54 protein-coding genes and 1 tRNA gene (1 of these 55 only partly in view) are annotated in these 56,994 nt (G+C 63.0%); 24 read left to right on the top strand and 31 right to left on the bottom strand.

Annotated features, from left to right (window positions below):
- On the bottom strand, positions 1-608 hold the beginning of the coding sequence (locus K3179_RS06500) for an aminopeptidase P family protein (RefSeq protein WP_221563234.1). Its footprint begins 1,198 nt before the window's first position; the window shows 608 of its 1,806 coding nt (coding positions 1-608); the start codon lies at positions 606-608; its stop codon lies off the left edge, out of view.
- Between the two features lie 153 nt (positions 609-761).
- Here K3179_RS06500 and K3179_RS06495 point away from each other — a divergent pair, with 153 nt between their 5' ends.
- Positions 762-2,915, top strand: a complete 2,154-nt coding sequence (locus K3179_RS06495; protein WP_221565396.1) for a S9 family peptidase — start codon at positions 762-764, stop codon at positions 2,913-2,915.
- A complete protein-coding gene (locus tag K3179_RS06490; protein ID WP_221563233.1) occupies positions 2,912-3,316 on the top strand; it encodes an acyl-CoA thioesterase in 405 nt (134 codons plus the stop codon). Before K3179_RS06495 ends, K3179_RS06490 begins: the two co-directional genes overlap by 4 nt.
- Here K3179_RS06490 and ald read toward each other — a convergent pair.
- The 5 genes from ald to K3179_RS06465 form a co-directional block, all read right to left on the bottom strand.
- Positions 3,313-4,428, bottom strand: coding sequence for an alanine dehydrogenase (gene ald / locus K3179_RS06485; RefSeq protein WP_221563231.1), 1,116 nt, complete (start codon positions 4,426-4,428; stop codon positions 3,313-3,315). The two genes, K3179_RS06490 and ald, sit on opposite strands and share 4 nt — an antisense overlap.
- A gap of 78 nt (positions 4,429-4,506) precedes the next feature.
- The gene (locus K3179_RS06480) at positions 4,507-6,060 is read right to left on the bottom strand and encodes a DUF389 domain-containing protein (RefSeq protein ID WP_221563229.1); all 1,554 of its coding nucleotides are present in this window, start codon (positions 6,058-6,060) and stop codon (positions 4,507-4,509) included.
- A gap of 73 nt (positions 6,061-6,133) precedes the next feature.
- Complete coding sequence (locus tag K3179_RS06475; protein ID WP_221563227.1) at positions 6,134-7,039, bottom strand: formylglycine-generating enzyme family protein; 906 nt, start codon at positions 7,037-7,039, stop codon at positions 6,134-6,136.
- A 67-nt stretch (positions 7,040-7,106) separates the two neighbouring features.
- Positions 7,107-9,446: an FtsK/SpoIIIE family DNA translocase gene (locus K3179_RS06470; RefSeq protein ID WP_221563225.1), complete on the bottom strand. Its 2,340-nt coding sequence runs from the start codon at positions 9,444-9,446 to the stop codon at positions 7,107-7,109.
- 57 nt (positions 9,447-9,503) lie between these two features.
- Complete coding sequence (locus K3179_RS06465; protein WP_247712896.1) at positions 9,504-10,031, bottom strand: thiamine phosphate synthase; 528 nt, start codon at positions 10,029-10,031, stop codon at positions 9,504-9,506.
- 22 nt (positions 10,032-10,053) lie between these two features.
- Here K3179_RS06465 and K3179_RS06460 point away from each other — a divergent pair, with 22 nt between their 5' ends.
- Positions 10,054-10,716: a YggS family pyridoxal phosphate-dependent enzyme gene (locus K3179_RS06460; RefSeq protein WP_221563214.1), complete on the top strand. Its 663-nt coding sequence runs from the start codon at positions 10,054-10,056 to the stop codon at positions 10,714-10,716.
- 79 nt (positions 10,717-10,795) lie between these two features.
- On the opposite strand, the gene K3179_RS06455 is transcribed toward K3179_RS06460, so the two are convergent.
- From K3179_RS06455 to K3179_RS06445, 3 genes are all read right to left on the bottom strand, one after another.
- Positions 10,796-13,531: a TonB-dependent receptor gene (locus tag K3179_RS06455; protein ID WP_090476657.1), complete on the bottom strand. Its 2,736-nt coding sequence runs from the start codon at positions 13,529-13,531 to the stop codon at positions 10,796-10,798.
- A gap of 85 nt (positions 13,532-13,616) precedes the next feature.
- The gene (locus tag K3179_RS06450; protein ID WP_221563212.1) at positions 13,617-16,376 is read right to left on the bottom strand and encodes a [protein-PII] uridylyltransferase; all 2,760 of its coding nucleotides are present in this window, start codon (positions 16,374-16,376) and stop codon (positions 13,617-13,619) included.
- On the bottom strand, positions 16,373-18,067 hold the full coding sequence (locus tag K3179_RS06445) for a class I adenylate-forming enzyme family protein (protein ID WP_221563203.1): 1,695 nt from the start codon (positions 18,065-18,067) through the stop codon (positions 16,373-16,375). Before K3179_RS06445 ends, K3179_RS06450 begins: the two co-directional genes overlap by 4 nt.
- 176 nt (positions 18,068-18,243) lie before the next feature.
- Here K3179_RS06445 and lgt point away from each other — a divergent pair, with 176 nt between their 5' ends.
- The 3 genes from lgt to K3179_RS06430 are packed head-to-tail and all read left to right on the top strand — an operon-like array spanning position 18,244 to position 20,652.
- Entirely contained in the window at positions 18,244-19,119 is an 876-nt protein-coding gene (gene lgt, locus K3179_RS06440) for a prolipoprotein diacylglyceryl transferase (RefSeq protein WP_221563201.1), read from the top strand.
- Entirely contained in the window at positions 19,116-20,171 is a 1,056-nt protein-coding gene (locus tag K3179_RS06435; protein ID WP_221563191.1) for a class I SAM-dependent methyltransferase, read from the top strand. Before lgt ends, K3179_RS06435 begins: the two co-directional genes overlap by 4 nt.
- A gap of 55 nt (positions 20,172-20,226) precedes the next feature.
- Positions 20,227-20,652 carry a DUF2147 domain-containing protein gene (locus K3179_RS06430; protein ID WP_221563182.1) on the top strand — a complete coding sequence of 142 codons (426 nt, stop codon included), beginning with the start codon at positions 20,227-20,229 and terminating at the stop codon, positions 20,650-20,652.
- Between the two features lies 1 nt (position 20,653).
- Here the strand turns inward: K3179_RS06430 and K3179_RS06425 are convergent, their stop codons facing one another.
- Genes K3179_RS06425 through K3179_RS06410 form a run of 4 tightly spaced genes read right to left on the bottom strand, consistent with a single transcriptional unit; the run spans position 20,654 to position 25,005 of the window.
- On the bottom strand, positions 20,654-22,189 hold the full coding sequence (locus K3179_RS06425; protein WP_221563180.1) for an ABC transporter permease/substrate-binding protein: 1,536 nt from the start codon (positions 22,187-22,189) through the stop codon (positions 20,654-20,656).
- A complete protein-coding gene (locus tag K3179_RS06420; RefSeq protein ID WP_221563178.1) occupies positions 22,186-22,953 on the bottom strand; it encodes an ATP-binding cassette domain-containing protein in 768 nt (255 codons plus the stop codon). The genes K3179_RS06425 and K3179_RS06420 overlap by 4 nt, the downstream gene beginning before the upstream one ends.
- A complete protein-coding gene (locus tag K3179_RS06415) occupies positions 22,950-23,429 on the bottom strand; it encodes a hypothetical protein (protein ID WP_221563176.1) in 480 nt (159 codons plus the stop codon). Before K3179_RS06415 ends, K3179_RS06420 begins: the two co-directional genes overlap by 4 nt.
- A gap of 49 nt (positions 23,430-23,478) precedes the next feature.
- Complete coding sequence (locus K3179_RS06410; RefSeq protein ID WP_221563174.1) at positions 23,479-25,005, bottom strand: sensor histidine kinase; 1,527 nt, start codon at positions 25,003-25,005, stop codon at positions 23,479-23,481.
- Positions 25,006-25,153: 148 nt separating this feature from the next.
- Here K3179_RS06410 and K3179_RS06405 point away from each other — a divergent pair, with 148 nt between their 5' ends.
- The 8 genes from K3179_RS06405 to K3179_RS06370 all read left to right on the top strand — a co-directional run bounded on the left by K3179_RS06405 (position 25,154) and on the right by K3179_RS06370 (position 32,547).
- Positions 25,154-26,323 carry an isovaleryl-CoA dehydrogenase gene (locus tag K3179_RS06405; RefSeq protein WP_221563172.1) on the top strand — a complete coding sequence of 390 codons (1,170 nt, stop codon included), beginning with the start codon at positions 25,154-25,156 and terminating at the stop codon, positions 26,321-26,323.
- A complete protein-coding gene (locus tag K3179_RS06400; RefSeq protein ID WP_221563170.1) occupies positions 26,320-26,691 on the top strand; it encodes a hypothetical protein in 372 nt (123 codons plus the stop codon). Before K3179_RS06405 ends, K3179_RS06400 begins: the two co-directional genes overlap by 4 nt.
- Positions 26,688-28,298 carry a carboxyl transferase domain-containing protein gene (locus K3179_RS06395; RefSeq protein WP_221563169.1) on the top strand — a complete coding sequence of 537 codons (1,611 nt, stop codon included), beginning with the start codon at positions 26,688-26,690 and terminating at the stop codon, positions 28,296-28,298. The genes K3179_RS06400 and K3179_RS06395 overlap by 4 nt, the downstream gene beginning before the upstream one ends.
- Positions 28,299-28,351: 53 nt before the next feature.
- The gene (locus K3179_RS06390; protein ID WP_221563167.1) at positions 28,352-29,122 is read left to right on the top strand and encodes a hypothetical protein; all 771 of its coding nucleotides are present in this window, start codon (positions 28,352-28,354) and stop codon (positions 29,120-29,122) included.
- Positions 29,123-29,186: 64 nt separating this feature from the next.
- The gene (locus K3179_RS06385) at positions 29,187-29,816 is read left to right on the top strand and encodes a 1-acyl-sn-glycerol-3-phosphate acyltransferase (RefSeq protein ID WP_221563165.1); all 630 of its coding nucleotides are present in this window, start codon (positions 29,187-29,189) and stop codon (positions 29,814-29,816) included.
- Complete coding sequence (locus tag K3179_RS06380) at positions 29,809-30,606, top strand: DUF1295 domain-containing protein (RefSeq protein WP_221563163.1); 798 nt, start codon at positions 29,809-29,811, stop codon at positions 30,604-30,606. The genes K3179_RS06385 and K3179_RS06380 overlap by 8 nt, the downstream gene beginning before the upstream one ends.
- 76 nt (positions 30,607-30,682) lie before the next feature.
- Complete coding sequence (locus tag K3179_RS06375) at positions 30,683-31,321, top strand: TetR/AcrR family transcriptional regulator (protein ID WP_221563161.1); 639 nt, start codon at positions 30,683-30,685, stop codon at positions 31,319-31,321.
- An 8-nt stretch (positions 31,322-31,329) separates the two neighbouring features.
- Positions 31,330-32,547: a WcaI family glycosyltransferase gene (locus K3179_RS06370; protein ID WP_221563159.1), complete on the top strand. Its 1,218-nt coding sequence runs from the start codon at positions 31,330-31,332 to the stop codon at positions 32,545-32,547.
- On the opposite strand, the gene K3179_RS06365 is transcribed toward K3179_RS06370, so the two are convergent.
- Positions 32,544-33,785 carry a glycosyltransferase family 4 protein gene (locus K3179_RS06365; RefSeq protein ID WP_221563157.1) on the bottom strand — a complete coding sequence of 414 codons (1,242 nt, stop codon included), beginning with the start codon at positions 33,783-33,785 and terminating at the stop codon, positions 32,544-32,546. The two genes, K3179_RS06370 and K3179_RS06365, sit on opposite strands and share 4 nt — an antisense overlap.
- Before the next feature lie 103 nt (positions 33,786-33,888).
- On the opposite strand from K3179_RS06365, the gene K3179_RS06360 reads away from it, so the two are divergent.
- The 4 genes from K3179_RS06360 to K3179_RS06345 all read left to right on the top strand — a co-directional run bounded on the left by K3179_RS06360 (position 33,889) and on the right by K3179_RS06345 (position 38,154).
- Positions 33,889-34,320 (top strand): hypothetical protein, encoded by a 432-nt coding sequence (locus tag K3179_RS06360; RefSeq protein WP_221563155.1) that lies wholly within the window; start codon positions 33,889-33,891, stop codon positions 34,318-34,320.
- On the top strand, positions 34,317-36,269 hold the full coding sequence (locus K3179_RS06355) for a hypothetical protein (protein WP_221563153.1): 1,953 nt from the start codon (positions 34,317-34,319) through the stop codon (positions 36,267-36,269). The genes K3179_RS06360 and K3179_RS06355 overlap by 4 nt, the downstream gene beginning before the upstream one ends.
- A gap of 79 nt (positions 36,270-36,348) precedes the next feature.
- On the top strand, positions 36,349-36,903 hold the full coding sequence (dcd, locus tag K3179_RS06350) for a dCTP deaminase (protein ID WP_090476695.1): 555 nt from the start codon (positions 36,349-36,351) through the stop codon (positions 36,901-36,903).
- 75 nt (positions 36,904-36,978) lie between these two features.
- Positions 36,979-38,154 carry a saccharopine dehydrogenase family protein gene (locus K3179_RS06345; protein WP_221563151.1) on the top strand — a complete coding sequence of 392 codons (1,176 nt, stop codon included), beginning with the start codon at positions 36,979-36,981 and terminating at the stop codon, positions 38,152-38,154.
- 9 nt (positions 38,155-38,163) lie between these two features.
- Here the strand turns inward: K3179_RS06345 and K3179_RS06340 are convergent, their stop codons facing one another.
- Together K3179_RS06340 and K3179_RS06335 are read right to left on the bottom strand one after the other, a co-directional pair.
- Positions 38,164-40,344, bottom strand: coding sequence for a TonB-dependent receptor (locus tag K3179_RS06340; RefSeq protein WP_221563149.1), 2,181 nt, complete (start codon positions 40,342-40,344; stop codon positions 38,164-38,166).
- A gap of 114 nt (positions 40,345-40,458) precedes the next feature.
- A tRNA-Gly gene (locus tag K3179_RS06335) sits at positions 40,459-40,533 on the bottom strand.
- Between the two features lie 197 nt (positions 40,534-40,730).
- Here K3179_RS06335 and K3179_RS06330 point away from each other — a divergent pair.
- Positions 40,731-41,654 (top strand): tetratricopeptide repeat protein, encoded by a 924-nt coding sequence (locus tag K3179_RS06330; RefSeq protein ID WP_221563146.1) that lies wholly within the window; start codon positions 40,731-40,733, stop codon positions 41,652-41,654.
- Between the two features lie 4 nt (positions 41,655-41,658).
- A complete protein-coding gene (locus K3179_RS06325) occupies positions 41,659-42,270 on the top strand; it encodes an LON peptidase substrate-binding domain-containing protein (RefSeq protein ID WP_221563144.1) in 612 nt (203 codons plus the stop codon).
- Positions 42,271-42,273: 3 nt separating this feature from the next.
- Here K3179_RS06325 and K3179_RS06320 read toward each other — a convergent pair whose 3' ends face one another.
- The 6 genes from K3179_RS06320 to K3179_RS06295 all read right to left on the bottom strand — a co-directional run bounded on the left by K3179_RS06320 (position 42,274) and on the right by K3179_RS06295 (position 46,100).
- A complete protein-coding gene (locus K3179_RS06320; RefSeq protein ID WP_221563134.1) occupies positions 42,274-42,897 on the bottom strand; it encodes a MarC family protein in 624 nt (207 codons plus the stop codon).
- Complete coding sequence (locus K3179_RS06315) at positions 42,894-43,574, bottom strand: hypothetical protein (RefSeq protein WP_221563132.1); 681 nt, start codon at positions 43,572-43,574, stop codon at positions 42,894-42,896. The genes K3179_RS06320 and K3179_RS06315 overlap by 4 nt, the downstream gene beginning before the upstream one ends.
- Positions 43,571-44,464, bottom strand: a complete 894-nt coding sequence (gene folD / locus K3179_RS06310) for a bifunctional methylenetetrahydrofolate dehydrogenase/methenyltetrahydrofolate cyclohydrolase FolD (RefSeq protein ID WP_090476708.1) — start codon at positions 44,462-44,464, stop codon at positions 43,571-43,573. The genes K3179_RS06315 and folD overlap by 4 nt, the downstream gene beginning before the upstream one ends.
- Positions 44,461-44,745 (bottom strand): YggT family protein, encoded by a 285-nt coding sequence (locus K3179_RS06305; RefSeq protein ID WP_345722256.1) that lies wholly within the window; start codon positions 44,743-44,745, stop codon positions 44,461-44,463. Before K3179_RS06305 ends, folD begins: the two co-directional genes overlap by 4 nt.
- Positions 44,746-44,822: 77 nt before the next feature.
- Positions 44,823-45,707 (bottom strand): acetylglutamate kinase, encoded by an 885-nt coding sequence (gene argB, locus K3179_RS06300; protein WP_221565392.1) that lies wholly within the window; start codon positions 45,705-45,707, stop codon positions 44,823-44,825.
- 117 nt (positions 45,708-45,824) lie between these two features.
- Positions 45,825-46,100, bottom strand: a complete 276-nt coding sequence (locus K3179_RS06295) for a hypothetical protein (RefSeq protein WP_221563130.1) — start codon at positions 46,098-46,100, stop codon at positions 45,825-45,827.
- A gap of 101 nt (positions 46,101-46,201) precedes the next feature.
- Here K3179_RS06295 and K3179_RS06290 point away from each other — a divergent pair, with 101 nt between their 5' ends.
- A complete protein-coding gene (locus tag K3179_RS06290) occupies positions 46,202-46,837 on the top strand; it encodes a hypothetical protein (protein WP_221563128.1) in 636 nt (211 codons plus the stop codon).
- Between the two features lie 186 nt (positions 46,838-47,023).
- Here the strand turns inward: K3179_RS06290 and K3179_RS06285 are convergent, their stop codons facing one another.
- The 4 genes from K3179_RS06285 to K3179_RS13430 all read right to left on the bottom strand — a co-directional run bounded on the left by K3179_RS06285 (position 47,024) and on the right by K3179_RS13430 (position 49,160).
- Positions 47,024-47,560 (bottom strand): DUF4440 domain-containing protein, encoded by a 537-nt coding sequence (locus K3179_RS06285; protein WP_221563126.1) that lies wholly within the window; start codon positions 47,558-47,560, stop codon positions 47,024-47,026.
- A 227-nt stretch (positions 47,561-47,787) separates the two neighbouring features.
- Positions 47,788-48,084, bottom strand: coding sequence for a DUF1294 domain-containing protein (locus K3179_RS06280; protein WP_221563124.1), 297 nt, complete (start codon positions 48,082-48,084; stop codon positions 47,788-47,790).
- Positions 48,085-48,365: 281 nt separating this feature from the next.
- On the bottom strand, positions 48,366-48,617 hold the full coding sequence (locus tag K3179_RS06275) for an HP1242/YdcH family protein (protein WP_221563123.1): 252 nt from the start codon (positions 48,615-48,617) through the stop codon (positions 48,366-48,368).
- 90 nt (positions 48,618-48,707) lie between these two features.
- Positions 48,708-49,160: a DUF1294 domain-containing protein gene (locus tag K3179_RS13430; RefSeq protein ID WP_247712895.1), complete on the bottom strand. Its 453-nt coding sequence runs from the start codon at positions 49,158-49,160 to the stop codon at positions 48,708-48,710.
- Between the two features lie 128 nt (positions 49,161-49,288).
- Here K3179_RS13430 and K3179_RS13425 point away from each other — a divergent pair, with 128 nt between their 5' ends.
- Positions 49,289-49,786 (top strand): thermonuclease family protein, encoded by a 498-nt coding sequence (locus K3179_RS13425; RefSeq protein WP_221563122.1) that lies wholly within the window; start codon positions 49,289-49,291, stop codon positions 49,784-49,786.
- Positions 49,787-49,802: 16 nt separating this feature from the next.
- Here K3179_RS13425 and K3179_RS06255 read toward each other — a convergent pair whose 3' ends face one another.
- On the bottom strand, positions 49,803-50,720 hold the full coding sequence (locus K3179_RS06255; protein ID WP_221563121.1) for a sulfotransferase domain-containing protein: 918 nt from the start codon (positions 50,718-50,720) through the stop codon (positions 49,803-49,805).
- Between the two features lie 119 nt (positions 50,721-50,839).
- Positions 50,840-51,898, bottom strand: a complete 1,059-nt coding sequence (locus K3179_RS06250; protein WP_221563120.1) for a ribonucleotide-diphosphate reductase subunit beta — start codon at positions 51,896-51,898, stop codon at positions 50,840-50,842.
- Between the two features lie 195 nt (positions 51,899-52,093).
- On the opposite strand from K3179_RS06250, the gene K3179_RS06245 reads away from it, so the two are divergent.
- Together K3179_RS06245 and K3179_RS06240 are read left to right on the top strand one after the other, a co-directional pair.
- Positions 52,094-52,405 (top strand): hypothetical protein, encoded by a 312-nt coding sequence (locus tag K3179_RS06245; RefSeq protein WP_221563118.1) that lies wholly within the window; start codon positions 52,094-52,096, stop codon positions 52,403-52,405.
- Positions 52,406-52,726: 321 nt separating this feature from the next.
- On the top strand, positions 52,727-52,972 hold the full coding sequence (locus K3179_RS06240) for a DUF2171 domain-containing protein (protein WP_221563116.1): 246 nt from the start codon (positions 52,727-52,729) through the stop codon (positions 52,970-52,972).
- A gap of 91 nt (positions 52,973-53,063) precedes the next feature.
- On the opposite strand, the gene K3179_RS06235 is transcribed toward K3179_RS06240, so the two are convergent.
- From K3179_RS06235 to K3179_RS06225, 3 genes are all read right to left on the bottom strand, one after another.
- Complete coding sequence (locus tag K3179_RS06235; protein WP_221563114.1) at positions 53,064-54,329, bottom strand: glycosyltransferase; 1,266 nt, start codon at positions 54,327-54,329, stop codon at positions 53,064-53,066.
- A gap of 110 nt (positions 54,330-54,439) precedes the next feature.
- On the bottom strand, positions 54,440-56,494 hold the full coding sequence (locus K3179_RS06230) for a ribonucleoside-diphosphate reductase subunit alpha (protein WP_221563112.1): 2,055 nt from the start codon (positions 56,492-56,494) through the stop codon (positions 54,440-54,442).
- A gap of 275 nt (positions 56,495-56,769) precedes the next feature.
- Positions 56,770-56,994: hypothetical protein (locus tag K3179_RS06225; RefSeq protein ID WP_221563110.1), on the bottom strand; the 225-nt coding region annotated here is incomplete at its 5' end.

The following is a 56,994-nucleotide window of genomic DNA, read 5'->3' as shown; positions in this document are numbered from 1 at the left end:
TTGAGCACCCAGGCCACGGAATCGAGCGCGGTGACGACGGTCGCGTCATAGCCTTCCTGCTTCAACCAGTCGGCGATCTCGGCGCGCTTGTCCGCACTCGACCGGCCGGCGAGGCGGTCTTCATGCGGCACGGCGGCAGCCTTGCTCGGCTCTGGGCGGTCGGCCCAGACCGCGTCGATCGGATTGCCGTCTACCGGGACGAGATCGATACCCTTCTTGGCAAACAGCTTTTGCGCCTCTTCCGCCCAACCGATACCGTGCAACCACGCATCGTAACCGATCCGTGCACCTTCGGGCGCATTGGCAGCGATCCATTTCGCAGGCGAGGTCGCGGGCACGTCTTCGTAATCGTAGAGCTTGCCGTCGACCTGTTCGCGCACCTGCACGGTATAGCGGCCGTCGGTGAACATGGCGGCCTTGGCCTTCAGCACCACCGCACTGCCTGCGCTGCCCCCGAAGCCGGTCAGCCAGTGGAGCCGCTGGGCATAGGAGCCGACATATTCGCTCATATGCTCGTCCGAAATGGGGACGACGAAGCCATAAAGGCCGCGCTTTTCGAGTTCGGTCCTGAGCGCATCGAGGCGCGCTTCGTGGGTCTGCATCAGCATGCGAATAAATCCTTTCGTCGGCTGCCGTCCCGCATCGGTGGAGACGGCGCTTGCGGCATTGCATCTTGCCGCATAGTCACGCCTTCAACTTAGACACTTGCGGCCCCGCTTTCCAGCTTTGTGCCGCCACCGGGGAGATCATTCATGGCTTACATGCGACTGGCTGCGTGCCTATCTGCCGTATCGCTCGTTCTGGCTGCGCCTGGCGCGGCCCAAGAAACCGAAGGGACTTCAGTGACTGCACCTACCTCTCCGCCCCAAGCCGAGAAGCGCGACCATTCCTATACCCACCACGGGATCACGATCTCCGATCCGTATCACTGGCTCAAGGACCAGAGCTATCCGACGATCGATGACGAGGACATCCTCGACTACGTGAAGGCGGAGAACGCCTGGTACGAAGCGCGCATGGCGCCGCAGAAGGAACTCGTCGACACGCTGTTCGAAGAGATGAAGGCGCGGATCAAGGAAGACGATTCCACCGTTCCCCAAAAGGATGGCGACTGGCTCTACTGGTCCGAATTCGAAGAAGGCGCGCAATATCGCAAGCATTACCGCAAGCCGGTATCGGGCGGCGATGCAGTGCTGATCCTCGACGAGAACGAACTGGCGGAAGGCCTCGAATACTTCCGGCTCGGTGCAGCGTCGGTGAGCAATAATGGGCGCTATCTCGCCTATTCGACCGACAGCAACGGGTCCGAACGCTACACCGCGCGGATCAAGGACCTGCAGACCGGCGAATTGCTGCCGGACGAACTGACGAACCTGCGCGGCGGCCTCACCTGGGTCGCGAACGATACGGCGCTGGTCTACGGCCCCTCGACCGAGGAATGGCGCTCGCTCGAAGCGAAGCTGCACGTGCTCGGCACGCCGGTCGAAAGCGACGTCACGCTCTATGAAGAGAAGGACCAGAGTTTCGGCGTGGGCGCAGGCCTGTCCGCACAGGACGACTGGCTGATCATCGCCACGGGCGACAACGAGACCAGCGAAGTGCGCCTCGTGCGCGCAGACGACCCGACCGGCGAACAGATCCTTGTCAGGCCGCGCCAGAAGGGCGTCGAATATTCGGTCGATGTCCGCACCGACGAGACAGGCACGAATCTGTTCGTGTGGACCAATGACGATCACATCAACTTCCGCCTCGCCAAGGCTTCGATAGAAGCGCCCGGCGAATGGGAAACCGTGATTGCCGGATCGGACGAATTCTACCTCACCGGCTTCGACCTGTTCCAGGATTTCTTCGTGACCGAAGGCCGCCTCGACGGGCTCGACCAGATCCAGCTGCGCACCTACGACGCGCCGCTCCAGGCCCGCGCCATCAGCTTCCCCGAAGCGAGCTACAATGCGGGACTGTCGAACAATCCCGAATATGCCGTCACCAAGCTGCGCCTCGATTATGAAAGCATGGTCACGCCGGATTCGGTCTATGATTACGACGTCGCCAGCGGCGGCCTAGAACTGCTCAAGCAGCAGGAAATCCCGAGCGGCTACGACGCTTCGCTCTACACCACCGAACGCCTGAGCGTGCAGTCGCGCGACGGTACGATGATCCCGGTCAGCATCGTTTATCGCAAGGATCGCAAGGACGGCGCCATGCCGCTCCACCTCTATGCCTACGGCGCCTATGGCTATGCCATGCCGCCTGGCTTTTCGACCACGCGCCTCAGCCTGATTGATCGCGGCTTCGCTTATGCCATCGCGCATATCCGCGGCGGCGACGATCTCGGCCGGCGCTGGTACCTGCAGGGCAAGATGTTCGAGCGCGCCAACACCTTCAACGACTTCGTCGATGTCGGACGCGGCCTGATCGAGAAGGGCTACACCGCCGAGGGCAAGATCACCGCGAGCGGCGGGTCCGCAGGCGGCGAGCTGATGGGGGCGATCGTCAACCAGGATCCGGAGCAGTACGGCGCCGTCGTGGCCCACGTGCCCTTCGTCGACGTGCTCAACACCATGCTGGACGAAAGCCTCCCGCTGACGCCGGGCGAATGGCAGGAATGGGGCAACCCCATCACCGACAAGGCCGCGTTTGCCTATATCCTCAGCTACTCGCCCTACGACCAGGTCAAGGCGCAGGATTACCCGCCCATGCTGGTGACCGCCGGCCTCAACGATCCGCGCGTAACCTATTGGGAGCCTGCCAAGTGGGTTGCCAAGCTGCGCGAGGTGAAGACCGACGACAACGAACTGCTGCTCAAGACCAATATGGGTGCAGGGCACGGCGGCAAGTCGGGCCGCTGGAATTCGGTCTACGAAGTGGCCGAGGAATACGCCTTCATCCTGTGGCAGCTCGGGATGACCGAGTGACGGCGAAGTTCACGAAGACGTATGTTGCCGGGGCCGAGCACATCGACGAGCTCGGCCACGTCAACAATGCGATCTGGGTCCAGTGGATCCAGGACATGTCGACAAGCCATTGGGAAGCCGCCGCGCGCCCGGAAGACCGGGAGACCTATTTCTGGGTCGTGACCCGGCACGAGATCGATTACCGCGGCAATGTCGCGGAAGGTGAAAGCGTGACCGGTACGACCTGGATCGAAGGGCGTGCACGCGGGGCGACATCGGTTCGCCGCGTCGAATTCCGCGATGCGAACGACAAGGTCATCGTGTCCGCAGCCACGACCTGGGCCATGCTGGAACGCGCATCGAACAGGCTGGCGAGGGTTCGGCCCGAAATGCTCGAAGCCCTCACCAAAGAGGTCGATTAACCGAGCAGGTCGGACACCGGCCGGTAATTGTAGCCCAGCTCGCTTGCCACCGCTTCGTAAGTGACTTCGCCGGCGTGCACGTTGAGCCCTTCGGCGAGATGCGGGTCGTTGCGCATCGCGTCCTTCCAGCCCATCCGCGCAATGCGCAGGGCATGCGGGAGCGTCACATTGTTCAGCGCATAGGTGCTGGTGCGCGCGACGGCGCCCGGCATGTTCGCAACGCAGTAATGCACGATGTCGTTGACGACATAGGTCGGGTCGGCATGGGTGGTGGGCTTCGAGGTCTCGAAACAGCCGCCCTGGTCGATCGCGACGTCGACGAGGACCGCGCCCTTCTGCATGTCGCCCAGCATTTCGCGGGTGACGAGCTTCGGGGCTGCCGCGCCGGGGATCAGCACCGCACCGATAACGAGGTCCGCGCCGCACACCGCATCATAGAGGTTGGCCTTGTTCGAGAAGCGCGTGCTCGCGCGGCTTTCGAAATGGGTGCCGACCTTTTCGAGCACTTCGGGATCGCGGTCGAGGATCGTCACGTCTGCGCCAAGGCCCGCAGCCATCTGCGCCGCGTTGAAGCCGACCACGCCGCCGCCGATCACCACGACCTTGCCCGGCATCACGCCCGGTACGCCGCCGAGGAGCACACCGCGCCCGCCATGTGCCTTTTCAAGCGCGGTCGCGCCTGCCTGCACGCTCATGCGGCCGGCCACCTGGCTCATCGGCTTGAGCAGCGGCAACTGGCCGCGCGGGCCGGTGACCGTCTCATAGGCGATTGCGGTCACGCCGCTATCGACGAGGTCCCTTGTCTGGTCCGGATCGGGCGCGAGGTGGAGATAAGTATAGAGGATCTGGTCCGCGCGCAGCTTCTTGCGTTCGACCGCCTGCGGTTCCTTCACCTTCACGACCATTTCGCATTCGGCGAAGATCGGATCGGGTCCGTCCACGATCTTTGCACCCGCTGCGACATATTGTTCGTCCGTCGCATCGATGCCGCAACCGGCCTGCGTCTCGATCCACACTTCGTGGCCCTGAGCGACGAGTTCGTTCGCACTCTCCGGCGTCAGGCCGACGCGGTATTCGTGGTTCTTGATTTCTTTCGGACAGCCGATGCGCATGGGTGCGGACTCCTTCTCTGGGAAGCGCCGCTACTCGTGAAAACCCTCCGCTGCAAGCGCGCTTGCCGTAGCGTATTTTTATTCCGGCAAAGCCTGCCAGCGCGCTTCGATACGATCGGGAGAACCGCCATTCGTTTGCGTTAATGTCACGCCGCGTTCGCGCAATTGGGCAGCGACCGCGTCGAAGGCTTCACCCTCGCGTCCGGCGAGGTTGATGCCGAGTCCCTGCCGCCGGGCGGCCCAGGCGATGACGTCGAGTGCCTGCTGTCCAGCCGCGTCCGGCTCGCCTTCGGTGAGGGTGATCGAAGGCAGGGCGAGGAGCGGCGGGCGCAGTTCCACCGACCAGCCGGGCATGCCCGCATCGACACGGCCTTCCAGCACGCGCCATCCCTCCACCGTCAATCCGGGAAGGTGGCTCGCCTGTACGATGGCGCGGCGATTGTCGCGATCGACCGTAACTTCCGACTTCTCGACCCCGGCGACCAGCGCAAGTTCGCCGACCATTTCCGCAATCTGGCGTTCGGTCGCCTGCGCGCGCTGCTCGTCCTTGGCCCGGGCGAGTTCGGCGGCTTCGGCAGCGCCAGGATCGGTACCCACCCGATACTGTTCGACCGCCACCACGACCTCGCGATCGAAACGCGCCTCGAAGCGGCGCTTGATCTCGGCATTGGCGTTGCTGTTGAACTGCGGCGTATCGACGGTTCCGCTGACGACAACCGGCTCTGCGTCCCAGTCGATACCGGTGACATTGACCCGCGCCTTGTCTGGGAAGCTTTCGGCGATGACGTCCTGCACCACGCGCTGCGCATTGGCCTCGAAGGCGATGTCTCGCAGCGAGAAGCCAAGCGGGATGGCAAGGGCGACGAACACCACGAAGATACCGAAGTTCTGGAACCAGCCTTGCCGCGCCGACAGGTCCGTGCGGAACCCGTAGAGGCGCGCCATGATCGTTGCCGAGAGCGCAATGGTCAGGAAGTTGGTGACGTAAAGCGCCAGCGCCCCGCCGAATACCGTCCAGTTGAGGGTCGCCAGTCCATATCCCACGGCGGCCAGTGGCGGCATGAGGGCGGTTGCGATGGCAACCCCAACAATCGTGCCCTCGCGCCCGCGGATCAGCGCATAGGAGCCTGCCAGCGAGGAAAACAGCGCGACCAGCAGGTCGAACAGGTTCGGCTGGGTACGCGCGGCGATTTCCGAGGTGACTGTCTGCAAGGGAGAGACCAGCACGATCAAAGCGGTAAAGAGGACTGCGGCAATTGTCCCGATCGCCAGCGCCCGGATACTGATGCGCAGCCACTTCAACTTGCCCGAGGCGAGCGCGAAACCCGCCCCGATGATCGGGCTCATCAGCGGCGACAGGAGCATGGCCCCGATCACGACTGCGGGAGAGGACAGCAGCATCCCCAGGATCGCGATGCCCGCCGACATCATTGTCATGAAGATATAACGCGGGCTGGCATCGCTCTCGCCCGCAATCTTGGCGATCACGGCGGTGTGGTCCACATCGGCCACCACATTGTCGAGCCACCAGCGGCGGATCGGAACCAGTGCACGCCCGATCGGGCTATGCACCCAACCCGGTGTCGGGGGCCTGCGCTTGGAAGCGTAATTGGGCGTCACAACTCGTGCCATCGCCATGCCCTTAAAGCGCAATAGCGTGCCCGTCGCGGGAAAATTTGCGGCCGCAGCCTATCGGCGCTTCGAATTACGGGCGCTGGTCCGCCGCCACCCGAAAGCCGAGGTTGGAGAAAGCCTGCGATCCGTCCCACGCCCCGCGATAGGCGGTCCTCAGGTAGAAAGATCCGAAATCCCACGCACCGCCGCGCATGACGCGTTTCTCGCAATCCGGCATCTCGACCGCACCCCCGTCGCGCGGCGCGTCGGAATGCGTCCCCGTGTAACAGTCGGCCATCCACTCCCACACATTGCCGATCATGTCCTGCGCGCCGAAGGCATTGGGCTTTTCATAAGTGCCGACCGGCGCAGTGTAGGCGAACCCGTCATCGCATTCTCCCGCGCGATCCCATTCCGGATAGAGGGCACGAGCCGTAGCATCGGCGCCATTGGTGTAGGAACAGAAGCGCTCTTCGTCCTCGCCCCACCAATAGGTCGAGGTGCTGCCGGCCTTGGCAACGAACTCCCACTCGGCTTCGCTCGGCAGGCGGTATCCTGCGCCTTGCGTTCGTTCGCCGAGCCAAGCGGCATAGGCCTTTGCATCCGCCCATGAAACGCACACGACAGGATGATCATCAGTTTGCGCAAAACCCGGGTTTTCCCAAGACGCGTCGGGATCGTGGAACCAGCGGCCGTCCTCTCCCATGACGAGGCAGGGCGTATCGGACGAATAACCGTTCGCCTCGACAAAAGCGCGATACTGGCCCCTGGTGACTTCAAACCTGGAAATCCGGAAGGAGGGAACCGTCACAGCGAGCTGGGGGCCCTCGTCAGCCTGGTGCCCTTCTTGCGAGGAAGGCGAGCCGAGGAAGAATTCGCCCCCCTTGATCGGGATCATCTGCGGCTCAATCGGGTCGGCAGGCTGCGCTTGTATCGAAGCACAGGAACCCAGAAAACCTGCCAGCACGGCCGAAGCCACGGAAACGCGCAAATCCATAAACCCTCCTTACGATTACATGTGTAATCATACGGAGGCTCTCGTGTCGGTCAAGTCCTTATCCGGATCAGAGCGGATTGCCGTCCTGGTCGCGGTAAATCTCGCGGCGGCCGACGTGGTTGGCGGGCCCGACCAGCCCTTCGCTTTCCATGCGCTCGATCCATTTGGCTGCCGTGTTGTAGCCGACGCCCATCTGGCGCTGGAGCCAGCTTCCGCTCGCCTTCTGGTTCTCGATCACGATCTGGCAGGCCTGGCGGTACTTGCGCTCGTCCGGATTGTCGGACGCAGTGAAATCGTCCTCGAAATTGAAGCCACCGTCTTCCGGCTCTTCGGTAACGGCATCGACATAGTCGGGCTTGCCCTGCGCGCGCCAGTGATCGGCGACCTTCTCGACTTCCTCGTCGGACACGAAGGGTCCGTGGACGCGGATCATCGCGCCGGTGTTGGGCTTGTAGAGCATGTCGCCCTTGCCCAGCAGCTGCTCGGCGCCCTGTTCGCCAAGGATGGTGCGGCTGTCGATGCGGCTCGTCACCTTGAAGCTGATACGGGTCGGCAGGTTGGCCTTGATGACGCCGGTGATGACGTCGACCGACGGACGCTGCGTCGCCATGATGAGGTGGATGCCCGCAGCACGCGATTTCTGGCTGAGGCGCTGGATTAGGACTTCGATTTCCTTGCCGACGGTAACCATGAGGTCGGCCAATTCGTCGACGATCAGCACGATCAGCGGCAGCGGTTCGTAATCGAGCTGCTCTTCTTCATAGAGTTCTTCGCCCGTCTCCGGATCGAAACCCGTCTGTACGCGGCGGCCCAGCGGCTTGCCCTTGGCAGCGGCGGCTTTCACCTTCTCGTTGAAGCCCGCGATATTGCGCGAGTTCACGCTGGACATCATGCGATAGCGCTTCTCCATCTCCTCGACCGCCCATTTCAATGCCCGGACGGACTTGGCAGGCTCGGTCACAACCGGGCTGAGGAGATGCGGAATATCGTCATAGGTCTTCAGCTCGAGGACCTTGGGATCGATCAGGATCAGGCGGCACTCGTCCGGCGTGAAGCGGTACAGCAGTGACAGCAGGATTGCGTTGAGGCCGACCGACTTACCCGAACCCGTCGTACCTGCGACCAGCAAGTGAGGCATGGCTGCGAGGTCGGCGATGATCGGTTCGCCGCCGATGTCCTTGCCCAGGATCATCGGCAGGCTGCCCCTGGAATCGACGAAAGCAGCGGACGTCGACAGCTCCTTGTAGCTGACCATCTGGCGATCCGCATTGGGCAGTTCGATACCGATGACGGTCTTGCCCGGAATGGGCGACACGCGCGCGCTGATCGCGCTCATGTTGCGGGCGATGTCTTCGGCAAGGCCGACCACGCGGCTGGCCTTGATGCCCGGTGCAGGCTCCAGTTCGTACATGGTCACGACGGGACCCGCGCGCACGGCGGTGATCTCGCCCTTCACGTTGAAATCGTCGAGCACGTTCTCGAGCAGGCGGGCATTGCGTTCCAGCGCGATCTTGTCGAGCTTCTGCACGGCGTGTTCGGGCGGGTCGTCGAGCAGATCGTGGCTCGGCAGCTGGTAATTCGCGAACATGTCGCGCTGCTTGGCCTTGGCCGGCTGCGAGCGGACGGGCGCAGGCTTGGGATCGGCGATTTCGGGCGAGCGACGCGGGGCGCGCGGCGTGTCCTCATCTTCTTCGTCGTCGATATCCTCGGCCTTGCGGCGTGCGCGCTTCGTCTTCTTCGGCACGAGCGGCAGGTCGATATCGGTCTCGACCTCCTTCCGTTCGAAGATCTTCGGCAAGGTGAAGAACTGGCCCCAGTCGAGCGCGAAAACCTTCGTCACCAGCGCAAGACCACCGCCCAGCGCAACGAGGCCGAGGGCGCCGGTAATCCAGCCGGAAAAGTCCCCGCCGAAGCGGGTCGCAACCGCGTCGATGCCGCCTGCACCGAGGAGCCCGGCAAGACCGCCCCCTCCCGCCGGGAACGGCCCCGGGCTGCTTTCGAACATCAGGCTGACGACGGTGCCGAGAAGCAGCATCGCGACCAGCAACAGGCCGAACGGCCCCCACCACCGGCCCGGCGTTTCTTCCTCGTCCGCATCCTCGACCCCGGTCCACAACCGGCGTGCGGAAATCCAGATCAGCGGGAGCAGGAGCAGCGCCGGCAGGCCGAAGAAGAAATAGGCCCGCTCTGCCGCCCAGGCGCCGCTCGCCCCCATCCAGTTGGAAATGGTCGTGCCCGATGCGGCCGTCGAGGCGCTGGGATCGGTCTGCGTGTAGCTGGCGAGCGCCAGCGTCAGGAAGACCAGCAGGACCAGCAGCAGGCCCGCGCCCGCCATATGCGTCGCACGGCGCAGGGAACGGCGAAACGCCGCCCGCCAATCGGGTTTTGCGCCAGCGCGCGTGGCCATTGTCATTCCTTCCGTCCGTCGTGTGGGAAACACTATGAATCCTCGGCGAGTCCGAGGTCAAGCGCTCTTCGTCGAGGCGAGTCCGTCGATCGCGCCCCAGCGCGGCCAGTCGAGCTCGCGTGCCCGCTTAGCATTCATTCCGCCCAGCGCGATGACCGGCACGGGCGATTGCTGCGCCAGTACGCGGAAGCCGAAGACTCCGAGCGTTTTCGCGCCTGGGTGGGAGTTGGTCGGGAAAACAGGCGAGAGGAAGATACCGTCCGCCCCCTTGGCGATTGCCTCCTGCAATTCATCGCCATCATGGGCTGTCGCAAGGCGCAGGCCGGAACCCAGCGCCTCGGCCGCGCCATAATGCCCATCCGCGCCCCAGTCCTCTTCCCCGGATAGGATGACGAGGTGACCACACGACCGGGCCAGCGCTGCCAAGGCATCGAAGCGCGCGCGTCGCTCTTCGGGCGGCAAGTGATAATGCCTGAACACGAAGCCCGAGCCCTTGGGCAATACCTGCAAGGCCTGCTCCAGCCCGGCATCGTTGCGGGCATCGGAAAGCAGCCAAAGCAGGGGCAGGGACTGGCGCGCAGACATAGGGACGTTATAGCGCGGCCTCATGGAAAAGGCAGACTCTCCTCTTCAAACCGTGCGATCGAAGATCGCCGCCACCTGCAAGCGCGCGCGGCGCGAACCCGGCGAGGTTACCCTGATCGCGATCAGCAAGACCCATCCGGCCGACCGGATCGAGCCGCTGCTCGAGCAGGGTCAGCGCCATTTCGGCGAAAACCGGGTGCAGGAAGCGCAGGACAAATGGCCTGCGCTGAAAGAGGCCTATCCCGACACCGTGCTGCACCTCGTCGGGCAATTGCAGTCGAACAAGGCGGAGGACGCGGCTGAGCTGTTCGATGTCATCCATTCGCTCGACCGGCCGAGCCTGGTCAAGGCGCTTGCCAAGGCGAGAGAGAAGACCGGCCGTTGCCCCGACTGCTTCATCCAGGTCGATGTCGGCGAGGAAGAGCAGAAGGGCGGCTGCGCGATCGCGGACCTGCCAGACCTCATCGGTCAGGCGCGCGAGGCGGGCATACCGCTTGCGGGCCTCATGTGCATACCACCTGCCGATATCGAACCCGCACCCTTCTTTGCGCTGCTCGACAAGCTGGCGCGCGACAACGGGCTTGAGGGACGCTCCATGGGCATGAGCGGCGATTACGAGACCGCCATCATGCTGGGTGCAACGCATATCCGCGTCGGCACGGCGCTGTTCGGCGCCCGGGGCTGATCACCTTTACCGGCTGCAAAAGGAAAGGGCGCCGCCTTCCGGCAGCGCCCCTCCTTGTTTGCCGTGACCGGCGCCGAGTTTAGAACTTGGCCTTGACCGTGACACCGTAGGTGCGCGGCTCGGCGAGGAAGGCCGAGTAGGTCTGCTGCGGAGCCACGAACGGCGTGTTGAACGCGACCTGCGAATAGTCGACGTCGAACATGTTCTGGACCCAGCCTTCGATCGCGAAACGGTCGGCGATATTGGTCAGGCCGACGCGGCCGTTGACCAGGATATAGCCGTCCTGTTCCTTGCCGTAGAGCAGGTCCGAACCGGTGTTGTAATCGCTGGTCATGCGGGCGTTGATGAAGAACAGGCCCTCCATGCCGCTGTCGCCGATCGGCGGGGTCCAGGTGAACGAGCTGGTACCGACCCAGGCGGGTGCGTTCGACATATTGTCACCCGGCAGCAGGCGCAGCGCCGGATCGAGCGGATCGCCCTGGTCGCTGCCCACCACATCGTCCGCATAACGCGTGTCGGCGTGGGTGATGCCCATGGTCATCGTGATATCGCGGATCGGGCTCAGCGAAGCTTCGAATTCGAAGCCCTGCGAAACCACGCCCGGGCTCACATCGTCGGCATCGCAGACACCGGTCGCGGCGCTGGCATCGCTGTCACCGCCGTTCAGGCTGGTCGAGCAGCCGTTGATGTTCTGCACCAGGTATACCGAGCCGTTGAAGGTGTTCAGCTGGAAGTTGCTGAATTCCTGGCGGAAGGCAGCGACGCTGACCCCCCAGCCACGGCCCGAATACTTCATGCCGATTTCATAGGCATCGACCGTTTCCTCGTCGAACTGGAGCGAGGCCGGATCGATGTTCGCCACGTTGAAGGTCACCGGGTTGCCCAGAGCCGAACGGTCGAGGTTGAAACCGCCGGCCTTGTAACCGCGCGAATACGAGCCGTAGACCAGCAAGTCGTCGATCGGCTTCCAGCTCAGGATCGCCGTACCCGTCAGCTTGTCTTCGTCACGCGAATTCGCGATCGAGACACCGTCGAGTTCGGCAGTCGAGTTGCCCTGGCACGACAGTGCGATCAGGCCGCCTGCAAGACCTGCCAATGCCGGAACGGCGAGGAAGTTCGACAGCAGCGCACGGTTCTGCGGGCAGATCACGTTGTCGTTGCTGAAGGTCGCGTCGAAGTCCTTGGTTTCGTTGGTGTAACGAAGGCCGAGGGTCAGATCGAGCGTGTCGGTGATGTGGAAGATGTTGTGCGTGAAGATCGCGAAGTTTTCGCTGGTCTGGTTGTACACATCGCCCGTACCGCCGAGGTCGTTGACGTTCGACAGGTTCGTAATACCGGCAAGGATCGCCGGGGTCGCTGCGCCGAAGGCACCGGCACCGCCATTGGCAGCCTGAAGGGCCCCGCGACCGACCGGGCCGAGGCAGTCCTGCGCCGCCGGATTGACCAGCGCCGGGTTGACGGCCAGCGCGATACGGCAACTCACGAACGTGCCGTAATCGTTGCCGAAGCGCAGGTTGTCGCGCGTCTGCAGGTCTTCGTTCGCGTAATAAGCGCCGACCAGCCAGTCGAGCTTGTCGTTGAAGGCCGTGCCGTTGAGGCGCAGTTCCTGTGTGAAGGTCGCGAATTCACGCGCGCCGGCATCGTCGCCGGGGGCGCGGTAGAGAATGTCGACCGTCGTGTAGTCGGTATCCGAACCCTGCGTGTTCGCATATTCGCGATAGGCCGTGATCGACGTCAGGTTCACATTGCCGAACGACCAGTTGAGTTCGCCCGAAATACCGTAATCCTCGGTCTCGCCAGCATAGCTGCGACCGGCCGTAGGGTAGATGTTGCGGTTGAAGGTCGACTGGGTAAGCGCACGCGGATCCTGTCCGAGGCCGAGCAGGACGTTGACGATCGGATTGTCGGTGCTGGTCAGCGCCGGCGCTGCTCCGACGGGTTGCGCAAACGGATCGAGGCCCGGCGAAACACGCGCGTACTGGGCGAAATCGGGCTGCACGAAGGTGGCGGCGCAGCAGGCCTCGTCCTTCTTCGAATAGTCGCCGATCAGGCGGAAGCTGATATCGTCGTTCGGTTCGAACAGCGCCTGTGCACGCACGAGGTAGCGGTCGCGGTTGTTCACATCGACGCCGTTGGTGACGTCGGTGTAGAAGCCGTCACGCTGGAAATAGACCCCGTCGACGCGCGCGGCGACAGTGTCAGAAAGCGGCGCGTTGACACCGGCTTCGAAACGAAGCGCGTCGAAATTGCCGTAGCTGGCGCTTGCGTGACCTTCGAATGCGAAGCTGGGCGCCGCAGTGAAGATGTTGAGCATGCCGGCCGAGGAGTTGCGTCCGCCAAGTGTGCCCTGCGGACCGCGCAGGATTTCGATCCGGTCGAGCGGGCCGAGTTCGGAGAGGGCATTACCCGAGCGCGAGCGATAGACGCCATCAACGAAGACCGCGACCGAGCTTTCCAGGCCCGGGTTATCGCCCACCGTGCCGATACCGCGGATACGGGCCGAGCCGTTGGCTTCGTTGCCGGTCGAGGAAACGAGCAGCGAAGGGGCGACCTGGTTCAGTTCGCGAATGTCGCTGGTGCCGGAATTCTCAAGCGTTTCGGCCGAAACTGCCGAAATTGCCACCGGGACATCGGCCAGCACCTGGGCACGCCCCTGCGCAGTCACGATGATGACGGGCATATCCTGCTCGACATCGGCATTTTCGACCATGTCGCCTTCATCGGCGGTCGACTGGGCAAGTGCCGCCTGCGGGGCAAGTGCAAGACCTGCGCCCAGAACGGCAAGCGTACGCAACGATACTGATGTTTTCCTCATGGGAATACCTCTCCTCTGTGTTTCTCTCGAAATTTTCGATGGCGAATCGCTATGCAAAACGCAACTATCAAACGTCGAACACCCGTCATGCGTCTTCCAACCGTGCCTGCATTGCATCACCTGCCGCTTCGACCAGCCGCGCCTCTATAGTGTTCTGGCGCTCTCCCTCGACCAGTTTCCCGCCGGTGAGGTCGGTCACATAGAAGGTGTCGACGGCCCGCTCCCCGTAATGGGTGATGTGCGCGGAATGGACCACCAGGCGGCTTTCGAACAGCACGCGGGCCAGCCGGTTGAGCAATGCGGGGCGATCGCGCGCATTGACCTCGATCACGGTGAAGCGGTTCGATGCCTTGTTGTCGAACAGGACGCGCGGGCTGACGTCAAACGCCTTCGACCGGCTGTGCGGCAGCGGACGCTGGGCGAGCTTTGGCGCAAGATCGACGCGGTTCGCCAGCGCATCGGCGATAGAGGTCTTGAGCCGTTCGAGCTGTCCTTCCTCGCGGAACGGGGCGCCGTGCGGGTCCTGCACCAGGAAATTGTCGAGCGCCCAGCCGGTCCGCGTCGTGTGGATGCGCGCGTCGATGATGTTGCCGCCCGCCAGGTGGATACCGCCCGCGATCCGGTAGAACAGGCCGGGGTGGTCGGCGGCGATGACCGTGACGAGCGTGGCCCCGCGCGCTTCGTAGAATTCGCAATGCACCGATAGCGCATGGTCGAGCTCGCGCGCCGCGGCATAATGGACGAGGTTGAGCGCGACGATGTCGAGCGGTTCGGCGATCCAGTAGGAATCGTCGAACGTGTCGCCAAGCTCCGCGACGAGGTGCCCCTTCCCGCCCAACATTTCGGCCACCTGCGCCTTCTTCGCAGCAACCTTTTCCTTGCGCCCGTGCCGCATGTGGCCGAGCCGCAAACGCTCGGACGCGGCATCGTACAATTCGCCGAGCAGCTGGCCCTTCCAGCTGTTCCAGGTCCCCGGGCCGACCGCGCGGATATCGACCGCAGTCAGGATCGCAAGGTGGCGGAGGCGTTCGATGCTCTGCACCTCGCCCACGTAATCCTCGATCGTCTTGGGATCGGTCAGGTCGCGCTTTTGCGCGGTATGGCTCATCAGCAGGTGGTGAAGGACCAGCCATGCCACCAGCTCGGTTTCGTTTTCGCTGAAGCCGAAGCGGGGGCACAATTCGCGGGCGACCTCCGCACCGAGGACCGAATGGTCGCCGCCGCGACCCTTGGCGATATCGTGCAGGAGCGCAGCGACATAGGCGACCCTGCGCGAGGCGACCTTGTGGATCAGGCGGGTCGCGCGCGGGTGGTCCTGCTTCAGTTCGCCCTTCTCGATCTGGCTGAGGAGCCCGATGGCCCGGATGGTGTGCTCGTCGACGGTGTAGTGGTGATACATGTCGAACTGCATCTGCGCATTGACCTTGCCGAAATCGGGCACGAAGCGGCCGAACACGCCCGCCTCGTTCATCCAGCGCAGGACCGTTTCGGGATCGTTGCGTCCGGACAGCAGGTCCAGGAAGAGGGCATTGGCGCGCTTGTCCTCGCGGACACCATGGTCGATCAGCTTCGCGTCGCGGGCGGCCTGGCGCATGGTTTCCGGGTGGATTTCCAGCCCCTCTGCCTCGGCGATCTGGAAAATCTCGATCAGGCGGACCGGGTCCTTGCGGAAATAGTCGTCAGATGGCGCTGCGATGCGCCCGCCGAAGACGCGATAGCCTTTGATCTCGCGCGCCTTCTGCCGGAAGGTTGCGAAGAAGCCGCTGCGCGCTGCGCGGGTGGCCAGATCGTCCTCGATATGGGCCAGGAACACGCCGGTCAGGCTGCCGACGTGTTTCGCCTGGAGGAAGTAGAACTGCATGAACCGCTCGACCGCGGACTTGCCCGGACGGTCGGCGAAATTCATCCGCTCCGCCACGCGCCGCTGCAGGTCGAAGGTCAGGCGGTCTTCCGCCCTCCCCGTGATCGCGTGCATGTGGCAGCGCACTGCAAGCAGGAAGCGTTCGGCGCGGCGGAAGGTGCGGTATTCGTTACGGGTCAGCAGCCCGCTTTCGACCAGTTCCGACGCGCTGCGCACACGGTGTATGAACTTGCCGATCCAGTAGAGCGTCTGGAGATCGCGCAAGCCGCCCTTGCCGTCCTTGACGTTGGGTTCGACGACATAGCGGCTGTCTCCCATGCGCTTGTGACGCGCGTTGCGCTCCTGCAGCTTCTGCGTGAGAAATGCGCGTTCGTTGCCCTTGACGACTTCGAGCGTGAAGCGCCGCTCGCCTTCGGAATAAAGGTCGCGGTCGCCCCAGACATAGCGTCCTTCGAGCAGCGCGGTGCGGATGGTCAGGTCGTCCTTCGCCAGCCTGATCGCCTCGTCCAGAGTGCGGGTGGAATGGCCGACCTTGAGGCCGAGATCCCACAGCAGGTAGAGCATTGCCTCCACCACCTGTTCGCACCATGCGTTGCGTCTCTCGCCGACCAGGAAGGCGATGTCGACATCGGAATGCGGGGCCATTTCCGCCCGGCCGTATCCGCCCACCGCCATGACCGCGAGCCGTTCGCCCGAAGACCGGTTGGCAGCTGGATAGACGTATTGCGTGACGTACTCGTGGATGATCCGCACGAGCTGGTCGACGAGGAAGGAATAGCCGCCCGCAATAGCGTGGCCGGCGGACGGGCTCGCCTCCAGCCGCCGCTCCATTTCCGTGCGGCCTGCCTCAAGTGCCTCTTTCAGCGCGGCGACGACTTGCGGGCGCGCCTTGGCGCCCTGCTCCCCGGCCAGCGCCTCTATGCGAGAGGCGAGCGCCTTGCGATCGATGATCGCGCGCCGGTCGGGGATCTGCGGTTCGCTCAACTGGAGACGAGGTCCTTGGCGAAGGTCGCCTTGACGGTGCGCTTGTCGACCTTCTGCGTGCCGAGGCGCGGCAGGTGGTCGTCCGAACGGAAGACGTACTGCGGCACCTTGAACTTGGCGATATGCTCGGCGAGGAAGCCCTGCAGTTCTTCCGGGCTCAGATTCTTGCCGGGGTGGGTGAAATAGACCGCCGCCGGGATTTCGCCGAACTTTTCGTCGGGCACGCCGAAGACGCTGCATTCGGCCACCGCGTCATGCGCGTAGATCGCCTCTTCCACCTCGATGCAGGAGATGTTCTCGCCGCCGCGGATGATGATGTCCTTCTTGCGATCGACGATGAAGAGATAATCGTCCGCGTCGAGATAGCCCAAATCGCCGGTGCGGAAATAGGCATCGTCCGTATAGGCCGAAGCGGTCGCGTCCTCGTTCTTCCAGTAGCCGAGGAAGTTCGCGACCGAGCGGATGCAGACCTCGCCCACGGCGCCCTGTTCCAGCTTGTTGCCGTCATCGTCGAGGATGGCCATGTCGACCAGCGGTTTCGACGGCATGCCGGTGGAGCCGGGCTTTTCCATGTAGTTTTCGTTGAGGTTGCCGCAGCCCACCGCATTGGTTTCGGTGAGGCCATAGCCCAGCAGCGGGAAACCTTCGGGGAAGGCGTCCTTGATCTTCTTCACGTGTTCGGGCGGGCGCGCGGAGCCGCCGGCGGCGAAGCTCTTGCAGCTCGACAGGTCGAACTGGTCGCGTTCCGGGTGGGTGGCCATTTCATAGCTCATCAGCGGAACGCCGACGAAATAGGTGACCTTTTCTTCGTCGAGCAGACGCAGCGCCTCGCGCGCATCCCATTTCGGCATCAGCACCAGCTTGCGTCCGAGTGCGAAGCTCTGGAGGAAAAGCGGCACTTCGCCGGTCACGTGGAACAGTGGCACCGCAACCAGCGCGGAGGGCTGGACGGTCGGCGCATCGCCGCGTTCGGTGAGGATCTGCAGGATCATCGCGGTCTGCGCGACGTAGTTCATCACCCCCGACACGACGCCCAAGTGGTCGGAATAGGCGCCCTTGGGATGACCGGTCGAACCCGAGGTATAAAGGATGGTGGCAAGGTCGTCCGGGCCGATTTCGCCCAGCATCTTCATCGCCGTGTCGCCCGCTTCCCATACCGGAGCGAGGCCTTCGGCAGGAACGCCATGGTCGAACACCACGACCTTCGACTTGATGTCCTGGCCTTCGAAGCGCGCGGCACGCTGTGCGTCGGCAAGGACCAGCGAGCAATCGCACAGGTCGATGCCGTAAGCCATTTCCTCGCCCGTCCACCAGCCGTTGAGCAGGGTCGCGCAGCCGCCCGACATCAGGATGCCCATGTAGGCGATCATCCAGTTGGCGGAATTGCGCGCGGCGATACCGACGCGGTCGCCCTTCTTCACGCCATGCTTCGTCGCAAGGCCGTGCGCGACATGAGTCGCAGCGGCATAGACTTCGCCGAAGGTCAGCCTCAGATCGCCATCGACGAGGAAAAGCTCGTCCTTCTTCTCATTGCAGAAGTGCGCGAAATAATGCGCGAGGCTGGGCGGAGCGTTCTTGAAGGCCGGCATCATCACGCCGCGCCGTTCGATATCGTGGGTTTCGAACATCTGACCCGGGGCGGTCACGGCGGCGGTGAAACGATGGATATCCTTGTCGAGTTCGGTCGGCATGGTGTGTTTTTGTCCTCTCTCAAAATGCACGCGCACGATGGCGAATCGCCACTATCCCCCCTTCGGGATGGATAGAGATGCGACGCAGGCTTTCCCCAAAACCCCTGCTATGCCAAAAGCCGCCCCGCAACGGGTCGCGCATGCGGCTTTCGACACGTCTCTAAGGGGATAAAACCTTGCTGTCACTATTGGCCGCCACTGCGGCAGTTTCCGAACCCATCCAGTGGGCGGAATTGGGCCTTCGCCCCTACCTGTTCGAGATCGGCGGATTCCAGCTGCGCTATTATTCGCTCGCCTACCTGTTCGGCATCCTGCTGGGCTATTGGCACCTGTCCAAGATGATCAAGTCGCACGGCAGCCCGATGGCGCAGCGCCATGCCGACGACCTCTTCTTCTACTGCACGCTGGGCGTAATCCTCGGCGGCAGGCTCGGTTACGCCGCGTTCTACAAGCCCGACCTGTTGACCAGCATAGAGCTGTTCAAGCTGTGGGGCGGCGGGATGAGCTTCCATGGGGGCGTGATCGGTGTGCTGGTCGCGATCACCTGGGTCGCGCGGCGCGGCAATCTGAACTGGCTGCGCGTATGCGACTACATCGCGGTCAACGTGCCACTCGCCTACATGCTCGGCCGGATTGCCAACTTCATCAACGGCGAGCTTTACGGCCGTCCGGTCGAAAGCGACGTCGCCTGGGCGATGGTCTTCCCGGGAGGAGGCGATGTCGCCCGCCACCCGAGCCAGCTCTACCAGGCCGGTCTCGAAGGCCTGTTGCTCGGTGTCGTGCTGATCGCGCTCTTCTGGCTGACCCGCGCGCGCTATCGTCCCGGCCTGCTGGTCGGCCTGTTCACGGTTGGCATGGGCGTGGGCCGGTTCGTCAACGAGTTCTTCCGCGAACCCGATGCGCACCTTGCCTATGTGGTCGCCGAAACCGGCCTGTCGCGCGGCCAGTGGCTGAGCCTGCCGATGATCGCAGTGGGCCTTGCGGTGATGATATACGCCTACACCCGTAAGCCCATCGGCACGACCAAGGCGCCCGCCGCGCAAACGGCATGACGAACGGGCGCGAGGACACCGACCTCGCCGCGCGTTTCAGGCGCCTGATAGAGCGGCACGGGCCGATGCCCGTGTCGCGCTACATGGGCGAAAGCAACGCACGCTATTACACCAGCCGCGATCCGCTGGGTGCGGGAGGCGACTTCACCACCGCGCCCGAAATCAGCCAGATGTTCGGCGAGATGATCGGGCTGTGGCTGACCGATCTGTGGGTGCGCGCGGGCAGGCCCCGATGCGCCTACGTCGAGCTTGGTCCGGGCCGGGGCACGCTGGCCGCAGACGCGTTGCGCGCGATGGCGAGCCAGGGATTGAAACCGGCGGTCCACCTCGTCGAAGGGTCCAAGGCGCTGCGCGATGTGCAGGCAGGTGCTCTTCGTGACGCGTTATTTCACGATACGATCGACACCCTGCCCGAAGACCTGCCGCTGCTGGTCGTCGGCAACGAGTTCCTCGATGCGCTGCCGATCCGGCAACTGGTCATGACAGAAAAAGGCTGGCGCGAACGCATGGTCGCGCTGAACGAAGACGCATTCGTCTTTGCCGCAGGGCCAAGCCCGATGGATGACGCGGTGCCAGATGCGATGAAGGACCAGCCGGTCGGCACGGTTATCGAAACCTGCCCCGCTGCCGCCGCGCTGACGGAAGCGCTGGCCGAGCGCTTGACCCGGCAAGGCGGTGCTGCCCTGCTGATCGATTATGGGCATCTCGTCTCGAGGACCGGCGAAACGCTGCAGGCGATCAAGGCGCATCGCAAGGTGGGCGTATTCGATGCGCCGGGCGATATGGACCTCACCGCCCATGTCGACTTCGCCATGCTGGCCGAGATCGCCTCGGCGCAGGGCATGACACATGCCGCGATTACGCAGGGCCAGTGGCTGATGGCGCTCGGCATGGGTGCCCGCGCACAGGCCCTCGTCAATAAAACGCCCGAAAGCGCAGCCCGGATCGCGCAGGCGTTCGAGCGCCTGACCGGCGTTGAAGAGATGGGCGAGCTGTTCAAGGTCTTTGCCATGACCCCGCCCCATTGGCCCCAAGGTGCAGGCTTCGGCTGAGGTTCATCGGAACCTGTGCAGGGTTTCCGCGTCGAGCAATCTGGAAGGACTGCCCATGAAACGCCTGCCCCTTAAACGCCTTGCCGCCATCGCCGCGCTTGCAACCGCTGCGCCGCTGCTCGCCGCCCAGCCGATCGAAGGGCGCTGGGTCACCGCGGAAAAGGACGCCGTCATCCAGATCGGCAAGTGCGGCAAGTCGCTGTGCGGAAAGATCGCCCGCTTCCTCGTCGCGCCGCCGCAGGGCCTCGACCAGCGGGACGTGAACAACAAGGAGCCGCGCCTGCGCAATCGCAAGCTGCTGGGCATGCCGGTGCTGACCGGGTTCAGTGAGGAAAGCGATTTGTGGCGCGGCGAGATCTACGATCCGAAAAGCGGCAAAACCTATCGCTCGGTCGTGCGCCGCAAGGACGCCAACCGGCTTGAGGTGAAGGGATGCATCGGGCCCTTCTGCCAGACGCAGGTCTGGACCCGCGCTCGCTGAGTTACAGCCCGGCGCGCTCCGACAGCAGGCGCGCAGCCTCGTCGAAGGTCAGCTTGTCCTCTTCGCGATCGACGGAATAATTCGCCTCGCGCATAGCTTCCACGTCGATGGCATCGATCAGCGGCATGAGCGCGGCCCTGAGCGCTTCATCCTCGGCAGCCTGAGGGCTTAGCAGCAGGACCGCATCGTAATTGGGGAAAGCCCCGCGCGGATCGTCGAGGATGACGAGCCGGTCGGCGACGATCCGGCCATCCGACGTATAGGCGCCGATGATGTCCGCCTCGCCCGATTGCAGCGCATTGTACATGAAAGTGGGCGAGAAATTGCGCTGGCCTGCAAAGCGAAGGCCATAGGCGTCGCGCACCGCGATCCATTCGGGCCGCTCGAAGAACTCGGGATCGCCGCCGATCACCATCGCCTGTCCTCGCTGGGCCACGTCGGCGATGGAATTGAATTCGCCGAAGGTTGCGGCCTCGCGGCTCATGGCGAGGCCATAGGCGTTCTCGAAACCGAGCCGCCCCAGGACTTCCATGCCGGTATTCGCCTCCTCCCATCGGGCGATCTCGCGATACATCTGCTCGCGCGGAGGGTTTTCTGTGCGCTTCATCTGATTGGTCCAGATGGTGCCGGTGTAATCGACATAGACGTCGATCTCGCCGCTGGCCGCTGCGCTATGCGCGACTGCCGAACCCAGCCCGTCGCGATATTCGACGGCGAAACCTTCCGCTTCCAGCCGTTGCCCGATCAGGCGGGCGAGGATGTACTGCTCGGAGAAACCCTTGGCGCCGATCACGACGCTGTCATCCTCGTCCCCGCCGAATTGCGCGAAGAACGCTGCGCCCACGCCAAGCAGCACTGCTGTAAGGCCGCCCAGCCACAGGCCGCGCCTGCGTTCGCGAAAGCCGCGCTCGATCGTGCCGAGCAGGCTGTCGGCAAGGATTGCAAGGCCCGCACTGGCGATGCAGCCCGCCAGCACCAGCACCCAGTTCTGGGTCTGCAATCCGGCGAAGATCGGATCGCCAAGGCTCTTCTGCCCGATCGTCGTGGCGAGCGTTGCGGCGCCGATGGTCCAGACGGCCGCCGTGCGGATACCGGCCATGATGAAGGGTGCGGACAGCGGCGCTTCGACCAGCAGCAGCCGCTGGCGGAATGTCATGCCTACCCCGTGCGCCGCCTCGATCACGCCGGGGTCGAGGTTGGCCTGAGCCGTCACCGCATTGCGCAGGATCGGCAGCAGCGCATAAAGCGCCAGTGCGAGCAGGGCTGGCAGGAAGCCGAGCGTCGGCAGGCCTTCGCCGAATACCGCGCGCAGGCTTAGGAGGATGGGGAAGAACAGCGCCAGCAGGGCGAGCGCCGGGATGGTCTGTACCAAACTCGCAAAGGCAAGGCTCGCGCGCGAAACGGCAGGGGAGCGACTGGCCCACACCGCCAGCGGAAGCGCCACGATGATGCCCAGCGCAATCGCAGATGCCGACAGGAGGACATGCGCGGCCAGCTGGTCGCCAAGGCCCATGATCGCTTCCCAGAGTCCGCTCACCGCGACAGTTCCGCCAGCCGGTCGGCCTGGTGTCGCGGCACCGCCACGAGGCCCTGCGCGATTTCTCCCCCTTCGCCCGCCACCAGCGCCTCAGGCGTCTCGTCCGCAACGATCCTGCCGGCGTCCATTATCAGCACGCGGTCTGCAAGGAGCAGCGCCTCCGCCATGTCGTGCGTGACCATTACTGTCGTCAGCCCGAACTCGCGATGGAGCGCCAGCACCCGTTCGCCCAGCGCATCGCGCGTCACCGGATCGAGCGCGCCGAAAGGTTCGTCCATAAGGAGCAGCTCGGGATCGTTGGCCAGGGCCCGCGCAACGCCCACCCGCTGCCTTTGCCCGCCGCTCAATTCGTCGGGCATCCGGCTTGTCATTTCCGGCTCCAATTCGACCAGCGAAAGCAGCTCGCCGATCCGGTCGGGCGACAGGGTCGTTCCGGAAAGACGCGGCCCGATGGCAATATTCTGCCCGACATCCATGTGCGGGAAGAGACCGATGGACTGGAACACGTATCCTATGCGCCTGCGCAGTGCAGGAAGCGCGATGTCCTCTACATTTTGGCTATCGAGGTCTACATTTCCGCCGCTCGGGTCTATCAGCCGATTGACCATTTTCAGCAGGGTCGACTTGCCCGACCCGGAGGCGCCGACAAGGGCGACGAACTCGCCCTTGGCAATGTCGAGCGAGACGCCATCGACCGCGGTTGCCGCGCCGAACCTGCGGGAGACATTGTCGAAGGATAGGTAAGAGCAGGCGGGTTTCGTCACTCTTCGGTTTCGGCCTCTTCGGGCGCGACGTAAGTGACTTTTTCCAGCGCTACACGGCGCCCTCCGCCCGAAGTGACGATCAGCTCGTCATCGAGCAGCCTTCCCGGCTCCCAGCACCTCTCGCTGCCGTCTTCCGCATCGGGCGTGAAGCATAGCAGGTCGGCGTTGTCTGAGCTTTCTTCGGCCGGATCGAATTTCCAGCTGCCCTCCTGCCACGGTTCGCCATTGCGATAGTCGCGATAGGTCCCGTCGGCGTCTATGTGAGTGACGTAACGTGCCCCGTCCTCGGCCATCACGCGCCATGCGGTATCGGAAAATTCGCTGTGAGCAGGCTGCGGCGTATCGTCGGACGCCGGCTGAGCGTCCTCCCCTTCGGATATAGCAGCCGGGTCTGCCTGTTCTTCCTCAGCGGGAGCGCAGGCCATGGCAGGCAGGCAGAGCGCCAGGGCGACGAGCGGTGCGATCTTACGGTTCATAACCAAGGGCATATCGCGCTCGGGACGATCTGGCGACCCTTGCGCCGCATCATTGGGTAATCGAACTTCTGGGGATCACCAGTTCCACGCGCAGACCCTCGTGCGAATATTCGCGGGAGAATTGACCGGACAGCTGGCCTTCGATCGCCATTCGCAGGAGGCGCGATCCGAATCCTTCCGCTTCATCCTGCGCAGGCGGCGTAAATCCGTCCATGTCCTCGTGCCAGCTGATGCATACGTTATCGTCACTGTCGCAATCGTCCACGACGTTGATTTTCACCTTGCCGACACCGTTAGACAGTGCACCGTATTTCGCGGAATTGGTAGCGAGCTCGTGGAAGATCAGCGCCAGCGGCGTGGCCGCGCGCGAGCCCAGTCCGACATGGTCGCCATCGACCTGGATCCGCTCCCGGTCCTGCGAGGCGTATGGTTCGAGCAGCCCCTCGAGCAGGCCGCCAAGATTATCGCTCGAGCGACCATCGTCCGGCCTTACGTAGTCATGCGCCGTGGCCAGCGAACGAATGGCCGCTCCGATCTTGTCGACGAAGGGTTTTACTTCCGGCTGTCCGCGCGAATGCATGGCGATCAGCCCGGAAACCACCGCGAAGATATTTTTGATCCTGTGCGACAACTCGCGCGCGAGCAGATCGCGGCTTTCGGACAGCTTGTGGGTTTCGTCGATATCGATCCCTGCTCCGAACCAGGTTTCGATCTGGCCCTTGGAGTCGCGCATCGGCCAAGCCCTGAGGACCATCCAGCGGTACTCTCCGTCGGACCGGCGGACACGCGCCTCGGCGTCCCACCGTCCGCCCTCTTCGCGGGATTTCTTGCGTAACCGCTCCACCTCCTCGCTGTCCGAAGGATGGATCATGTCGCCGAGGTCGATCGCAGTAAGGTCTTCGGTACCGAAATACTCATAGAGCGCGGAATTTCCGAACTCGAGAGAACCGTCAGGCCGAGCGGCCCAGGCCAGCACCGGAATATGTTCCGCCATCTTGCGCAAGCGCATGCTTTCGCGGACGAGCTGTTCCTGCACCGCGAGATATTCGCGCCGCGCATTCAGGCGGCGCATCACCGACGCCGCCAGCACTTCCAGCCCTTCGCGCTGCAATTCGGTCAGGCCGCCGGGGCGCGGTTCGGTGTCGATGACGCATAGCGAACCAAGCGGCGCGCCTTCGGCCGACAACAGCGGCGCACCGGCATAGAAGCGGATCTTGGGCTCGCCGGTCACCAGCGGATTGCGTTCGAAGCGGGGATCGAGCAGCGCGTCGGGCACCACCATCGGCTCTCGCTCCATCATCGCATGGGCGCAGAAACTGGTCGGTCGCGGTGTCTCGGTCGTCAGCAGCCCCGCCCGCGCGAGGAAACGCTGCCGCTGTTCCTCGACCAGGCTGACCAGAGAAATCGGTGCGCCGCACAATTTCGCAGCGAATTGAACGATTTGGGAGAGCTCCTGATCGTCCATCAATTCGTCCAGGCCGTAGGAAGCCATCACGGTAAGGCGCTCGTCCTCGCTGCAAAACGCAGGGTTCGGACCCCTCCCCTGAGGCCAATCTATTGCATCGTCCCTTTTCATGTCTCGCTGGTTTAAAGCTATCCGTCTGATTTTCAAGAAGTTGGCATGTTTGCCATCGAGTTTACTCGCTTGGGTTTGCCCGGACAACAAAGCTTCGCTATCGCGCCGACCAGAGAGAGACTGCCTTGAATGGCAACCAGGAGATACCATGCGCGCCACCCCCGACTTCGATTTCCAGCTTGGCGAGAGCGCAGACATGATCCGCGAAAGCGTGGGTCGCTTCGCCGACGAACAGATCGCCCCCCTCGCCGAAAAGGTGGATCGCGAGGACTGGTTTCCCAAGGCGGAACTGTGGCCCGCGATGGGCGAGCTCGGCCTCCACGGCATCACCGTAGCTGAAGACGATGGCGGGCTGGGGCTCGGCTATCTCGAACATGTGATCGCGGTCGAGGAAGTCAGCCGTGCCAGCGCCAGCATCGGCCTTAGCTATGGTGCGCACTCGAACCTGTGCGTCAACCAGATCGCGCGCTGGGGCAATGAGGCGCAGAAGGCCAAGTATCTCCCCAAGCTGATCAGCGGCGAACATGTCGGAAGCCTGGCCATGAGCGAGGCGAGCGCCGGGTCGGACGTCGTATCCATGAAAGCCAAGGCCGAGAAGGTCGATGGCGGCTATGTCCTCAACGGCACCAAGTTCTGGATCACCAACGCGCCCTATGCGGACACGCTGGTGGTCTACGCTAAGACTGCGCCCGAGGCCGCCAGTCGCGGCATCACGACCTTCCTGATCGAGAAGGATTTCGACGGTTTCTCGATCGGCCAGAAGATCGAGAAGGTCGGCATGCGGGGTTCGCCCACGGCAGAGCTGGTGTTCGACGATTGCTTCGTGCCCGAAGAGAACGTCATGGGCCCCGAAAACGGCGGCGTCGGCGTGCTGATGAGCGGCCTGGATTACGAGCGCGTGGTCCTCGCCGGATTGCAGCTGGGCGTGATGCAGGCCTGCCTCGACACAGTCATTCCCTACCTTCGCGAACGCACCCAGTTCGGCAAGCCCATCGGGTCCTTCCAGCTGATGCAGGCCAAGGTTGCCGACATGTATGTCGCGCTGCAATCGGCCCGCGCCTACACCTACGCCGTCGCCAAAAGCTGCGATGCGGAAAAGACCACCCGCTTCGATGCGGCGGGCGCGATCCTGCTGGCGAGCGAGAATGCCTTCCGCGTGGCCGCCGAAAGCGTCCAGGCGCTTGGCGGCGCAGGCTACACGCTCGACTGGCCGGTGGAGCGCTACATGCGCGATGCCAAGCTGCTCGACATCGGTGCAGGCACGAACGAGATCAGGCGCATGCTGATCGGGCGAGAGCTGATTGGGGCGGCTGGGTGACCCTCGCCCTGCAGCGCTTCCTCGGCGCAGGTCTCGCGCTTTCGTTGATGATCGGCGAGGCGATCCGCAGTTGGGGCGTCGGCCGGCCGATCATGTTCGTCCTCGACGACTTCTTCATGGGCGGACTCTTGTTGGCTGGGGCGATTCTCATGACAAGGCCGACCCGCACACGCTGGGCAATCTTCGTAGCTGGCTGGGGAGCTTGCGCTGGAATGCTGTACGGTAGCTTCTTCGGAAAAGTCTTCGACCCCGCCTCGTCCAATTCCGGCAATTTCGACCTCGGCGTATTGACTGCGCTGATCGGGATCGCCTTCGTCGTTTCGCTGGTTGGCCTTGCCGCCAGCATCATGTGGAAACCGTCAGAATGACCGCACCCGTTCTTACCTCGACTCTCGACCGCGAGGCGCCTGATGCGAAGGCGCGGTTCGAGCACAACCGCACGCTTTCTGCAGACCTGCGCTCGACCGTAGCCGCAGCCGCGCTTGGCGGCTCCGAAGGCAGCCGCGAGCGCCATGTCGGGCGCGGCAAGCTGCTGCCGCGCGAGCGTGTCGAGCGCCTGCTCGATCCGGGCAGCCCCTTTCTCGAGATCGGCCAGCTTGCCGCCAACGGCATGTACGGCAAGGACGCGATCAACGGCGCCGGGATGATCGCCGGGATTGGCCGCGTTTCCGGCCGCCAGGTGATGATCGTGTGCAACGATGCCACCGTGAAGGGCGGCACCTATTACCCGATGACGGTCAAGAAGCACCTGCGCGCGCAAGAGATCGCGCAGGAGAACCGCCTGCCGTGCATCTATCTCGTCGACAGTGGCGGGGCGAACTTGCCGCACCAGGCCGAGGTCTTCCCCGACCGCGACCATTTCGGCCGAATCTTCTTCAATCAGGCGAACATGAGTGCGCTGGGCATCCCGCAGATCGCCTGCGTGATGGGCAGCTGCACCGCGGGCGGCGCATATGTCCCCGCCATGTCCGACGAGACAGTGATCGTGCGCAACCAGGGGACGATCTTCCTTGCCGGACCGCCGCTGGTGAAGGCTGCGACGGGCGAGGAAATCAGCGCCGAGGACCTTGGCGGCGGCGATCTCCATGCGAAAAAATCGGGCGTGGTCGACCACCTCGCCGAGAACGACGAGCACGCACTCACCATCGTGCGCGACATCGTGTCACATCTCGGCGACAACCATGCTGCGGCGAAGGCAATCGAACTGAAAGAGCCGCGTGCGCCCAAGTTCGATGCCGAAGACCTTTACGCCATCGTCCCCGACGATGTGCGCGCGCCCTACGATGTGCACGAAGTCATCGCCCGGCTTGTCGACGGCAGTGAATTCCACGAGTTCAAGCAGCACTACGGCAGTACGCTCGTCTGCGGCTTCGCCCACATCTGGGGCATGCCGGTGGCGATCCTCGCCAATAACGGCGTGCTGTTTTCGGAAAGCGCGCAAAAGGGCGCGCACTTCATCGAGCTGGCTCAGCAACGCCGCATCCCGTTGCTGTTCCTCCAGAACATCTCCGGCTTCATGGTTGGCGGCAAATACGAGGCAGAAGGCATCGCCAAGCACGGCGCGAAGCTGGTGACTGCAGTCGCCACCGCGACGGTGCCCAAGATCACCGTAGTGATCGGCGGCAGCTTCGGCGCAGGCAATTACGGCATGTGCGGACGCGCCTATAGCCCGCGCTTCCTCTTCACCTGGCCCAATGCGCGCATTTCCGTGATGGGCGGCGAGCAAGCCGCCAGCGTTCTCGCCACCGTCCACCGCGACGCCGACAGCTGGACCGAGGAACAGGCCGAGGAGTTCAAGGCCCCGATCCGTCAGAAATACGAGGACGAGGGCAACCCCTATTACGCCACCGCGCGCCTGTGGGACGACGGTGTGATCGACCCGGCACAAACCCGCGATGTGCTCGGCCTCGCCTTCGCAGCCACACTCGAAGCGCCCATCCCCGAAAAGCCGCAGTTCGGCGTGTTCAGGATGTAGGCTCGGCATCGCGCATCGTGGCAGTTTGCTTTGTGATACGGTCGGCGACAAACGTGGCCGAGACACGCCAACGCGTACGGGCGCTGCTCCAACCGTGGTTCGATCCAAAGCCGGGCCCAAGGGGGTTCGTTCTCGGTCGGCTGGTCTGTATCTGGTCCGGCTTGTCTCTTTATCATACTTTCGAACTGGTGGCCCTGATCCGGCGTGACGGATCGGCCACGCGCATCAGCGGCATCACCACTCTTATGCAGGCTGCGCTGGCGCTTGTCCTTGTCCCGGCGATTGCCGCCATTTGGGCGGCTGTCGGAATGGTGAAGGGCGAACTCTATGCGATGGGTGCAGTCCCGATCCTTATGGTCTCGATCCTGACCCTCGTGCTGGCCGCCTGGCTCCTGAGACGGAACAACAACGAGCATAATGAAATCGTCGGGCTGCTGCGGAAGGAATTCGAGCCGCAGGAAAGCCCCGAGCCCCTGACGTTTGCGCGGCCCACTGGCGAGCCCAGGCGAATGGCCATGGACGTGTCCGGGGCGCGCTCTATCGAGAACGTGACTATCGAAGAGCTGACTGCTGCCCTCGATGCGATGCACGAAGGGCGTGAAAGCCACGTGATCCTGAGCAGAAGCGAGACAGAGTTCGTGCAATCGGCCGCGTCCGCATTCGGCTATTCGATCGAAAGGCGCAATATCGGCGACGATTGGCCGCGCAACGCTCGAAGGATTGGTGCTGGTTCAAATGCGACGTTCCAGATCGAAGAGGTCAAACAGTTGTTTTGTGCCTACCTATACGGAGCGCGAAAATTCCCGGAACTGGAATGGCAGTGAGCCGCGTGCCCAATCGCTATCGCAATCTGCTTAACATCTGTTAGGCAGGGCCGCAGGAGAGAACATGTCGGAACGAACGAGCCGCAAGCGCTCGATCCTGTCGCGCATCGTGCGCCGGATCATCATGGCGCTATACCGCTTCAAGGGCTGGAAGCTCGACGGGCACCTGCCGGACATCGATAAGTTCGTCATCGCGGGCGCTCCGCACACCTCGAACTGGGATTTCGTTTTCTTCGTCGGCGCCACGGCCGAAGAAGGCGTCGAGCCCAATTTCATGGGCAAGCACACGCTGTTCCAGGGGCTGATGCGCAATTTCATGTTCGACATGGGTGGCATCCCTATCGACCGGACGAAACGTAGCAACGTGGTCGAACAGGTCGCAGCGGAATTCGCTGCGCGCGACCATCTGGCGCTCGTCATCGCTGCCGAGGGCACGCGCAGTTCGAATGGCGAATGGAAATCGGGTTTCTACAATATCGCGCGTGCCGCCAATGTACCGATCGTGCCTGCATGGGTGTGCAATCAGGATATGGTTCTGGGCTTCGGACCCGCTATCGTCCCGACGGACAGCTATGGCGAAACGCTGCTGGAAATCGCGCGCTTCATGCGCTCCAAACTACCCGATTACGAGCGGTACAAGGTGCTTGAGGCCCAGGCACTGCGCCTGATCGAGGAGGAGAAAACCAATGCTTGATGCCCTGCTGGCCAACGCAGCGATATTGATCGGCGTGGTCCTGATCCTGTGGGTTGTTTCGGTCCAGATCGACGATGTCTCCTTCATCGATGCATTCTGGGGAGCAGGCATGGCGCTGATGGCACTCACCAGCTGGCTTCAGCTCGCCGATCCCGGCGATCTGGCAACACTCCTCCTCGTGATGGTCGGGGCTTGGGGACTACGGCTGGGCATCTATCTCTTCCGGCGCTGGCGCGCGGAAGGGCAGGACAAAAGGTATGAGCGGATGCTGCGCAAGGACCGGGAGAAAGGTCGCTTCGCAATCGCCGCGCTCACCAAGATCTGGCTCGGTCAGGCGATCCTGCTGTTCCTCGTCTGCTCGCCGGCACAGGTCGGCATCCTGACCAGTAGCGAACCCGCCCCGATCGCCGGCCTCGCATGGGTCGGACTGGCGCTCTACCTCGTGGGCATCTTTTTCGAGTGGGTCGGCGACTGGCAGCTCGCCAAATTCAAGGCCGATCCTGCCAACAAGGGCGAGGTCATGGACCAGGGCCTGTGGCGCTATACCCGCCATCCCAACTATTTCGGCGATGCCTGTGCCTGGTGGGGCATCTGGCTGGTGACAGCGAGCGCAAGCTGGGAAATCGCGCTCTGGACGATTGCGGGGCCGCTCTTCCTCACCTTCACGCTCGTCAAATGGTCGGGTGCCGCGCTGCTGGAAAAGGGCATGAAGCATTCGCGCTCCGGGTATGAGGAGTACAAGCGTCGCACGTCCGCCTTCATCCCCATGCCGCCCAAAGCGACCGGTTGAGAAGGCAGGAAAATACGATTTACGTACTGGAATAGGGCGGCGCAGGTCCCTACTCTTGACCCATGTGCATTGTTGAATGGTCCTGATCGTGTCGAGCGTCGATACAGCCTCAGAGCGGAACAAGCTTGCCGTCATGGCGATGGAACTGACCGCGCGGCGCGGGACCGAAATCACGATTGCGCACCTGGCTGTCGAAGCGGGCGTTTCGAGGGCGCGCGTCGAAGCGATCTTTCCTACGGACGCCGACCTGTTCGACGCGGTGACCGAGCTCTGGTTTGAACCCCATGTGCAGATCATGGAACAGGTCCTCGAAAGCGACCTTCCCATCAATCGCAAGTTCCACGAATTCTACGTGCGACGTTTCCGGCGCAATCGTGCCGAGTTCGAACGCGATCCTGCGGCCTATGCGGTGCTGTGCGATCTGGGCGCCCGCCGCTTCGAACAGGTGCGGTCCTATGTCGATCTGGCAGACCACTATCTGTGCGAACTGATCGCTCAGGCGCAGGCCGAAGGATATTTCGAAGGCTTGCAGATCGATCGGGCGCTCACGCTGATCAACCAGATGCTGATGTGCTATACGATGCCCGATTTGATGATCATCATCAACGATCGCCTGGCAGAAGATAAGCTCGCTGCCATCATCGACACGATCTTCGCCGGCTTGTCTGCAGCGGACGGCGGCGCGTCCGGCCTGACGGCGATCCGCCAGACGTAATTCAAGGCATGGCAACACGGAAGATCTTGTTCATCGGGCTCAATTACGCGCCCGAGCCGATCGGGATTGGTCCCTACAGCACAGGCCTCATGAGTGCGCTTGCCCGGCGCGGACACCAAGTCCATGCGGTGGTCGGGCAGCCTTATTACCCCGATTGGAAGATGCATTCCCTGTTCCGGGGAAGGTGGAGGACCGCCACGGAAGAGGGCGTCAAGGTCACCCGTTGTCCGCATTATATTCCAAGCACCCCGACCGGGCGCCGCAGGCTAGTCCATCATCTCAGTTTCGCCAGCAGCTGCTATCCGGCTGCGCGGCTTGCGCGGAGAGAATTGCGTCCGGACCTTGTATTTACCGTGGCCCCGTCGCTGATTGCGGCACCGGTGGCGGCGAGAATGGCGAAGAGGTCCAAGGTCCCGTTGTGGCTGCACATCCAAGACTTCGAGGTCGGCGCTGCCTTGGCAACAGGCCTACTGGAATCCGGGGCGGTGGGTGACGCAGCATTGCAATTCGAAAGGCGGGTCCTGTCGGCTGCCGATGTCGTGTCGACGATCAGCAAGCCGATGCAACAGCTCCTGATCGACAAGGGCGTTCCGCCCGAGCGCGTTCGGGAATTGCGCAACTGGGCCAATCACGACCGCGCACAAGGCCGGCGGGATTTTCGCGCCGAATGGCAATTGGACGGCCGTTTCGTGGCGCTATATTCGGGCAACATCGCCAACAAGCAGGGCCTGGACATCATGATCGAGGCGGCAAAATTCCTCACCCGCAGGCCAGACATACATTTCGTGATTTGCGGAGAAGGCCCTAACCGCACAAGGCTTCAGGAACTGGCCACAGGTTTGGATAACCTGACCTTCCATGAACTGCAGCCGAGCGAGGACGTCGGGGACCTTCTTCATTTTGCGGACCTGCACTTGCTCCCTCAGGTCACCGGGGCCAAGGACCTCATGTTACCGTCGAAACTTGGCAACATGCTGGCCTCGGGTCGCCCGACGATCGCTACCACCTCCCTTCATTCCGGGTTGGCCGAAGAACTGGACGGGGCCGGCGCGATCGTTCCGCCCGGCGATGCGCAGGCGCTTGCCTGGGCGATCGAGAGGCTGGCAGGCGATCGCGAAGCGTGTGCAGCCATGGGTCAGAGGGCGCGTGAAGTTGCGCGCTTGCGTTGGTCCAAGGAGACCGTTGTGGACGCCTTCGAAAACACGATGGAAGAACTGCTGGCCTAAATGCCCATATCGCTCAGCAATGCAGCGATGTTGTGGCAATATGCCGCGTGATCATAGCCACCGGCCTCGGCGCGCGCCGCCTGCCGCATCGCGAACAATCGCTCCCTGTCCTGTGCCAGTTGTTTCATCGCACCAGCGACAAGTTCGGTATCGGGCTTTTCCACCCTGATGCCGCTTATTGCCGAGGGACCAGACCCCGCTTGCGGAGTTGAGACGATCGCGAGGCCTGCGGCCATAGCTTCGAGCAACACGATCGCAGAACCTTCGAAATAGCTTGGAAGCACCAGCGCATCGTGCCGGGCCATGATGCCGGGCATCTCTCGCCGCGATACATTGCCCATGAATTCTACCCGATCGGCATATTTCCCGAGCATTGCGCCAGGCACCTGGCTTGGACCCACGCAGGTAAGAACTGCCTCGTCGGGCGAGAGGTGATCGATCGCCTCGAGAACGTGGTGAATGCCTTTCCTCGCCGAAAGCTGGCCTGCGAACAGAAAGCGTGCCGGCTCATCTTTCGCGCGCAACCGGGGGTGCGGGAGCGAACCGTATCCTGCTGCATCGAAACAGTAAGGCAGCTTGCGGAGCTTGCGTGCGACCCCTTCCACCGAAGAATGGTTCACAATCGTCTCGATCACATAATCGCTTCCGCACAGGATATGGTCCGCTGCGGCAAACTCGGCCTCGCCGCGCTCGATCAGCCATCGAGGCGCGCGCCTGATCGAGGAATCCAGCCAGTCTCCATGCGTGTCCTCGATGGCCCCGACGATCGCGTTCCACTCTCTCCAGTCGGCGATGGTCCGGTCGAGGATTTTCACCGCCTCCTTGCTTCTCGGGTCCGTGAACGCGGAGAGAGAGGAATTGTCAAAACCCCACAGTGCCTCCGCCCCTTCGGCCTTCGCCAGGCCTGCGACCCGCTTCCCGAACCGGTCGTTCGCTTTCCGGTCGAATGCGCGCGCAAGCGCTGCGAATCCCGTTTTCGCAAGGACACGTTCGGGCAGTTCATAAAGGGGAAAATCCCGCACCAGGGCGGGGTCCAGACCAGGCGTGGCGAAACGCGCGAAGATAGTTTCGACAGCTCTTTCGACACCGGCAGGCGCGATGGCTGTAGCGCGCCGCCAGGGGCTCTTCTCGTGATCGAAAATGCCGGTAGCGTAGAATGCCAGTCGCCCCAACTGCTGGAGGGCAAGCGCGGTCTGCCGGCTATGCTGCATGCCCGGATGGAAAACCGCGATCGTCATTCGCCTACCCTTGGAATGAAAGCGGCGCGGCAAAAACCATTTTCCTACACTCGCGCAGGATTATAACCGATTTGGTTTCTACGAAGATCAGGAGAAACCAATCATGAGCAGCCCCACCCCGATCCAGACCCCAGGCGGATTTGCGCCTGTTTTTACGCTCGGTTTCGAGGACACCGAGGGAATGTGTGCGGTAATCTCGAGCGAGAGACCGCTACCGACACGCCCCGCACCTGCCCAGGTACCCGCCGCGCTTGAGGGATCGACAGCCTCCTCCGCCCTGATCGGCCCCTTCGAGCCGGCAGCACTCGCACCCGTATATTGCACGCTGTCGGGCGACTTCGAAGGAACCGTGCAGGTCGTCCGCTCGACCGACGGCGGCGAGACAATCCACCCGCTTACGGCAGCCGGTTCTACCTGGGCGGTCTTTTCGGGTCCGGCGTGTGAAGCTGTCTGGCAAGAAAGCGAAGACGGTGCGGCGCTCTGGCTCGATTGCTCGCTGGCGTCCGGCACCCTGGAATACAGGCTCTCGCAATGACCGCCATATCTCTGGCGACGCTTGGCCTTGCCCAACGCGCGGTGCAGTGCCTTCCCGGACTTTTCCTGGATCTCGCCGCCCGGTCGATACCCCGCGAAGTGGACCGCTTGGAGACCAGCGGTTTCGCACGGCCCGGCAAAGGGCCCGGCATTTATGTATCGGATAACCTCTGCTCGGAAAGCCTGCACTCCGCGCATCCGGCCTGCACCGTTCGCACACTTAACGGCCGCATCTTCCGCCTTCTGCCGGAAGGCGGCGAGATTGCTGTCGAGCAAGCAGGCGCGCTCGGTGATCCGGCCACCAACGACCAGCCGGCGATACAGGGTGCGATCGATTATGCAGAAGCCATCGGCGCACGCGCCGTGGCCTTCGGTGCGCCGCGATACCGGCTGGATTGTCCGGTCCGCATATCGCCAGCCAGCGACACGAGAGCCGAGGACGGCCATCCCCTCGTCGTCCGCAAATCGGTCGCTTTGATCGGAAAAGCGCCAGAACGATCGGTGCTGGATTTCCGGGCCGTGGACGGCGCCGATCCCGAAGACGACTGGCAGCTTGTGCCCGCAGCCCCAGGCGACCCGAGCCTCGCAGTCTGGCGCGGGGGCGGGATATTCCTGCAAGGCGATGCTTCCGACCCGGGAGCGGGCGTGCGGACCATCGGCCACTTCGAAATCGACCGCCTGGTGCTGCAGGGCAATCGCCAGCATACAGGTGCCTATGGCTGGCCGGCCGATCCGCTTTCAGGCGACGGATGGGACATCTCCGACAAGGCCCTGTGGGTTCAGGATTGCTATATCGGGGAGATCGTGTGCCGCGACACGGACATGATCGGCTGGAAGGGCGAGATAGTCTATCTCGGCGGCGCGCTCGACATGGCCGAGAAAGTCACTCTCGAAAGATGTCGTTTCGCCACGACCAACGGCAGCGCGTTCAACCCGGGCTGCGACGTCGAGGTGATCGCCTCCGATTGCACCTTCGGAGACTGCTTCCAGGCCCAGGAAGATGTCGGGAAATCGCGTGCAGTCTATCGCAATTGCATCTGGCACGATTGCGATCACATGGCGCTGGGCAGCGGAGCCACCGATGTCATCCAATACAATTTCCTGTGGCCAACGCGCGACCAGCAGCAAGCGCCGCCCCTGACGCGGCTCGACCACTGCGAATTCAGGAACATCGGCTGGCTGCGATTCTTCAGCTGGGTGGCCGGCACCATCCGCGCGGTGGATTCGCCGATCGGGCTTCCCGGCTGGAGCGGGCAAGCGCTGCGCGAAGTCGATCTCAAGATCGAGGCCGTGCTCGACCAGAAGCAATCGATCCACGCGCTCACTATCGATGGCGTGGCGTCCCTGACCGAGCAGGTGAGCGGTGCCCCCGATGGAACCCACCAATTGCCGCCGGCCAATATCGCGATTTACTTGAAACAGCGGCGCACCCGCGAGGCGCAACTGGCCGAACGGCAATGGCTGGGCGTACATTGGAACGGTTATATCGATCGAACCTGCGCGCTTCATGTCGAAGGCGATTTTGCGACCGGGCGCGTACCGAACGGCGGTGACAATCCGATCTCCATGCCGCTCGTAACCTTCGCAAACGGGACCGCATCGTCGAGTTACTGGGCGAGGGGTTGGTACAAGCCCCCCACCTTCGGCGGATCGGGCGAGATCGTGGTTACATCGCCGCTGATGTCGATCGCTCTGGAAAGCGCCATCATCGCGGACATGAGCCTGTCGCGAACCCCTGCGGGTGGGGCAGCGTACGGCTACGCGGACGGCCAGAGAGTGCGAATCACCAAAGACGGGAGCGCCGGGTCCTTCCGCTTCGGCAAGGGCGCTTCGCCATCTTATGCAGTCCTGGCGACCCGCATGCTGGTCGATGCCTACGACTGGATCGAGTTCGTCTACAATCGCGATCTGCAACGCTGGGAAGAAAGCGGTTTCTTCTCCGCAGCCTGACCAAAAGGCACTTCAGACGGGAGGGGATTATTTCCCTCCCGTGCTTGCTCGCAAGAGCCGCTTGGGGAATCACAGACCCATGGCGATTCTCTCCGACAAATGGATCCGCGAAAAGGCAAATTCGGAAGGCATGATCGAGCCTTTCGTCGAGAGCCAGCGGCGCGACGGCACTATCAGCTACGGCCTGTCGTCCTATGGTTACGACGCGCGCGTCGCGGACGAGTTCAAGATCTTCACGAACATCGACAGCGCGATCGTCGATCCGAAGGATTTCGCAGCCAACAGCTTCGTCGACAAGAAGACCGATTGCTGCATCATCCCGCCCAACAGCTTCGCCCTTGCACGCACGGTCGAATACTTCCGTGTGCCGGAAGACGTGCTGGTGATCTGCCTCGGCAAGAGCACCTATGCGCGCTGCGGGATCATCGTGAACGTCACCCCGCTGGAGCCGGGCTGGGAAGGCCACGTGACGCTGGAGTTTTCGAACACGACCCCGCTGCCTGCAAAGATCTATGCAAACGAGGGTGCGTGCCAGTTCCTCTTCCTCCAGGGTAACGAACGCTGCGAGACGAGCTATCGGGACCGGGCAGGCAAATACATGGGGCAGCGCGGCGTGACCCTGCCGCGCTTGTAAGGTGCGGCCCTGACGCTGCGTCTTTGACTCTGGCCCCGGTCCGGCCCACATCTCCTTTGCAAAGAGGAGACTGACATGGCCGATCGCGAATTCGACATCATCGTATACGGCGCCACCGGGTATACCGGGCGGCTAGTCGCAGAACACTTCGTCCGCGAATACGGGAATAGTGATGACGCCCCGAAATGGGCGATGGCGGGGCGCAGTGAAGACAAGCTGACCGCCGTTCGCGACGAGATCGGTGCACCCGCGACCACGCCGATGATCGTCGCAGATGCGTCCGATCCCGCCAGTCTCGAAGCCATGTGCAAGCGGACGAAAGTCGTTCTATCGACGGTGGGGCCGTACCAGCTCTATGGCGATGCCCTCGTCGAAGCCTGCGTCAAGACCGGTACCGATTACGCCGACCTTTGCGGCGAGCCCGCCTGGATGGCCGAACAGATCACCAAGCACCACGATGCGGCAATGGCCAGCGGGGCGCGCATCTGTTTCTCATCCGGCTTCGATTCGATCCCCTTCGATCTGGGTGTGCTTATGCTCCAAAAGGAAGCGAAGGCCGCCCACGGTTCGCCCGCGCCGCGCGTAAAAGGGCGTGTCCGCGCCATGCAGGGCACGTTCTCTGGTGGCACCGCAGCCAGCCTCGGCGCAACGATGAAAGCGGCGATGAAAAATCCCAAGGTGATCGGCGTGCTGCGCGATCCATTCGCTTTGACGCCCGGCTTCGACGGGCCGGACCAGCCTTCCGGCATGGTGCCGCGCTATGAAGACGAGATCGGCAAATGGGCCGCCCCGTTCGTGATGGCGCCGATCAATACGAAGAACGTCCACCGCACCAACTTCCTGCGCGGCCATCCTTATGGCGAAGACTTCCGCTACGACGAAATGGTGCTCACCAGCCCGGGCGATGCCGGCAAGGCTGCTGCCAACGCCATGGTCGAACTTGCGAAGAATCCGTTCGGGGCGAAGCCGCCGAAGCCGGGCGAAGGCCCGACTGCGGAAGAACGCGAGAACGGCTTCTACGATGTCCTGTTCGTGGGCGAATATCCGGACGGCAAGCGGATCAAATATGCTGTGAAGGGTCGCTACGACCCGGGATATGGTTCGACCAGCCGCATGCTCGGAGAAACCGGCATGGCCCTGCTCGAAAGCAAGGCCGAGGGCGGCGTCGGAACTCCGGGGTCATTCCTTGGCGAGGATCTGGTGGAGCGGCTGCGCGAACATGCCGCTCTCACCTTTGCGCTCGAGGACTAACCCTTTTGATCAGTAGCTGACCCGCAGGCTCGCACTGAAGTTGCGGCCCGCCATCGGCACGAAGTCCTTCGTGAAGCTGGCGTGGCGGCGACCGGTCACGTCGAAGATGTTCTCGGCCTTCACGATGACGCTGACAGACGGGTCGGCAGCGATCGGGCGCCACGTCGCGATTGCATTCACGAAAGTGAACCCGTCGGTCGGCGTTTCGAATGCCGCGACCTCGTCCTGGGCATCTACCCATTCGACTTCGCCGCGAAGATCGAGCGATCCGGTCGACGCTTCGAGCGCGCCCATCAGGCTGAGCGGCGGGATGCGTGGCACGTTCGATCCATCGGATAATTCCGCATCGACCAGTTCACCGCGAAGGTCCGCGGTAAGAGCAAAATTGCCCGTATCGAGGAAGCGCCAGATCAGCTCGCCTTCGAGGCCCTGATAGGTCGCATCCTGTTGCAGGTATTCGAACACCGGCAGCTCGTCTTCTTCTTCGCCGGTTTCCGACAGATAGATGTAATCGTCGAACCAGTTCTTGAACGCTGCGACGCTGAACTCGACATTGCCGAGCCTTCCACGCGCGAAGATTTCCGCGCCCCATGCACGCTCGATCCCGAGGTCCACATCGCCGATCTCGAACTGCTGGGTCGCGATGTGCGGACCGTTGGAGAACAGTTCCTCGGCGCTCGGGGCGCGCGCCACACGCGACAGGTTCACGCCGGCGCGGAAGGCCTGCGGTCCATCGTAGGCCAGGCCGATCGCGCCGGAGAATGCATCGAAATCGCGCTCGACGCCAAGCGGCACGGAATCGACATTTGTCGTCTCATAGCGAAGCGCACCTTCCAGCTGGATCGGGCCGTCGCCATATTCCTGCAGGGCGAAGAGCGAGATCTGCTCGGTGCGGTTCGGCGCGACATAGGCCTCTTCGCCCTCGGCGAAGAAGTCGCGGAAGTAATACTGCAGGCCGAGCGAACCGCGCCAGCGACCGTTGGGGTTCTGGATCAGTTCGGCGCGGGCTTCCATGCCCTGCACGTCGAACACCGTGCCGACCTCGTCGCCTTCGAATTCGGTGTGGGTATAGTCGGAATAGCCCGCCCTTACGCGCAAGCGTTCGAACATCCCTTCACCCAGCGCTATCTCACCACGCAAATCGGCGCGGTACTGGCGAAGACCGATGTTGACGGTTTCGGGACCTTCCTCCTCTAGTTCTGCCTCGCCGCCTTCTTCCTCTTCGCCGTGATGGTGTCCGGCTCCGGGCCGGATCGGGACACCATAGAAGGTGTCGTAAACGCCGACCGACACGCCGAGATGGGAATCATCGCGGAAGAAGGCGAAGCCGCCATTGGCCGTCCATGTTTCGGTGGCGCTGTTGAAGAGCGTTCCGCTGGCCGAGGCCGCTTCACGCAATTCTTCGGCTTCTTCGAATTCGCCCTCTCCCTCTTCCTCGTCGGCTTCTTCGAGAAGTTCGCTGCGAAGGTTTTCGGAAAGGACGAAGCCGGGAACGCTGAGATCGTCCGTAGTGCGGTAAGACCCGTCGAAATGTGTCACGAAGCCGCCGCCCAGCGGAACGTCGATCGACGCACCGGCCTCGCGCAGGTCACTCGCCGTATCGGCGCGCACGATGGCGTCGATATGCACCGCTTCATTGGGAACGCGGCGCGGGATGCGCTTGTCGATAACGTTGACTGCACCGCCGATCGCCTGGCTTCCGTAAAGTAGGACCGCCGGTCCGCGCAGCACCTCGATGCTTTCGGCGGTCAGCGGATCGATCGACACCGCGTGATCGGCAGAGGTATTGGAAACGTCGATAGCTCCGATCCCGTCGACCAGCACCTTCACGCGCTCGCCAGAAAATCCGCGCAGGATCGGCCTCGATGCACCGGGCGCAAAGCCGGTCGCGGTCACACCCGGCACATCGGCGAGGACTTCGCCCAACTGGCCGTCGAGATTGGCATCGAGAGTCGCGCCCTCGATGACGCTGGTCCCGGCGAGCAAGTCGAACTGGCGCAGGCCGGCTGCCGTGACGATGATGACGCTGCGCGAATCCATACGGCGGTCATGGACATCGTCGATCACATCCTCGGATTCCGCCGACTGCGTATCGGTATCCTGCGCAGCTGCCGGTGCTGTAGCCACCAGCGCCAGGGTGGAAAGGGAGGCGAAAAGAGCGCGCTTGGCGATTTTGGTCTGATACAACATATCGCGCGAGATAGCAGCCGAAGCCGCACATTCAAGCGTTATCCGCCAAATGTGCACACGGCACGACAAACGACAGAAAGGTCGCCGATCGAAGTTCGGGTTTTTTTGAAGAAATGGAGCGGGCGAGGCGATTCGAACGCCCGACCCCAACCTTGGCAAGGTTGTGCTCTACCCCTGAGCTACGCCCGCTCACTGACGCTCTACCGAGCCGCATGGCCCGGTGGGGAGGCGCGCAGTTAGCAACGCCGCATGAGTCCCGCAAGAGAAAAAATGCAGCTTTTGTCCCGCCCTTGTGCAGCGCTTCCCGGTACTTCACAATTGCGCGCGAAGGCCCACATGGGTGGCCTACCATTTAAAAGCATCGAAAGGCGGTACCAGTGGCAAGCATGGGTTTGAACATCGACGAGCAGAAGGCGGTCGAGCGTTTCAAGAAAGACGTTGTCGAACCCTCGATGACCAGCCTGGTGATCCTAGATTTCTACGCCGACTGGTGTGGTCCCTGCAAAGCTCTGGCCCCGATGCTCGAGAAGGTTGCGGCGGATTATGCGGACAAGGGTGTCGTCCTGAAGAAGATCGACGTCGACAAGGAGCAGTTCATTGCCTCGCAGTTCCAGGTCCAGTCGATCCCTACTGTCTATGCCATGTTCCAGGGCCAGCCGGTTGCCGATCTCACCAATACGCGCAGCGAATCGCAGCTGAAGCAGACCCTCGACCAGATCCTCGCGCAGGTTCCTGTCCAGGCGGGCGCAGGTGCCGATCCGCAAGCGCAAGCCGCACAGCAGGTCGATCAATTCGTGGCGATGGGCGAACAGGTCCTGGCCGAAGGGGATGCACCCCGCGCTGCGGGCATTTTCGCACAGGTGACCGAGATGGCTCCCGACAATGCGGAAGCGCACGCGGGCCTGATCCGCGCGCTCACGCAGGCGGACCAGATCGAGGAAGCGAAGAAGGTCCTCGATGCCGCGAAAGGCAATCCTGCCTTGGCCGAACATCCCGCGATCGAAGTGGCAGCAAGCGCCCTGGAGCTTGCCGGAAGCAAAGTGGACGACAGCGAACTTGCCGGCCTGAGGGACAAGGCCAAGTCCGACCCGGCCGACATGGATGCGCGCCTCGCCTACGCCGAAGCCGCCTTCGCTGCCGGACAGCGCGACGCTGCGGCAGAGGAACTGCTCGCAATGGTCGAAGCCGACCGCGAATGGAACGAGGGCGCCGCGCGCGCCAAGCTGGTGGAAATATTCGGCGCGGTCGGTCTGGAAGACCCCTGGGTTGTCGAAACCCGCCGCAAGCTTTCACGACTCTTGTTCGGATAACGCATTGGCCCGTCGTCTTTCCATCTTTCCCCTGCCCGGTGCGATCCTGTTTCCCGGCCTGCAATTGCCGCTTCACATTTTCGAGCCGCGTTATCGCGAGCTGGTCGGCAGTGCGCTGGCGAAGGATCGCCTCATCGCGATGATCCAGCCGCAAAAATCGGGCGAGAACTCCCCGCTTTACGAGGTCGGCTGTGTCGGCCGCATCGGCGATGTCGAAGCGCTGGAGGATGGCCGCTACAATATCGTGCTGGAAGGCGAAGCCCGTTTCAGGGTCCTGCGCGAACTCGACGTGACGACCGCATTCCGGCAGGTCGAGGCGGAATTCATCGAAGACCCACAGAACGAAGTGCTGTCCAGCGTCGAACGCGCCGCCTTCGAGTTCGAAGCCAAGCGGTTTGCCTTGATGCAGGGCTACACGGTCGACTGGGATTCGGTCGAGCGGCTGGACGACGAGACACTGATCAACGGGGTGGCGCAGATCATTCCGTTCGATTCGGCGGCCAAGCAGGCCCTGCTGGAAGCGCCGAACCTTGCCGACCGGTGCGAGCTCATGATCCAGCTGATGCAGTTCTTCGCCCTGCGCGACGACGACGACGAAATCGTCACCCTCCAGTAGGCATCAAAGGCCGAAGCTGCCTTTCAGGCCGTCGATCACATATTGCGCCGCGAGCGCTGCCAGCAGCACGCCGAGCAGGCGCGTGATTACTGCTTCTACCCGGTCGCCGAAGAATTTCATCAGCGGGCCTGCCGCCACCAGCGCAAGCATGGTGATGAATAGCACCGCGCCAAGGGCGCCGAGTACCACGAACGTCTGCTCCAGCCCCGATGCTTCGTTCATCAGCAGCATGATCGCCGCGATCGCGCCGGGTCCGGCCAGCATCGGCATGGCCATGGGAAATACCGATACGTCTTCGACTTCAGGCGTTGCAGCGAGTTTTTCTGCCCGCTCCTCGCGGCGCTGTGTCCGTTTCTCGAACACCATCTCGAACGCGATCCAGAACAGCATGAAGCCGCCTGCGATGCGGAAACTGTCGAGTTCGATGTGCAGCGCGCTCAGCAGGTCCTCGCCGAACAGGGCGAAGATCAAGAGGATGATTGCCGCGATGAAACAGGCACGGATGGCCATGTTCCGGCGCTGGGCCGGGGTCGCCCCCTTGGTGAGACCTGCATAGATCGGCGCACAACCCGGCGGGTCGATGACAACGAACAGCGTGATGAAGGCCGAGATGAACAGCTGGGTCATTGCGCGGCGTCCGGTGCCAGAGCGATATTCACGACCTGCTCCCATCCGTCTTCACCGGCCAGCCAGACGACATAGTGGCGCTCTCCCTGGCCGACGGTCTGGAAGCCCCAGGCCAGAGTGCCGTCACGCGAAACGCGCAGGGGAATGGCGCTGTCCGGCTCGCCGGTGTCGACCTTGGCGTCGCACGCGGCGACCGCGCTCGAGATCATGTCGGGCGCAACGGGCGCCTCCACCTGCGGGAAGCCGAAGTCGAACACGTAGCGATAGTCGCCATTGCGCTGCCTCTGCCATACCGTGTTGAAGGTCCCGACCGAGCCGTCCGGATCGGTGAAGCCACCCTGCGTCACGGCGAGCGAGCCATCGCAGCTCGACCAGACGCGATGTGGCTCCCAGCTGACCGCTTCGGGCGGATTTTCCTGCGACCTCAGCCAGGGCTTGGCTTCTATCGCGCCGTTACGGCCGAAGATCAGCGCGCCGTCCGCTGCGTATTCGTCGAAGGCAGTCCACTGACCGTCCTCACGCGCGGCACGGGCGAAGGCGAGTTCGGTAGCAATTACCTTGCTCACTTCGGCGGTCGGGGTCAGCAGCCGCGTATAACGATCGCGCTGGTTCGGCAGCGGAGCGCAAGCCGCGACGCTTGCCAGCGCACAGGCAGCCAAGGCGATGCGTATCCTCACAGGCTCTGCGGCACTTCCAGCCCGGCATTGCGATGGGCAGCGACCAGCGTGTTGCGCAGGAGTACCGCGATCGTCATCGGGCCGACGCCACCCGGAACGGGCGTAATCGCCGCAGCGATTCCCTCAGCGCCGGCATAGTCGACATCGCCGACCAGTCGGCCCTTCTCCTCGCCTTCGGCAGGGGGCAGGCGGTTGATACCGACGTCGATCACGGTGGCCCCTTCCTTGAGCCATTCCGCCTTGACCATTTCCGCGCGGCCTACTGCGGCCACCACGATGTCGGCCCGCTTCACCACCGACGGCAGGTCCTTCGTCCGGCTGTGGGCGATGGTGACCGTGGCGTTGGCGTCGAGCAAGAGCTGCGCCATCGGCTTGCCGACGATGTTCGAACGGCCGATCACGACCGCTTCAAGGCCGGACAAGTCGCCCAGCCGGTCGGTCAGCAGCATCATGCAGCCGAGCGGCGTGCATGGCACGAAGCCGTTCTGTCCCACGGCAAGCCTTCCGGCGTTGGTTACGTGGAAGCCGTCCACGTCCTTGTCCGGGCTGATCGATGCGATCACCGATTGCTCGTCAAGATGGTCGGGCAGCGGCAGCTGGACCAGGATGCCATCGACCGCATCGTCCGCATTCAGCTGTTCGACAAGCGCCAGCAAATCCGCCTCGCTGGTGTCGACCGGCAAGCGGTGCTCGAAGCTCTCCATGCCCGCAGCAACCGTCGCCTTGTGCTTCGAGCGCACGTAGACCTGGCTGGCGGGATCCTCGCCCACCAGGACGACTGCGAGACCGGCCTTGCGGCCCGCCTTCTGCTCGAACTGCCCGGCAAGCGCGCCGACACGCTCCCTCAGAAGGGCTGCGAAGGCTTTTCCGTCGATACGTTCAGCGGTCATAGCGAGTAGATGATGTTCCCGAGGACGATAAGGATGACGTTCATCAGGATGATGAGCACCAGGGGCGAGAAGTCGATCATCCCCGTTTGCGGCAGCAGGTTGCGGATCGGGCGGAGCACCGGATCGAGCAGGCGGTTGATGCCGTCATAGAAGCTCATCAGGAATTCGTTGCGGCCCACCACGTTGAAGGCGAACAGCAGCCCGATGATGAACTGGATTATGATCAGCATCACGAACACGCTCGTGAGCATTTCGAGTATCTGGTAGAGTGTGATGAGCACTAGGGTCTATCCCGCTGGTGTGTGTGCAATCCCGTTAGCGCCGCGTCTTACACGTGCAAGACGCCCTGAGCCAAGCCCTATCGGGCGCTTATCAAGGTGCCTGCGCCCCTTGCGGTGAAGAATTCAAGCAGCATGGCGTGCGGCACGCGCCCGTCGAGGACGACAGCAGCTTCGCATCCCGCCTCAACCGCGCTCACGCAGGTTTCCAGCTTGGGGATCATGCCGCCGCTGATCGTCCCGTCTTCGCGCAACGCGGCGATATCCGCAGGCGTGAGATCGGTGAGGAGCGTGCCGCTCTTGTCGAGCACGCCCGGAACGTCGGTCAGCAGCAGCAACCGCGCAGCGCCGAGAGCCGAAGCGAGCGCGCCCGCCATGGTATCGGCATTGATGTTGTAGGTGTGTCCGTCCTCGCCCGTACCGATGGGGGCAATGATCGGTATCATGCCCGCCGCCGTGGCGGTTTCGATGATCGTCGTGTCGACCGCGCTCGGCTCGCCCACGAAACCGAGGTCGAGCGCGCGTTCGATGTTGCTTTCGGGGTCCTTGGTCGTGCGTTCGACCTTGCGCGCCGTCACGAGGCCGCCGTCCTTGCCGGAAAGGCCCACAGCCTTGCCGCCCGCCCGCGCGATCGAGGACACCAGCGCCTTGTTGATCGCGCCCGACAGGACCATTTCGGCCACTTCCGCCGTCGCCTTGTCGGTGACGCGAAGGCCGTCGACAAAGGTGCTCTCGACGCCAAGCTTCTTGAGCATCGCACCGATCTGCGGACCACCGCCGTGCACGACCACGGGGTTGATGCCGACGGCTTTGAGCAGGACGATGTCTTCGGCGAATTCGCGTGCGGCTTCTTCGTCGCCCATGGCGTTGCCGCCGTACTTCACGACGAAACTGCGCCCGGCATAGCGCTGGAAATAGGGCAGCGCCTCGATCAGCGTCTGCGCCTTGGTGCTTGCCTCGTGCATCGCCTGGCCGGTGTCGTCGCTCAAACTCGTGCTCCATCCATACGCAAAGCCCGCGCATCCCCGTGACTGGGGAGCGCAGGCGTTAGCGTGCCCGGCGTGCAGGCGAAAGGGGGCGCGTTATTCCTGCGCCGGCATCTGTTCGATCTCCACTTCGGGATCGAGGTCTTCGCCATTGACCGGCGCTTCGCCGAATTCGCCTTCGGGCGAAACCGGGACCGAGGTCGTCGTCGGCAGCGGGTCGGGCACTTCACCGGTGGTCTCGCCAACCGGAACCGGCTCTTCGCCGCCATCGGTGTTGAAAATGTAGAACAGGAACACCAGCGTCATCAGGACGATCAGCGCCACCCAGAGCCAGCGGGTACCGGGTTTGCTATCGGGAACGGGGTCGGTCATCGGGAACTCCTTCTTGCTTTCCTGTCCAATGCCTTGCCCCTCCCACCCGTTCCGAAACGGGCTTGCTTGAGCGCAAAGGCCGGAAGTGGCACAGCCTGCGCATGACCCACATCAGAGCCCTCGCCCTCGCCCCGCTTATCGCCCTCGCCGCCTGTGCCAGCACGCCGGACGTACCCCGCCTCGCCCCGTCGCAGGAGCGCTTCTGGGACGCGCTCTCCAGCCATTGCGGCAATGCCTACGAAGGCGGGCTTGCCAGCAGCGACGAGCGCGACGCCGACTGGGCGGGCAAGCGCATGGTGGCGCACTGGGCCGATTGCTCCGACACGCGTGTCGCCATCGCCTTCCATGTCGAGGATGCCGGGGCTCCTGGCGGCTGGAACCGCTCGCGCACCTGGCTCGTCAGCCGCACCGCGGACGGCCTGCGCCTGAAGCACGACCACCGTCACGAGGACGGCAGCGAGGATGCGGTCACCCAATACGGCGGCGACACGCTGTCGGGCGGGACGCCGCGCATCCAGGACTTCCCGGTCGATGCCTTCTCCATCGCCCTGTTCGAGCGTGAGGGGCTGGACGCATCGCTCACCAACGTCTGGCGCGTGGAGGTCGACCACGCCGAGGCCGAAAGCGCGCGCTTCGCCTACCAGTTGACCCGCCGCAACGATCCGACCCGCCTGTTCCGGGTGGAGTTCAACGCCAGCGATACCGTCGCCCCGCCCCCGCCCGCCTGGGGCTGGTAGGCCCGGGCCCCAAAGTTGGAGTGACCCTCGCGCAGCTCCGACAGAGTGGAACGGGTGGAACACGGTCCTGGCAATAAAACCTTCGCCGATGCAAAACGGCCCGCATCCGGCTGGGACACGGGCCATGGAAGGGCGGTGGGGCATGGCATCACGAAAGCAGCTTGCCCCGAAGTAGGAAAGCGCGACTCAGTTCTCCACTGGCGGATATTGCGGCGCCGGCCCGTGATCGATGCTCAGGCTTTCCAGCAGGCGGAAGCGCCCTTCTTCGGGCATCCATTGCCAGACATGGAGGTAACGCCCGCCGCCCGTTTGGACCCATTCCTCCTCCTTGACGCTCCATTCGTGGAATGTGTGATAGCCCTCCTCCAGCGCGCCCCAGTCTCCGAGCCGCTCTATAGAACGGCTGCCAGGGACCAGCAGCCTGCGATTCCTGTATCCTTCCGCATCGCCACCTGGCGCGCGGCGGGCGCACTGTTCACGAGCCTGCCCGACCATCGCTTTCGCACTGTCATGCGGCATGCCGGCGAGATCGTGGATCATACGGTAGTCGGGATGCAGCAGTTGCTCGACCGCATCGGGGTCGCATCCCTCGAAGAAACCCCAGAACAGACGGGAGTCATTCCTTTCGATGCGGGTCCGGATTTCATCGATTGCCGGAAGCGGGGTGACCGTCGGGGCAGCAGTGGCGGCCTGGGCGATCAGGAATGCGGCAATGGCGGACATGGTACCTCCTGTTCATGTGTATTGCCGATATACATCAGCAATGCACAATATCAAGCGATCAGGAAATGCCACAAGGCAGCGACAGCGATGCCTGCCATGGGGAAAGCAGCAAGACCACCCACGGCCAGCGCTCTTTCTTCAGACGCGCCAATGGGTGAAGCTGCAAGCGTCCGTCAGCGAACGTAGTCTCCGAAATCCGCGCAGGTTTGCGGCCACTCGTCATTCCGTCACCGCGTCGTGAACCACAGCATCAGCGTGGCGAAGGCGATCACCTGTATGCAGGCGATGGCGTGCAGCCGGTTGGAGAACGGCTCCTTGCGCGTCTTGTGGCGCAGCAGAGCGCGCGCGGCATAGGCACCCAGCGTGCCGCCCGCGAAGGCCCAGCCCAGAAGGCTCGCCTCGCTCAGCCGCCAGCCGCCGTTTTCTGCCAGTACCTTGTCCGCCATGAACGCAAAGAACGCGACCATATTGATCGCGATCAGGTAATAGACGAACCATTCCAGCAGGGTGAATTCGACAGGCATGCAAGGCTCCGCTCTCGGGCATTCAAACTCGGGACCAGCGACGCCGTCTTTTGTGCTTGTGCGAAGGAAATACCCCGCCTTCGCAGATGCGGTATTGTTGGTTTACGACATTTGTTGGTTGGCCTCAGGCAGAGTGTTTGTTGCGCCTCAAGCGCCGGCGGGGGCGTTCGCAGACTTGGCTATCCTCGCTCGTGCGACCTTAAGGTCGCGTCGCTGCGGGCGGCCGGTCGGCCTTGCGGGCCGTTGGCCCGTTTGGTGCGAGTTGCCGGGGAGGCGTAGCGCTAGGCGGCTCTGGCCTTGGTGACGATCGCGGTGATTTCGTCGAGGAGGCCGAGGCGTTTCTTCTTCAGCTGCTCGGCGCGCTCGTCGCTGGCGGCTTCGGATTCCGCCTCGATGCGGTGCACTTCGCGGTTCACCTCGTGATATTCGTCCGCCAGCCGCGCGTAATGCGCGTCCTCCTGCTTCAATCGCGTGACGAGGTCCCGGTCGCGGGCGAAGATCTTGGTCAGTTCATTGGGCGTGTGCTGCGACATGATTGCATCCTTGGCTGTGTGCGTTGACCCAGCCATAGGCCGCGCTATCCGCCCCTTCTTTGCGGCAGATCAAATTCACGAGCGCGCAGTTCAATAATAGTCTTCGCAAGCGGTGCCGTCGCCATCGCCGTCCATGCCGATGCGATAGCCTGGTTCACCCCTGTGAAGCGGAGCCTTGCCCGCTGCGCGTACCTGGTTGCAGCCCGCATAATAGACCGATGCTTCCACGGCCAAGCGCTCTGCCCTTGCCTCTTCGGTTTCGAAGATGGTGGGGGCCATGAAATAGCCGAAAGCCGCGATGCCCATCGGTGCCATGGTCGCAACCCGAAGGCCTTCGTTGAAGCTTTGCTTGCGGGTCTTGTGCTGGAATGCCGAGCGTCCCGCCCATGCCCCGGGCCAGCCACCCATCGTTGCCATAAGCAGCAATGTCCCCTCGCTGATGCGCCACTGGCCGTTTTCGGCTCGCGCCTTGTCGATACCGAAGGCGGCGAAGATCGCGAAATTGATCGCGATCAGGTAATAGGTGAGCAATTCCAGCAGCATGCATCCATCCTAGCCCGCACAAGGTTAAGGAAACGCACTCGCACCGCCGGGTTTCTTGCCGGTGTGGAGCAGGCTATCGTCAGGGCGTGGGCAAAATCCTTCCCTTCAGGTGCAGGCCGGAAAGGCGCGTGCCCCGCTTTTACCGGAAGCCGGTGAGGCGCAGGTCGCGCAGGCGCGGCTGGCGTGGAGGCGTGACCATCGTTCTCACACTGGTGCTGGTGGGTGCCTGGGTCCTGTTCGAGGACCGCATCGGCCCGCGCCCCGAGGTGACCGAAGTCGCATCGAGCTTCGGCCTGTGCGGTGAAGGCTGGGGGGCCTGCGTGGTCGACGGCGACACGGTGCGGGTCGGCGAGCGGCGCATCCGGCTCACCGGGTTCGACGCGCCGGAGATGGACGGGGAATGCGAGGCCGAGCGGGTCAAGGCGCGCGAGGCCCGCACGGCCCTCCACCAATGGCTATCGCAAGGCCGCTTCGCTTGGACTGGCGGCCAGGATCCACCCCGCGACCGCTACGGCCGCGAACTGCGCGCCGCCTACCGCGGCGACGAGCGACTGGCGGACCACATGATCGACGCCGGGCTGGCCGAGGGGAATGGCTGGATGGGGAGCGTCAACTGGTGCCAGTGACGCGCAATTTCGCTTCCTAGGAAAAACGCGCGTCTATCTCCTCTTTGAGCGAGGCGAAGTTTTCGTGGCCGGTCACCGGTGCAACGCGCTCTGCCCACATGGCATCGATCTCTTGCACGATCGAGGCCGGGAGAACCTTTGCATCGCTTCCGCTGGCCTGCACCTTGGTGGAATCGCTATTTGCGGGAATGCCGAGATGCCTGTCCATCACTGCACACACCAGCGCATCGTCGAACCGGTCCTTATGGCGGTGCATGAATTCGCGGTCGGTGGCATCGACCACCATTTCGACCATGTCGTCGCTTGCATCGATGCCTAGGAACGAGGCCATTTCGCGGATCATCCGCCGCTTGTTCTCGACGACCCATCGATAGGTGACGAGCAGCGTGTCCGGCTCGTCCCGGCGCGCATACCAGCTCAGCAGGTGAGTGAAATAGTCGCAGCCGCCCGGGCCACCGCCAAGCCATAACGGCATGAATTCATCGAGCGCGAGCGCGCCCTTTTCCAGATGCCACCCGTCGAAGAAGCGGTACATCGAAACATAGGTCTCGTGCGGATCGCGCAGCGTCACGACATAGCGCGAACCTGTCGGAAGCCGTTCGTACTCGCGATGGGATTTGAAGCCGCGCGGGGCTGCCTTTTGCGGTGCATGCATGTCGAAGTCGATCATGGTCGCGGTGTCTTCCCACGGCACCACGCCGCTGATGTCGGTGAAGTCCATGTCGATGGCACCGGTAAGGTGCGCCATGCGAAGCTGGTGGAACATCTGCTGGGAGAGCGTCGTCCCGCTCTTGGCCCAGCTGGTGATGTAGACATCGTCCGGGCGCGGCACGATGGAATGGCGCGCCTCAGGCTGCGTGAGCCCTGCCAAGGCCCCCATGTTCGCCCCGAATTCCTCGATACTGCGCGCGCGTCGCCCCACTCCGACAGGCATAATCGGCCCTCCCCGGTTCCGGCGACCCGAGAACGAGGAATATGTCACGAAGTGCGGGGAGTGTGAAGTCCGGCCGGCGATGCCCGATCTAGAGCAAATGCCGGCCGGAAGGATTTGCCTTATTCAGCCGCTTCGGTTGCAGCTTCGTCGCCGAACAGGCCCGGGCCGTCGTCGGTGGTTTCTTCCTCGTTCGCGGCCTTGGCGCTCTGGCGCTTGTCGAAGCTAGACCAGACGGTGTTCCAGTCGCCCTTGGTCGCGCCCTTGGAGTATTCGGTGGCGCGCTGTTCGAAGAAGTTGGCGTGCTCCACACCGTTGATCAGCGGGGCGAGCCAGGGCAGCGGGTGGTCGTCGACCATGTAGATCGGCTGCATGCCCAGCTGGCCCAGGCGCCAGTCGGCGATGTAGCGGATGTACTTCTTGATGTCCTTGGGCGTCATGCCGGACACCGGACCCATTTCGAAGGCGAGGTCGATGAAGTTGTCTTCCAGGCGCACGGTCTTCTGGCAGATGTCGACGATGTCTTCCTTGACCGCCTTGGTCAGGCAGTCCCGCTCGCGCACGAATTCGTGGAACATGCGGATGATGCCTTCGCAGTGAAGGCTTTCGTCGCGGATCGACCAGCTGACGATCTGGCCCATGCCCTTCATCTTGTTGAAGCGCGGGAAGTTCATCAGCATCGCGAAGCTGGCGAACAGCTGCATGCCTTCGGTGAAGGCGCCGAACATGGCCAGCGTGCGGGCGATGTCTTCATCGTTGTCGACGCCGAACTGCTGCATGTAATTGTGCTTGTCGGCCATTTCCTCATATTCGAGGAAGGCGGAATATTCGCTTTCCGGCATGCCGATCGTGTCGAGCAGGTGGCTGTATGCCGCGATGTGCACCGTCTCCATGTTGGAGAAGGCGGTCAGCATCATCTTGATCTCGGTCGGCTTGAACACGCGGCCGTATTTGTCGTGGTAGCAATCCTGCACCTCGACGTCGGCCTGGGTGAAGAAACGGAAGATCTGCGTGAGCAGGTTGCGCTCGTGCTCGGACAGCTTCTGCGCCCAGTCGCGGCAGTCTTCGCCCAGCGGAACTTCTTCCGGCATCCAGTGGATCTGCTGCTGGCGTTTCCAGAAGTCGTAGGCCCACGGATATTCGAAGGGTTTGTAGGTCTTGCGGGCTTCGAGCAACGACATCTTGTGTTTCTCCGGTTGGCAGCTGGACGTCCTATATAAGGAATCATGGCTGCGATTCGATAGCAAGGGGAAAGAATTACGCGGGGATAAGACGGCAAAATCTGTGCACGGTTTGCGACAAGCTGCCGGAACACGCCGGGGCGTGGCGGGTTGGTTGGGTGAAGACAGACAAAGACAGATTTTTGGAGAGACCCCATGGGCCAGTATGAACCCAACGACAGCCGCGACGTGACGCTCAACCAAGGGCATGAACCCTTCGGCCTCGAACGCACCGGTCCGCGCGAAGGCGAAACCCGCCAGCAGGAACAGTCCGACGATGCACAGGCGCAGCGTGGCTATGGCAATGCGCGCAATGAAGACGGCACGATGGAACAGGATGTCGCCACCGGCGATCTCGGCAACCAGCCGCTCGCACAGGGCAGCGCCGATGCGCAGCCGGGCGAGATTTCCGGCCAGCCGGACGAGCGCGCCAAGGCCGATGCCAACCGACCGCTCGGCGAGAGCTGAGCCTTACCAGTTCGGGGACTAGCGGGCCATGGTCCGGTTTTTCCCCTTTTGCGGGCTTCGGCTCCGCATCCCCGACGCCCCGCCTCGCAAGAGGTTGGGGCGTCAATTTTTTGTGGCCTATCGCTGCGCTGCTCGAGGGCGGGTTTTTCCGCCCTACCGCTTCGCTGCCGGAGGGCTCGGCGCGTCCCAGATGCTGCCGTCGCGTGACTATCCTCTGAGCCGTGCACGACCCTCGACGAAGCGTGGACCGTATCTCGTTGCCGCCCGTTAATAGGGTATAACCAACTCAAAACGCTCGGTTATCCGGGCAGAAAGTACACTATGTTCGAGAAGATTCGCATCAAGGAACACATGGAAGTCGCCAACTACGAAGGGCAGCACGTCGGTACGGTCGATGCGGTCCAGGACGACGCCATCAAGCTGACGAAGTCGGACAGTGCAGACGACATGCACCACTTCCTTTCGCTGGATGATGTCGACAAGATCGACGACAATCGCATTTACCTGAAGGAAAGCGCACGCATTCCCGAAGGTCTGGGCAACAAGGCAGTCATGCAGGACGCCTAAATCGGCCTAGCCCGGACGTTTAGTCCGGCACCTTAGTGACAATCGAACGGCCTCGGCTGCTTTGCGCAGTCGGGGCCTCTCGCATGCTTGATCACGCGCTGGCGAAGCGCCCGATCAGCTCGTCGATGGCAGTGAATGCTTCGTTGCGCGTGTAATTCATGGCCGCATCTTTCGGCAAATCCGGTATCCGGCCGCCACCCGCCTTCTTGCTGGCGATCCAGCCGCGCAACTGACCGGCGATCTTGCCGGCGTCCTGCGTGGCCAATCCGAAGTCGCCTTCCCTCACGATCTTCGCCGCCTCCCCGCTTTCGAGACCGGTGGCCAGGATCGGGCGCCGCGCGCCGATATATTCGAACAGCTTGCCCGGTATGACATCGTCTTCCGCCGGATGCGGCCAGCGACACATGAGCAACACGTCCGCCGCACGCTCGACCGCGAGGATTTCGCTGCGCGGCAGGAAATCGTGTACTTCCACACTATCGGCGACGCCGTATTCGCGGATGCGCTGGTCGAGGAAGCCGTATTCGTCGTGATAGAAAATCGCGCGCACCTTGTGCCGGTCCTCGCCCAGCATGGCGATCGCTTCGAAAAGCGCCTTGGGATCGCGCCGCTCCGCATAGATCAAGCCCGCGTGGACGATCGTGAGGCGTTCGGGATCGAGGGGGGCGGGCGCTGCTTCCAGCCCTGCGAAATCGCTTTCGACCCAGCCATTTCGCGCCAGCACGACTTCCTTGCCGGTTTGCTCTGCCAGCGCAGCACGCGCGCCGGTTGTCACCGCGACGAAGGCGTCCGCATCGCGCTGCACCCTGCGTCCCTGCCATTCGTAATAGCGGGTGAGGAAGGGGTGCCGTTCGCTATAAGGATTATCGACCCACAGGTCGCGCTGCTCGCATATCCAGGGCAGGCCCGTCGCCGCAGCGATCTGCCTCGCCGCGATATGGGCCGAGTGCGGCGGTCCGGAGGAATAGACGAGGTCGAATGCGTCACCACCACCAAGGTCGACAGCCCTCTGCACCGCCCGCGGCACCCAGTGCGCGTGAAACCGGTCGGGCATCTGCTTGGCGAGCCATAGCCAGCGTTTCAGCTTGCCGGGCTTACTTCCGGTGGTGGATCTGCCCTCGTCTCTGCTTTGCGAACCCTGTGCTTCCGACTTGTCGATGGATAGCAAGTGCGTAACGAGGTTCGGATGGTCGAGCTGGGAATGGATACCGCTCGCCGTGCCGATGCGCGCGCCGATCACGGTAACTTGATGCCCCTGCCGCGCCCAATGGAGCGCGAGCGCCCCCGTCCGCGCGGCGCCAGCCTGGGCAAAGGGCGGAAAGTTAGGCGTGATGAAAAGGATGCGCTGCAGACCCATCGCGCCATAGGTGCCCCGCAAGCGAGAAAAGGGCAAGGCCCACAAAAAGAGCGCGCCGGGTCATCATCAGATGTCCCGGCGCACGTCTTATTACCCGTCCAAGGGCTCTCTTACTGGCAGGCGAGGCATTCCTCGTAGTCGGTCTGCTCGGCGCCGGCAGCCAGTTCGTACTTCGCTGCATCGGCGGTGTTGTCCGCTTCGACGCCGCCTGCGAAACCGGCGCGCTGCACGCTCTTGGAGCGCAGGTAGTAGAGCGACTTGATGCCCTTCTCCCACGCCTGGAAGTGCAGCATCATGAGGTCCCACTTGTCGACGTCTGCCGGGATGAACAGGTTCAGCGACTGGGCCTGATCGATATAGGGCGCACGGTCGGCAGCGAATTCGAGCAGCCAGCGCTGGTCGATTTCAAAGCTGGTCTTGAACGCGGCCTTTTCTTCCGGCGTCAGGAAGTCGAGGTGCTGAACGCTGCCGCCCTGCTCGAGGATCGAGTTCCAGACTGCAGTGCTGTCCTTGCTCTTCTTCTTGAGCAGCTTTTCCAGGTACGGGTTCTTGACCACGAAGGACCCGGACAGCGTCTTGTGCGTGTAGATGTTCGCCGGGATCGGCTCGATGCAGGCGCTGGTACCGCCGCAGATGATGCTGATCGACGCGGTCGGTGCGATCGCCATCTTGCAGCTGAACCGCTCCATCGCGCCCATTTCTTCCGCATCGGGACATGCGCCGCGTTCCTGTGCGAGCAGCATGGAAGCTTCGGACGCCTTGCCCTGGATGTGCTTGAACATCTTCAGGTTCCAGACCTTGGCCATCGGGCTTTCGAAGCCGATACCCTTCTGCTGGAGGAAAGAGTGGAAGCCCATCACGCCGAGCCCGACCGAGCGTTCGCGCATGGCCGAATACTTGGCGCGGGCCATCTCTTCGGGCGCGCGGTCGATGTAGTTCTGCAGGACGTTGTCGAGGAAGCGCATGACGTCCTCGATGAACTGCTTGTCTTCGTTCCACTCGTCCCACTTCTCGATGTTGAGCGAGGACAGGCAACACACTGCGGTGCGGTCGTTGCCGAGGTGGTCGATGCCGGTCGGCAGGGTGATTTCGGCGCACAGGTTCGAGGTCGAGACCTTGAGGCCGAGTTCGCGGTGATGCTTGGGCATCATGCGGTTCACCGTGTCCGAGAAGACGATGTAGGGCTCGCCCGTGGCAAGGCGCGTTTCGACGAGCTTCTGGAAGAGGCCGCGCGCATCCACGGTCTTGCGGACCGAACCGTCCTTCGGGCTGAGAAGATCGAATTCCTCGCCATTGCGGACCGCCTCCATGAAGGCGTCGGTGACCAGCACGCCGTGGTGCAGGTTCAGCGCCTTGCGGTTGAAGTCGCCCGAGGGTTTGCGGATTTCGAGGAATTCCTCGATCTCCGGGTGGGTGATGTCGATGTAGCAGGCGGCCGAACCGCGGCGCAGCGACCCTTGCGAGATGGCGAGCGTCAGGCTGTCCATAACGCGGACGAAGGGAATGATGCCGCTGGTCTTGCCGTTGAGGCCGACCGGCTCGCCGATGCCGCGCACATTGCCCCAGTAAGTGCCGATGCCGCCGCCCTTGGAGGCGAGCCACACGTTCTCGTTCCAAGTGTTCACGATGCCGTCGAGGCTGTCGGAAACCGAGTTAAGGTAGCACGAAATGGGCAGGCCGCGCTGCGTGCCGCCGTTGGACAGCACCGGCGTTGCGGGCATGAACCACAGGCGCGAGATATAATCGTAGAGACGCTGCGCGTGGTCGGCGTCGTCCGCGAAAGCATCGGCGACGCGCGCGAACAGGTCCTGGTAGCTTTCGCCGGGGAGGAGGTAACGGTCTTCGAGCGTTTCCTTGCCGAACACGGTCAGCAGATCATCGCGCGAGCTGTCGGTCTTCACGTTGAACCGGCGGTCGAGGACCTTCTTGGAATCCTCTTTCACGGCGGCCGCCTTGGCAACTTCGGCCATGGCACCGGCCATCGCTTCGCCCGCGGCTTCGGCGACCAGTTCTTCGCTGCCCTTGTCCTGCTTGTCCATTGTCACTGCCTTTTCCGCCGCGTCCTTTTTCGGGGCCGGCTTCTTGGCGGGTGCGGTGTCTTCGTCGCTGTCCTGAGTGTCCAGATCCAGTCCCATCGCCGCTTCGTCCCCGCTCTTGAAATCCATGTCGTGCCCCACTCTCGTTTGTTGCGCAGCGGGTCGTTGCCCGCTTGCCTTCCGGCTCTTGTTCGAGTCGCCAAGCGGTGTGTCCTGCCTAGCAATTTTGCCGGTCTTCGGGTTGAAAACTTATCCCCCTTTTCCCCACAGGGCCGACCGGAAAACGACACTCAACCCATATGGGGACGAATGCCGAAATCTCTAGGTCTTGTGGGTACCCCCCGGTGACCGACCACTAGATAGTGAATCAGAGCGGACTCGCGTGCAAGAGGGTAAAGGCTAAATTAATGCGCAAAGCCGCGCCATTGGTCAGGTGTATCACATTGATGCGACGCAGCGACGCGTGGACCAAGCTGGACTTTGCAGCTGCGCAAGCCCCAAAATGAAAATGCGAAAAAATTTTTGCGGGCAAATTTCAGGTTGCGGGATTGCGCACGGTCCGAATCCGGACGCGCAATTTTTGAATCGAGATACGAGAAAGGGCCCCGCTCCATGCGAGGCCCTTTCCA

Origin of the sequence: Qipengyuania intermedia (assembly GCF_019711615.1) — a bacterium.
Classification (GTDB): domain Bacteria; phylum Pseudomonadota; class Alphaproteobacteria; order Sphingomonadales; family Sphingomonadaceae; genus Qipengyuania; species Qipengyuania intermedia.
Note: the sequence above shows the minus strand (reverse complement) of the source record. Positions and strands in the feature narration are given on the sequence as shown.

Coding starts and splice junctions, on each gene's coding strand:
- K3179_RS06460 (WP_221563214.1), top strand. CDS start 10,054: ATGGAAAAGGCAGACTCTCCTCTTCAAACCGTGCGATCGAAGATCGCC.
- argB (WP_221565392.1), bottom strand. CDS start 45,707: ATGCACGAGGCAAGCACCAAGGCGCAGACGCTGATCGAGGCGCTGCCC.
- K3179_RS06380 (WP_221563163.1), top strand. CDS start 29,809: ATGCTTGATGCCCTGCTGGCCAACGCAGCGATATTGATCGGCGTGGTC.
- K3179_RS06230 (WP_221563112.1), bottom strand. CDS start 56,494: ATGGATTTCAAGAGCGGGGACGAAGCGGCGATGGGACTGGATCTGGAC.
- folD (WP_090476708.1), bottom strand. CDS start 44,464: ATGACCGCTGAACGTATCGACGGAAAAGCCTTCGCAGCCCTTCTGAGG.
- K3179_RS06320 (WP_221563134.1), bottom strand. CDS start 42,897: ATGACCCAGCTGTTCATCTCGGCCTTCATCACGCTGTTCGTTGTCATC.
- K3179_RS06430 (WP_221563182.1), top strand. CDS start 20,227: ATGAAACGCCTGCCCCTTAAACGCCTTGCCGCCATCGCCGCGCTTGCA.
- K3179_RS06330 (WP_221563146.1), top strand. CDS start 40,731: ATGGGTTTGAACATCGACGAGCAGAAGGCGGTCGAGCGTTTCAAGAAA.
- K3179_RS06290 (WP_221563128.1), top strand. CDS start 46,202: ATGACCCACATCAGAGCCCTCGCCCTCGCCCCGCTTATCGCCCTCGCC.
- K3179_RS06275 (WP_221563123.1), bottom strand. CDS start 48,617: ATGTCGCAGCACACGCCCAATGAACTGACCAAGATCTTCGCCCGCGAC.
- K3179_RS06495 (WP_221565396.1), top strand. CDS start 762: ATGCGACTGGCTGCGTGCCTATCTGCCGTATCGCTCGTTCTGGCTGCG.
- K3179_RS06340 (WP_221563149.1), bottom strand. CDS start 40,344: ATGTTGTATCAGACCAAAATCGCCAAGCGCGCTCTTTTCGCCTCCCTT.
- K3179_RS06375 (WP_221563161.1), top strand. CDS start 30,683: ATGGTCCTGATCGTGTCGAGCGTCGATACAGCCTCAGAGCGGAACAAG.
- K3179_RS06355 (WP_221563153.1), top strand. CDS start 34,317: ATGACCGCCATATCTCTGGCGACGCTTGGCCTTGCCCAACGCGCGGTG.
- K3179_RS06345 (WP_221563151.1), top strand. CDS start 36,979: ATGGCCGATCGCGAATTCGACATCATCGTATACGGCGCCACCGGGTAT.
- K3179_RS06245 (WP_221563118.1), top strand. CDS start 52,094: ATGGGCCAGTATGAACCCAACGACAGCCGCGACGTGACGCTCAACCAA.
- K3179_RS06370 (WP_221563159.1), top strand. CDS start 31,330: ATGGCAACACGGAAGATCTTGTTCATCGGGCTCAATTACGCGCCCGAG.
- K3179_RS06470 (WP_221563225.1), bottom strand. CDS start 9,446: ATGGCCACGCGCGCTGGCGCAAAACCCGATTGGCGGGCGGCGTTTCGC.
- K3179_RS06365 (WP_221563157.1), bottom strand. CDS start 33,785: ATGACGATCGCGGTTTTCCATCCGGGCATGCAGCATAGCCGGCAGACC.
- K3179_RS06395 (WP_221563169.1), top strand. CDS start 26,688: ATGACCGCACCCGTTCTTACCTCGACTCTCGACCGCGAGGCGCCTGAT.
- K3179_RS06405 (WP_221563172.1), top strand. CDS start 25,154: ATGCGCGCCACCCCCGACTTCGATTTCCAGCTTGGCGAGAGCGCAGAC.
- K3179_RS06295 (WP_221563130.1), bottom strand. CDS start 46,100: ATGACCGACCCCGTTCCCGATAGCAAACCCGGTACCCGCTGGCTCTGG.
- K3179_RS06455 (WP_090476657.1), bottom strand. CDS start 13,531: ATGAGGAAAACATCAGTATCGTTGCGTACGCTTGCCGTTCTGGGCGCA.
- ald (WP_221563231.1), bottom strand. CDS start 4,428: ATGCGCATCGGCTGTCCGAAAGAAATCAAGAACCACGAATACCGCGTC.
- K3179_RS06445 (WP_221563203.1), bottom strand. CDS start 18,067: ATGCCGACCGAACTCGACAAGGATATCCATCGTTTCACCGCCGCCGTG.
- K3179_RS06435 (WP_221563191.1), top strand. CDS start 19,116: ATGACGAACGGGCGCGAGGACACCGACCTCGCCGCGCGTTTCAGGCGC.
- K3179_RS06415 (WP_221563176.1), bottom strand. CDS start 23,429: ATGAACCGTAAGATCGCACCGCTCGTCGCCCTGGCGCTCTGCCTGCCT.
- K3179_RS06465 (WP_247712896.1), bottom strand. CDS start 10,031: ATGTCTGCGCGCCAGTCCCTGCCCCTGCTTTGGCTGCTTTCCGATGCC.
- K3179_RS06255 (WP_221563121.1), bottom strand. CDS start 50,720: ATGCCTGTCGGAGTGGGGCGACGCGCGCGCAGTATCGAGGAATTCGGG.
- K3179_RS06285 (WP_221563126.1), bottom strand. CDS start 47,560: ATGTCCGCCATTGCCGCATTCCTGATCGCCCAGGCCGCCACTGCTGCC.
- K3179_RS06250 (WP_221563120.1), bottom strand. CDS start 51,898: ATGTCGTTGCTCGAAGCCCGCAAGACCTACAAACCCTTCGAATATCCG.
- K3179_RS06385 (WP_221563165.1), top strand. CDS start 29,187: ATGTCGGAACGAACGAGCCGCAAGCGCTCGATCCTGTCGCGCATCGTG.
- K3179_RS06240 (WP_221563116.1), top strand. CDS start 52,727: ATGTTCGAGAAGATTCGCATCAAGGAACACATGGAAGTCGCCAACTAC.
- K3179_RS06280 (WP_221563124.1), bottom strand. CDS start 48,084: ATGCCTGTCGAATTCACCCTGCTGGAATGGTTCGTCTATTACCTGATC.
- K3179_RS06475 (WP_221563227.1), bottom strand. CDS start 7,039: ATGGATTTGCGCGTTTCCGTGGCTTCGGCCGTGCTGGCAGGTTTTCTG.
- K3179_RS06360 (WP_221563155.1), top strand. CDS start 33,889: ATGAGCAGCCCCACCCCGATCCAGACCCCAGGCGGATTTGCGCCTGTT.
- dcd (WP_090476695.1), top strand. CDS start 36,349: ATGGCGATTCTCTCCGACAAATGGATCCGCGAAAAGGCAAATTCGGAA.
- K3179_RS13430 (WP_247712895.1), bottom strand. CDS start 49,160: ATGCTGCTGGAATTGCTCACCTATTACCTGATCGCGATCAATTTCGCG.
- K3179_RS06410 (WP_221563174.1), bottom strand. CDS start 25,005: ATGAAAAGGGACGATGCAATAGATTGGCCTCAGGGGAGGGGTCCGAAC.
- K3179_RS06235 (WP_221563114.1), bottom strand. CDS start 54,329: ATGGGTCTGCAGCGCATCCTTTTCATCACGCCTAACTTTCCGCCCTTT.
- K3179_RS06480 (WP_221563229.1), bottom strand. CDS start 6,060: ATGGCACGAGTTGTGACGCCCAATTACGCTTCCAAGCGCAGGCCCCCG.